Origin of the sequence: Pseudomonas sp. P39-UII1, from assembly GCF_039672635.1 — a bacterium.
Taxonomy (GTDB): Bacteria; Pseudomonadota; Gammaproteobacteria; order Pseudomonadales; family Pseudomonadaceae; genus Aquipseudomonas.
The window spans coordinates 1-55,980 of record NZ_JBDFPP010000001.1; the positions used below are offsets into that span (position 1 = coordinate 1).

Genomic DNA, 55,980 nt, shown 5'->3' on the forward strand with positions numbered 1-55,980 from the left:
CAGAACGCTTCTTTGGGACGCTGAAGTCAGAGTGGGTGCCCAGCAAAGGTTACAAGGAAATTGATGAAGCCAGGCAGGATATGACCAGCTTCTTCATGCGATACAACCGAATCAGGCTCCACAGCCATAACAACTATCTGTCGCCGATAGCTATGGAGCAGCAGGCGGCGTGATCACCGTAATCGGTGTCCGGAAAAACTTGACCAGAACAGCTTGCCCCGCGAAGAGGCCGGTTCAGGCTCAGTCAACCATCGGCACATGCCGCGGATGGCTGGCCACCCTCTGCAGCCAAGCCCTGACCCCAGGGTATTCGGCCAGGTCGAACCCACCCTGATGCGCCACGTGGGTGTACGCGTACAACGCCACATCGGCAATCGAATACTGGTCCCCCACCAGGTACGGCGTCATCTGCAGCTGCCGCTCCATCACCCTCAGCGCTTTGTAACCACCCTTGTGCAGCTTGCGGTATTCCTCCACGCGCTCGTCCGGCAGGCCCAGGTAAAACTGGATGAACCGTGCAACGGCAATGTAAGGCTCATGGCTGTACTGCTCGAAGAACTGCCACTGCAGCACCTGGGTACGCAGGCGCGGCTCGCTGGGCAGGTATTCGCTGCCATCGGCGAGGAAGTTGAGGATGGCGTTGGATTCCCACAGGCAGGTACCGTCCTCGAGCTTGAGCACCGGCACCTTGCCGTTGGGGTTCATGGCCAGGAATTCGGGCGTTTCGGTCTCGCCCTTGAGGATGTTCACCGGGTGCCATTCATATGGGCGGTCGAGCAAGCTCAGCATCAGCTTGACCTTGTAACAGTTGCCCGACTGGTAATCGCCATAGACCTTGTACATCGCCCCTCCCTCCCATGCAGTTGTGCAATCGTGCCCAATAGTTGGCGACTGTACGGCTAAAAGCAATGCCTGCTGTATGGCAAAGATCAAGGTTGCCCGCGTTAGTCTGAAAAAACTGCTTACACATGGACAAGGACCTACCCCATGACCGATGCCACCTCCGCACGCCTGCGGCCCCTGGCAGACAGCTCTCCGTCGGCGGTGGTCGCCGGCTTCATCGCCATGCTCACCGGTTACACCAGCTCGTTGGTGCTGATGTTCCAGGCCGGCCAGGCCGCTGGCCTGACCACGGCGCAGATTTCTTCGTGGATCTGGGCCCTGTCGATCGGCATGGCGGTCTGCAGCATCGGCCTGTCGCTGCGCTACCGCACCCCCATTACCGTCGCCTGGTCGACACCTGGCGCTGCGCTGTTGATCACGAGCCTGGGCGGGGTCAGCTACGGCGAAGCCATCGGCGCCTATATCACCTGTGCGTTGCTGGTGCTCATCTGCGGCCTGACCGGCAGCTTCGAGCGCCTGGTCAAACGCATCCCTGCCTCGCTGGCCTCGGCATTGCTCGCCGGCATCCTGTTCAAGATCGGCAGCGAAATCTTCGTCGCCGCCCAGCACCGCACGTTGCTGGTACTGGGCATGTTCTTCAGCTACTTGCTGGTCAAGCGCCTGTCGCCGCGCTATTGCGTGCTGGCTGCGCTGCTGGTGGGTACGGCGCTGTCCGGCGCCCTTGGCCTGCTGGACTTCAGCAGCTTCAAGCTGGAGGTGGCCACACCGGTGTGGACCACCCCCAGCTTCTCGCTGGCCGCCACCGTCAGCATCGGCATTCCATTGTTCGTGGTGGCCATGACCTCGCAGAACATGCCCGGCGTCGCCGTGCTGCGCGCCGACGGTTACCAGGTGCCGGCCTCCCCACTGATTTCGGCGACCGGTTTTGCCTCACTCGTGCTGGCGCCGTTTGGCTCCCATGGGGTCAACCTGGCAGCGATCAGCGCGGCCATCTGCACCGGGCCACATGCCCATGAAGACCCGAGCAAGCGTTACACCGCTGCAGTGTGGTGCGGGATTTTCTACGGCATTGCCGGGGTGTTCGGCGCTACGCTGGCGGCTTTGTTCGCAGCGCTGCCGAAGGAACTGGTGTTGTCGATTGCAGCCTTGGCGCTGTTCGGCTCGATCATGAACGGCCTGACCGTGGCCATGGGCGAGGCGCGTGAACGCGAGGCGGCGCTGATCACCTTCATGGTCACGGCGTCGGGTTTCACCCTGTTTTCGATTGGTTCGGCGTTCTGGGGGATTGTCGCGGGGGTGCTGACCTTGCTGATCCTCAACCCGCGCAAGGCCTGAATACGCTCGGCATTATCGCGGGGGCAGCCCCGCGACAGCGCCGTGTGGTCACTCCCGGCGGTAAGGCAGCATCTCCCGCGCCTGCTCGGCATACCCCTGTATGCCCACCCGCTCCTGCTGCAGGAAGTCCTCCACCGCCCGGCGCAACCCGGGGTGCAGCAAGTAATGCCACGAACGCGTCAGCACCGGCTCGAAGCCTCGAATCAGCTTATGCTCGCCCTGCGCCCCGGCATCGAAACGCTGCAGCCCTTCGGCGATGGCAAAGTCCATGCCTTGGTAGAAACAGGTTTCGAAGTGCAGCCGGTCAAACTCATCCAGGCAGCCCCAATACCGGCCGAACAGGCTGTCGCCACCCACCAGGCTAAGGGCCATGGCAACATCGCGCCCACCCTGACGGGCCATGACCACCCGTAGCGCCTCGGGCATGCGCTCGGCCAGCAGGCTGAAGAATTCGCGGGTCAGGTACGGCGAGCGTCTGCGTACGGCATAGGTGTTGGCATAGCACAGGTAGACAAAATCCCATTGAGCCTCATCCAGCTCATCGCCGCGATACCAGCGAAAATCGATGCCCTGCCCTGCCACCTGCTCACGTTCCTTGCGCATCTGCTTGCGCTTGCGTGAACTCAGGCTGTCGAGAAAATCCTGGAAGTCCCGGTAGTTTCGGTTGCGCCAGTGGTACTGGCAGCCCAAGCGCTCCATCCAGCCGGGCAGGCCGGCAAGCTGGGTATCCAGGCCCTGGTCGGTGAAATTGATGTGCGCCCCGGAAAGCCCGGCCTTCCCCAGATACTCGGGCAGGGCCTGGAGCACGAGCAAGCCGTCGGCCGGGTCGGCCGCGAGCAGCCGCGGGCCACTGACCGGGCTGAACGGCACTGCGCCGAGCAGCTTGGGGTAATAGGCGATACCCGCGCGTTCGCAGGCATCGGCCCAGCCATGGTCGAACACGTACTCACCGTACGAATGCCACTTGCGGTAGGCCGGCAACAGCGCCCGCACTTGCCCGTCACGCTCCAGCACCAGGTGCTCGGCGGCCCAGCCGTTGGCCGGTGCAACACTGCCGCTGTCTTCCATGGCGCTCAGGAACGCATGGCGCAGGAATGGCTGGCCGGCAGGCACCAGGGCGTCCCAGGTCGCCGCGGGCAGGTCACGCAGATGGGCAAGGCTGTAGAGGCTGGTCACGGTTTCGACTCGCATGCTGAAGGCACCAGTATCAGGAATAACAGCCGCCCACTCAAATGACGAATGCCTGGCTGATCCTTTTATTCTCAATTACTTAACCGCAGTGCCACTAATTAGACATTAATCTGTCATTGGCCCCCGCAATACTTGCGCCTGTTTTCCGGAACCCCAGAACCTGTCTATTCAGGCCCTTTCCGAAGACATGCCAACACGGGGGCGGGCGCTGAGCCTCCCCAATTTTTTTCAGTAGGGAGAACCTTATGCGTCTTGTTTCTACACTTACCGGAGTGAGCCTCACCGGCATGATGCTGGCTCTGAGTACTCCGGCCAGTGCTGCTGTCGACGCCAAGCTGCTCGAAATGCTCCGCGCCAACGGCTCGATCAATCAGGCGCAGTACAACGAACTGCAGGGCGACCTGGCAAAAGAAACCAAGGAAAAGGCCGACCAGAAAGCTCAGTCCGAACGTATGAGCTCCTTTGAACAGAAAGTGGCATGGGCCGCCAAGACCCAGATCAAGGGCGATGTGCGCCTGCGCTACGAAGACGTCAACGTCGACGATCCAAACAGCAGCAGCGGCAACCAGGACCGTCAGCGCGTGCGTGCCCGCGTCGGTTTCTACAGCGAGATCAACCCGCAAGTCGACGCTGGCGTGCGTATCGCCACCGGCAGCAGCGCCGACCGCCGCTCCACCAACCAGAGCTTCGACAACTATTTCGACAAGAAATCGCTGTGGGTTGACCTGGCCTACCTGGACTGGCACCCGACGGCTATCCCGAACCTGCACCTGATCGGCGGCAAGATGCAGCAGCCTTGGGTGAACATGGGCGACATCATCTGGGACAGCGACATCAACCCGGAAGGCGTGGCAGCCACCTACAAAGCTGACCTGGGCGGCGCCGAGGTATTTGCCAGCGCTGGCCAGTACACCCTCAAGGACAACGTGGACGGCGACGGCGTGCAGTACAAGCATGACGCCCAGGTCTACCACGCGCAGTTGGGCACCAAGTTCGCGCCGGTCGATGCGCTGAAGGTCACCGTGGGTGCGAGCATCTACGGCTACGACAACGACAAGGAAGCGGCCATCCTGCAGTCGTTCGGCAACACCACCAACGAGTTCAACCTGGTCGAAGGCTTCGGCCAGCTCGACTTCACCGGCTTCGCGATCCCACTGGCAGCCTACGGCCAATACGTGAAGAACACCGAGAGCACCGATGGCGAAGACCAGGCTTGGCTGGCCGGCCTGAAGACCAAGGTTGGCGCCTGGAGCCTGGATTACAACTACCGCGATGTGCAGCGTAACGCCGTGGTCAGCCTGTTCACCGACTCCGACTTCGGCAACGGCTTCACCGGCTCGCGTGGTCACAAGTTCAAGGTCGGTTACGAAATCGACAAGAACTTCTCGCTGGGGGCTGCTTACCTGATGGCCAAGACCGACCTGTCGCAGCTGCCGAACAGCAATGCGGATGTCGACACCTTGCAGGTGGACCTGGAGGCCAAGTTCTAAGCTGCAACGCATTCGCTTTAATCGAGGCGGGAAATGCCGACCCCATCCGGCGTTTCCTGCCTTTTTTTGTCTGCAAGAAATGCGTCGGCCCCATCGCCGGCAAGCCGGCTCCCACAGGTAGCCCACGATGCTCCAGCTGTGTGGGGTCCCTGTGGGAGCCGGCTTGCCGGCGATGGGGCCGACGCGGCAGGTCAGCGTTTACGCAGGATCACGCTACCAATCGAATACCCCGCCCCAAACGAGCTCAACACGCCCAGCGAGCCCGTGGCCAGGTCATCCTGATACAGGTGGAAGGCAATCACCGACCCCGCCGAGCTGGTGTTGGCATAGCGGTCGAGAATCACCGGTGCATCTTCCTCCGCCACTTCACGCCCCAGCAGCTTCTTGACGATCAGGTGGTTCATGCTCAGGTTGGCCTGGTGCAACCAGAACCGTTTCACGTCGGACGGCTGCAGGTCGTTCTCGCCCAGGTGCTTGCCGATCAGTTCCGCGACCATCGGGCAGACTTCCTTGAACACCTTGCGGCCTTCTTGCACGAACAGCTTGTCCCGGGCGCCAACGCCCTCTTCTGCCGCGCGGTTGAGGAAGCCGAAGTTGTTGCGGATGTTGTTGGAGAATACGGTCTGCAGCTTGGTGCCGAGGATGTCGAACTGGTGCGCCGAGGTGGCCAGGTCGGCCCGCTCCACCAGTACCGCTGTGGCGGCATCACCGAAGATGAAGTGGCTGTCGCGGTCACGGAAGTTCAGGTGCCCGGTGCAGATTTCCGGGCTGACCACCAGCAGTGCGCGGGCCTGCCCCAGCTGCACGCTGTTGGCGGCAGTCTGGATGCCGAACGTGGCCGACGAACACGCAACGTTCATGTCGAAGGCGAAGCCCTGAATACCCAGCGCCTGCTGCACTTCGATGGCAATGGCCGGGTACGGGCGCTGCAGGTTGGAGCAGGCGACGATCACCCCGTCGACATCGGCGGCCGTGCGGCCGGCGCGTTCCAGAGCCTGGCGCGCGGCGGCAACGCCCATCTCGCAGAGAATCGACTGCTCGTCGTTGGAGCGCTCCGGCAGGCGTGGTTTCATGCGCTGCGGGTCGAGGATGCCGGCCTTGTCCATGACGAAACGGCTCTTGATGCCCGAGGCCTTTTCGATGAATGCAGCGTCGGACATTGGCGCTGCCTCGACCTCGCCACGCTCGATGGCAGCGGCATTGTCGAGGTTGAACTGCTGCGCCCAGGCGTTGAAGGACGCCACCAGTTCTTCGTTGGAAATGCTCTGGGCCGGGGTATACAGGCCGGTGCCGCTGATCACGACGTTATGCACGGTCGTTCCTCTGGTCAAAGGCCATCGCCACGGGGCGCTGGCTGGAAAATGCGTAATGGCACTTTAGTGCCAGATCAAGGGCGAGGGCGCGGCCCTCGTTCGCGGGCAAACCCGCTCCCACAGGGGCTGTATGGCCAGCCCCAAATAGGATCAATATTGCCACATCTTCTGGGGTTTAGGCTTCCACCTGAGACCACTGTTTGCTGAGACGCTTGTCAGAAATCGGCACTTTCGTGCCCAACTGCTGGGCAAACAGCGACACCCGATATTCCTCCAGCAACCAGCGGTACAAGGCAAGCTGCTCGTCACGCTTGCCCTCCTGGGCATGCTTGTCGGCACGGGCCTTGTATTGGGCCCAGAGGTTGCTCAACTCAGCGCTCCACACCCGGTCCTTCTGCACCTGGCTGCCCAACTTCTCGAGGCGTAATTCCACCGCTTTCAAGTAGCGCGGCAACTCCTTGAACCAGGCTGCGGGCGTTTCGCGCACGAAGCCCGGATACACCAGGTTGGCCAACTGTTGCTTGATGTCGTTGAGCGCCACCGCCTGGCTCAGGTCGATCTTGCCCTTGAAGCGCTTCTGCAGGCCGTGCCACAGCTTCAGCACTTCCAGCGTCTGGCGGGCCAGGCGCTCGGCATGCTCGGCCCAGCTACCGCGCTTGCGCTCGGCCAGGCCGGCCAAGGCGGCGCCATCACGCGGCAGCGTATCTTCGCCTTCGAGGATGCAGCTGTCCAGGCTGGCCAACAGGATGTCCTCGACCAGCGCCTCGACACGGCCCAGTTCGCGGTACAGCAAGCCCAGCTCGGTCAGGCCCGGCAGCTTGCCACGGAGGAATTTGGCCGGTTCCGCCAACTGCTGCAGCAGCAGGCGCTGCAAGGCGCGGCGGTGCTGGAACTCGGCTTCGGCCTGGGTCGAGAACCGCCCTTCGTGCACGCTGCCGCTCTGCTCCACCAGCGCCGGGTACACGGTCATCGACAGGCCGGCAATCTTCTGCTGGGCGGTCTGCTTGACTTCGGTGAAGGCCTTGGCCTGCACCGGCTGTTCAGCCTTGTCGTTGCGCGGCACCGCCAGCGCCGCCTGGCTGGCGGCGGCAAAACGCGCGGTCAGCTCGGCGAGGTCGCGGCCTTCGCCGAGGAACTTGCCGTCACCGTCGACTACTTCGATGTTCATGCGCAAATGGCCTTCGACCAGGCCGACCGATTCCGCCCAAGCCTCGTCGGGCACGCGTGCACCGGTCATGCGCAACAGCTCCTGGCCCAGGGCCTGGGGCAGCGCGCCCTGGCCGAAGGACATGCGTGCCAGCGACGCCTTGACGAAGTCCGGCACCGGCACGAAGTTCTTGCGCAGCGCCTTGGGCAGGTTGCGCACCAGCGCCACGCACTTGGCTTCGATCAAGCCCGGCACCAGCCACTCCAGGCGCTCGCCCGGCAGGCTTGGCAGCAACGGCGCGGGCACCCGCACCGTGACGCCGTCACGCGGGTGGCCCGGCTCGAAGTGGTAGCTCAGCGGCAGGCGCAGCTCGCCCACCTGCAGGCTGTCCGGGTATTGGGCTGCCGTGACTTCGCTGGCTTCGCGGGCCAGCACGTCCTCCTCGCGCATGATCAGCAGGCTGCTGTCCTTCTGGCTGCCCATGCGGTACCAGCTGTCGAAAGTCGCGGTCTGGTGGATCTCGGCCGGCAGCCGCGCTTCGTAGAAGCCGTAAAGGGTTTCTTCGTCGGCCAGAATGTCGCGCCGACGCGCCTTGGCTTCCAGTTCGTCGAGCTCTTCGAGCAGGCGCTTGTTGGCGGCCAGGCACTTGGCGCGCGACTGGATCTGGCCCCCGACCAGCCCTTCGCGGATGAACAGTTCACGCGACGTGACCGGGTCGATCGGACCGTAATGCACCGGGCGGCGGCCAACCAGTATCAGGCCGTAAAGGGTGATCTGCTCGAAGGCAACCACCTGCCCGCGCTTCTTCTCCCAGTGCGGTTCAAAATGGTTCTTCTTGACCAGGTGGGTTGCCAGCGGCTCGATCCAGTCGGGCTCGATCTTGGCGACCATGCGCGCATACAGCTTGGTGGTCTCGACCAGTTCGGCGGCCATCACCCACTGCGGGCGCTTGCGGCCGAGGCCCGAAGACGGGTGCACCCAGAAGCGCCGCTGGCGGGCACCCTGGTAGTCGCCCTCCTCGGTCTTGTGGCCGATCTGGCTGAGCAGGCCGCTGAGGATGGCCTTGTGCATCTTCTGGTAGTCAGACGGTTCCTTATTCACCGCCAGCTGCAAGTCGCGGCAGATCAGCGCCAGCTGGCGATGCGCGTCGCGCCATTCGCGCAGGCGCAGGTAATTCAGGAATTGCTTGCGGCACCAGTTGCGCAGCGGGTTGGCAGTCAGGGCCTGGCGCTGCTCCTCGAAACCACGCCACAGGTTGACCAGCGCGGCAAAGTCGGAATCGACGTCCTTCCACTGGGCATGCGCCTGGTCCGCGGCCTGCTGGCGCTCCGGCGGACGCTCGCGCGGGTCCTGCACCGACAGCGCACTGGTGACGATCAGCACTTCCTGCAGGCTGCCCAGGCGGGCGCCCTCGAGCAGCATGCGACCCAAGCGTGGGTCGATCGGCAAGCGCGCCAATTGGCGGCCCAAGGGTGTCAGCTGGTTCTCGCGGTTGACCGCCGAGAGCTCTTGCAGCAGGTTGAAACCGTCGCTGATGGCCTTGCCATCTGGCGGCTCGATGAACGGGAAGGCATCGATGGCGCCCAGGCGCAGGTGGAGCATCTGCAGGATCACCGCCGCCAGGTTGGTGCGCAGGATCTCGGGGTCGGTGAACGCCGGCCGGCCGTTGAAGTCCTCTTCGCTGTACAAGCGGATGCAGATACCGGGCTCTACCCGGCCGCAGCGGCCTTTGCGCTGGTTGGCGCTGGCCTGGGAAACGGCTTCGATCGGCAGGCGCTGGACCTTCGCCCGGTAACTGTAGCGGCTGATGCGCGCGGTACCGGTGTCGATCACGTAGCGGATGCCCGGCACGGTCAGGGATGTTTCCGCCACGTTGGTGGCCAGCACCACACGGCGCCCGGTGTGCGACTGGAAGATGCGCTGCTGCTCGGCCGGCGACAAGCGCGCGTACAGCGGCAAAATTTCGGTATGGCGCAGCTGGGCCTTGCGCAGAATCTCCGCTGCGTCGCGAATTTCACGCTCACCCGGCAGGAACACCAGCACATCGCCAGGGCCCTTGCCCTCGCTGCGCTCGTGGTGGGCGATTTCGTCGAGGGTGGCGAGGATGGCCTGGTCGACGGTGAGGTCTTCCTCGACCTGGTTGCCCTCTTCGTCCTGCTCGCTGGTCAGCGGGCGGTACCAGGTGTCCACCGGGTAGGTGCGGCCGGACACTTCGATGATCGGTGCGCCATCGAAATGCTGGGAAAAACGCTCCAGATCAATGGTGGCCGAGGTGATGATCAGCTTCAGGTCCGGGCGGCGGTGCAGCAGGGTCTTGAGGTAGCCGAGTAGGAAGTCGATGTTCAGGCTGCGCTCGTGGGCCTCGTCGACGATGATCGTGTCGTAACGCTCGAGAAAGCGGTCGTGCTGGGTTTCGGCCAGCAGGATGCCATCGGTCATCAGCTTGACCAGGGTATTGGCATCGCTCTGGTCCTCGAACCGCACCTGGTAACCGACCAGCCCGCCCAACGGCGTGCCCAGCTCTTCGGCAACCCGCGCGGCCACACTGCGAGCGGCGATCCGGCGCGGTTGGGTGTGGGCGATCAGGCCATGGCTGCCGCGGCCCAGTTCCAGGCAGATCTTGGGCAACTGGGTAGTCTTGCCCGAGCCGGTTTCGCCGGCGATCACCAACACCTGGTTTTCCGCCAACGCCTTCTTGATCTCGTCGCGCTTGGCGGCAATCGGCAGGCTGTCGTCGTAGCGGATGCGCGGCACGCTTTCCTGGCGCGCGGTAACCTGGGCGCAGGACGCCTGGACCTTCTCCACCCACTGCGCCAGCTTGGCCTCGTCGGGGCGCTTGCGCAGCTCGTGCAGTTGCCGGCGCAGGCGATGGCGGTCGGCGATCATGGCGTGGTCGAGGTTTTGCAGCAGTTTGTCGATAGCGTGGTCAGTCATGGGGCTTTTTAGTGATGCAGGTGAGCCTGCTTTTTCATGATCGGCATTCTTGAGGGCGCGATTGTCGCAGATTCGAGGGTTCTTTGCTGGCTGGACTGGCCCTATCGCCGGCAAGCCGGATCCCACAGGTACTCCACAGGACCTGAACGTTGTGGGGTACCTGTGGGATCCGGCTTGCCGGCGATAGGGCCGGTGCAGACCGCACATATGTTTAGTGAAGCCCGATGTAAAGGTTGCCATTCACTGCTTTAATCAACCTTACGCCGCATGTGAGTATCCAGGGATGACCCCCGACCAGCCCATCGCCCCGCCGCTTCCCCGCCCTTCGCTCGCGAAGGCCCGGACCCGCGCCGGCGAGAATCCGCTGGTGCATGTGATCCTCGCCTTCTGGGCTCTGTGGCACTGCCGTCACGCCCGCCCACCGGATACTTCGCTCACGCTTCACTGACCAGACCCGGCCGCCATCAGGCCGATTGACTCAGCTGGGCCGCCCCTGCGCGGCGGTCCTGTGCGCCCACGAGCGAACCCATCATGCACTTTGCACCTGTAGAGCACGCTAGCCGTTTCCTTGCCGAAAACCCTGATATCGAGCTGTTCGAACTGTTCATCCTCGACGCCAACGGCGTGCCGCGCGGCAAGTTGCTGCACCGCGACGAGCTGCTGGCCGTATACCAGAGCGGCCGCCCGCTACCCAGCACCATCCTGGGCCTGACCCTGAACGGCGATGACGTGGAGAACTCCGGCCTGGTATGGGACGTCGGCGACATCGACTGCCGCGCCTATCCGCTGGAATGCAGCCTGGTGCGCCTGCCCTGGCGCCGTATACCGACCGCCGCCGTGCAGGTCAGCATGCACCCCAGCGAAGGCCTGCCTGCCAGCGTCGCCGACCCGCGCCATGTGCTGCTGCGCACCATCGAAGCGCTCAACGCCGACGGCTACTACCCGGTGATGGCCTGCGAGCTGGAGTTCTACCTGCTTGACCAGAAACGCGATGCCCAGGGCCGCCCGCAACCGGCGCTGGACAACGACGGCGGCCGCCCGCGCAGCACGCAGGTCTATGGCTTGCGTGAGCTGGAACAAATCGAACCGTTCCTTGCCGACCTTTATGCTGCCTGCAAAGCCCAAGGTAGCCCGGCGCGCACGGCCATTTCCGAATACGCCCCCGGCCAGGTGGAAATCACCCTGGAGCATGGCGATGCACTGCAAGCCATGGACCAGGCCGTGCGCTACAAACGCCTGGTCAAAGGTGTCGCGCATGCCCATGGCATGCAGGCGTGCTTCATGGCCAAGCCCTTCGCCGACCTGGCCGGCACCGGCATGCACATGCACCTGAGCCTGGCCGACAGCGCCGGCAACAACCTGTTCGCCAGCGAAGACAAGGCCGGCACCCCGCTGCTGCGCCAAGCGGTGGCGGGCATGCTGCGCCACCTGCACGACTCGCTGCTGCTGTTCTGCCCCAACGCCAACTCGTTCCGCCGCTTCCAGGCCAACAGCTATGCACCGCTGGCGCCCACCTGGGGCGTCGACAACCGCACCGTCAGCCTGCGCGTGCCCGGTGGCCCGGCCAACAGCCGGCATGTCGAGCATCGCATCTGTGGCGCCGACGCCAACCCTTATCTGGCCGCTGCGGCCATTCTCGCGGCAAGCCACCGTGGCATCCGTGAACAGCTCGACCCGGGCGCACCGGTTGAAGGCAATGGCTACGCACAGGCGACCGAGCACCTGCCCACCGACTGGCTGACCGTGCTCGATGCCCTGGAGCGTTCGGAGTGGGCGCGCGAAGCGCTCGGCGGCGACTTTCTCGGGGTTTATCTAAAGGTCAAACGCGCCGAGTACCGCCAGTTCATGGCCGAAGTCAGCGAACAGGACTGGCGCTGGTACCTGCACCAGGCCTGAGCCCCACCCCATTCAGAACAAGGAACACCCATGAACGCAGCAGTGAACAACGGCCCGGCCCAGCGTGCGCCGTCCTACTACAGCGCCACCCTCAACGACCACACCCAGTACCCGCAACTCAAAGGCACCGTGCACGTCGACGTGGCCATCATCGGTGGTGGTTTCACCGGCGTGGCCACTGCGGTGGAACTGGCCGAACGCGGCCTCAAGGTGGCGATCGTCGAAACCAACCGCATCGGTTGGGGTGCCAGCGGCCGCAATGGTGGGCAGGTCACGGGCAGCCTGTCTGGCGATGAAGCCATGCGTACACAGATGCGCAACCGCCTGGGCAGCGAGGTGGACGATTTCATCTGGCACCTGCGCTGGCGCGGGCACCAGATCATCGAGCAGCGGGTCGAGCGCTATGGCATCGACTGCGACCTCAAGCGTGGCCACTTGCACGCGGCGATGAAGCCCTCGCACCTGGACGAACTGCGCGACTTCGAAGCCCAAGCGCAGCGCCGCGGCATGGGCGCACAGGTGCAGATGCTCGACCGCAGCGCCGTTGCCGAACACCTGCAGAGCCCGCTGTACCTGGGCGCGCTGAAGAACCTGCGCAACCTGCACCTGCACCCGCTGAACCTGTGCCTGGGCGAGGCGCGTGCCGCCCATGCGCAGGGCGCGCTGATCTTCGAAAACTCCGAAGTGCTGGACATCATTCATGGCCCGCGCCCAGCGGTGGTCACCGCCCACGGCCGTGTCGAGGCGCGCCAGGTGATGCTGGCCGGCGACGTTTACCACAAGCTGGAAAAACGCCAGCTCAAGGGCAAGATATTCCCGGCCATGGGCGGCATCGTCACCACCGCACCGCTGGGTGAACTGGCCGAACAAATCAACCCGCAGGACATGGCGGTGTACGACTGCCGGTTCGTGCTCGACTACTACCGCCTGACCGCCGACAAACGCCTGCTGTTCGGCGGTGGTGCGAACTATTCAGGCAAGGATTCGCGGGATATCGCCGGCGAACTGCGGCCGTGCATCGAACGCACCTTCCCGGCGCTCAAGGGCGTGCCGATCGAGTTCCAGTGGAGCTGCGCGATGGGCATCGTGGTCAACCGCATTCCGCAGTTGGGCAAGCTGTCGGACAACGTCTGGTACTGCCAGGGTTATTCGGGCCATGGCATTGCCACCAGCCACATCATGGGCGAGATCATGGCCGAGGCGCTGACCGGGACGCTTGAGAAGTTCGACACCTTCGCGGCGTGCAAGCACATCAAGGTGCCGATGGGGGACGTGCTGGGGAATCCGCTGTTGGCGGCGGGGATGTGGTACTACCAGATGCTTGAGAAATTGCGCTGATCGTACCGGCCTCATCGCCGGCAAGCCGGCTCCCACAGAGGCGGCGCAGCCCTTGAAAACTGCGCTTGGCCTGTGGGAGCCGGCTTGCCGGCGATGAGGCCAGCAAGGCCGATCAGGCGATCTTCTTCAACCCTTGCTTCTTCAGTTCTTCATCACGCAACTCACGACGCAGGATCTTGCCCACGTTGGTGGTCGGCAACGCATCGCGGAACTCGATGTAACGCGGCACCTTGTAGCCCGTGACGTTGGCACGCATGTGCTCCATCACCTGCTCCTTGGTCACGGTCATGCCTGGCTTGACCACGATGAACACCTTGATCAGCTCGCCCGACTTCTCGTCCGGCACGCCGATCGCGGCGCATTGCAGTACGCCCGGCAGGCCCGCCAGCACATCTTCCAGTTCGTTGGGGTACACGTTGAAGCCCGAGACCAGGATCATGTCCTTCTTGCGGTCGACGATGCGCATGTAGCCGTCCGGCTGGATCAAGGCGATGTCACCGGTCTTCAGCCAGCCTTCGCTGTCGAGAATCTCGTGGGTGGCCTCTTCACGCTGCCAGTAACCCTTCATCACCTGCGGGCCCTTGACGCACAGCTCGCCCACTTCGCCCAGCGGCAGTTCGTTGCCACTGTCATCGATGACCTTGCACAACGTCGAGGGCACCGGGATACCGATGGTGCCCACCTGGTTGGCCTCGGCCGGGTTGACTGCTGCCACCGGGCTGGTCTCGGTCATGCCGTAGCCTTCGCAGATGGCGCAACCGGTGACGGTCTTCCAGCGCTCGGCCACGCTCAATTGCAGGGCCATGCCACCGGACAAGGTGATCTTCAGTGCAGAGAAGTCCAAGGCACGGAACGCCTCGTTGTTGCACAGCGCAACGAACAGGGTGTTGAGGCCTACGAAGCCGCTGAACTTCCACTTGCCCAGCTCTTTGACCATCGCTGGCAGGTCACGCGGGTTGCTGATCAGCACGTTATGGTTGCCGATCAGCATCATCGCCATGCAATGGAAGGTAAACGCATAGATGTGGTACAGCGGCAGCGGCGTGATGAGGATCTCGCAGCCTTCCTGCAGGTTCGCGCCCATCAGTGCGCGGCATTGCAGCATGTTGGCGACCAGGTTGCGGTGGGTCAGCATCGCGCCCTTGGCGACACCTGTGGTGCCGCCGGTGTACTGCAGCACGGCGACATCATTGGCTTGCGGGTTGGCCTCGGTGACCGGCTGGCCCTTGCCCTGCGCCAGCGTATCGTTGAAGCGGACGGCATTGGGCAGGTTATAGGCCGGCACCATCTTCTTCACGTACTTGATCACGCTGTTGATCAGCAGGCGCTTGAGCGGTGGCAGCAGGTCGGCCACTTCGGTGACGATGACGTGCTTGACCTGGGTCTTGGGCACCACCTTTTCGGCCAGGTGCGCCATGTTGGCCAGGCACACCAGCGCCTTGGCACCGGAGTCGTTGAATTGGTGCTCCATTTCCCGCGCGGTATACAACGGGTTGGTGTTGACCACGATCAGGCCGGCGCGCATGGCGCCGAACACCGCTACCGGGTACTGCAGGACATTCGGCAGCTGCACGGCAATGCGATCACCCGGCTTGAGGTCGGTGTGCTGCTGCAGCCAGGCCGCAAAAGCGCCCGACAGGGCATACAACTCGCCATAGGTGATCGTCTTGCCCAGGTTGCTAAAGGCCGGTTTGTCGGCAAAGCGTTGGCAGGATTGCTTGAGTACCGCCTGGATATTGGGGAATTCGTCAGGATTGATTTCCGCCGTAATCCCGGCTGGGTATTTATCCTTCCAAAAATGGTCGATCATGGAAGCCCACTCCTTCAGCAACAGCGAAGTTCGATTCACGCGTCGATGCGTTTATTATTGATATGAGATGGCGGTTCGTTGCAAACCGAAACATCTGAAAGCGGGCCGAGCGTAACAGCTTTGCCGAGGGTCGCCTAGAGGCCAAATCAGGCCTTGTGGTCATAAAAATGACTCAATGAACAATACAAGTCATTTTTAGAGTATTTAACTTAAAGCTTCGCAATTTGAGCTGCAAGCTGCGAGTTAGAGCGACGCGCGCCACTTTACTCGCAGCTTGAAGCTGAAAGCTGCCTTACGCGATATCGCGCAACTCGCGCCGCAGGATCTTGCCCACCGGCGTCATCGGCAACGACTCGCGCAGCACGATGTGCTTGGGCACCTTGTAGCCGGTGAAATTGGCCTTGCAGTAAGCCTTGAGCTCATCGACGCTCAGCCCGCCCTCGCGCGCTACCACGAACAACTTCACCGCCTCGCCCGAACGCTCGTCCGGCACGCCGATGGCAGCGCAGTTGGCCACCTGCGGGTGCCCCATGATCACGTCTTCGATTTCGTTGGGGTACACGTTGAAACCCGAGACGATGATCATGTCCTTCTTGCGGTCGACGATACGGGTGAAGCCGTCAGGGTCGATCACGGCAATATCACCGGTCTTGAACCAGCCCTGCGCATCCAGGCACTGGGCGGTGGCTTCGGGTTGCTGCCAGTAGCCCTTCATCACCTGCGGCCCTTTGATGCACAGCTCGCCCCGCTCGCCCAGCGGCAGCTCGTTGCCGTCATCGTCGATGACCTTGAATGCGGTATCGGCGACCGGTATGCCCACCGTGCCAAGCCGCGCCAACTGGCCGTAAGGGTTGGTGCTGGCGACCGGCGAGGTTTCGGTCAGCCCGTAACCTTCGACGATGCGGCAACCCGTGAGGCTTTCCCAGCGTTCGGCGGTGGCCTTGACCAGTGCCGTACCGCCAGAGTTGGTGACCTTGAGCGCAGAGAAGTCCAGCTGGCGAAAGCCCGGGTGATCCATCAGCGCCACGAACAGCGTGTTCAACCCCAGCAACGCCGAGAACCGCCACTTGCCCAGCTCCTTGATGAAGGCCGGAATATCGCGCGGGTTGGTGATCAGCACGTTGTGGTTGCCCGTGACCATCATGCACATGCAGTTCGCGGTGAAGGCATAGATGTGGTACAGCGGCAGCGGCGCGATCATGACCTCCTGGCCTTCCTTGATCAGCTTCTGGCCGTCCGGGCCATGCTGCGAGAAGCACGCCAGCACCTGCAGCATGTTGGCCACCAGGTTGCCGTGGGTCAGCATGGCGCCCTTGGCCAGGCCCGTGGTGCCGCCGGTGTACTGCAGCACGGCGATGTCGTCGAGGCTGAGCGCGACCGGCTTGTGGCTCAACGCCCGGCCGTCGCGCAGTACCTGCTTGAACGCGATGGCCTGCGGCAGGTGATAGGCCGGCACCATCTTTTTCACCTTGTCGACCACGGTGTTGATCAGCCAGCCCTTGGCGGTAGGCAGCAGGTCGCCCATCTTCGCCTCGATCAGGTACTCGATGCCGGTATCGGGCAGCACCTCCTGCACGCGCTTGCCGAACATGTTCAGGTACACCAGGGCACGGGCACCTGAATCCTTGAACTGGTGGCGCATCTCGCGCTCGGTATACAGCGGGTTGGTGTTGACCACGATCAGGCCGGCACGCAAGGCGCCGAACACGGCAATCGGGTACTGCAGCACATTGGGCATCTGCACGGCAATGCGGTCGCCCGGCACCAGGCCGGTATGCTGTTGCAGCCAGGCAGCAAAGGCTGCGGAAAGGCGGTCGAGCTCGGCGTAGGTCAGGGTCTTGCCCAGGTTGCTGAACGCCGGGCGATCGGCGAAGCGCTTGCAGGAGCGCTCGAATACCTCGACAACCGAGGTGTACGCATGAATGTCGATGGTGGAAGGTACGCCCGCCGGGCGTTTGTCATTCCAGAAGTCGGCTTGCATTTATTATTGTTCCTCTGCCTGAACCCGCTCTGAGCCTGTAATCCCTTTGCCTGATGGCAAGAAGGCGTTGCACCGACGTTAGCAGGTAAGCCCCAGGTGGCATATACGCCAAGTGCCGCCATTAACATTGTGAATCTTATTTGTGCCCTTCCTGCAATCCGGGCGCATGTGCATACACTGAGCGCATAGCCCTGAGAGCAAAGGATCCGCCATGCCACACGACGCCTTCTGGCTGCCCGCCAGCGAGTACTGCAGCCTGTATGTGCACCAATGGTTGCCGGCCACGCCGGTCAAGGCCGTAGTGCTGCTGGCGCACGGCATGGCCGAACATGCAGGGCGCTACCAGCACCTGGGCCAGGCCCTGAGCGCTGCTGGCTACGCCCTGCTGGCCCCAGACCTGCGCGGCCACGGCCGCACCGCCGAACTGGGCAGCCTCGGCCTGTTCGCCCGGCAACATGGCTGGAATGCCGTGGTCAATGACCTCGGTGTGCTGGCCCAGCACATCGGCCAGCAGTACCCCGGCACGCCGTTGTTTCTGTTCGGCCACAGCATGGGCAGCTACATCGCCCAAGCCTACCTGATGCACCACAGCGCCAGCCTGCACGGCGCGATCCTCAGCGGCTCCAACTTCCAGCCCGCGGCGCTTTACCGCACGGCACGCCTGGTTGCCCGGCTGGAAGCCTGGCGCCAAGGCCCACAGGGCAAAAGCGCGCTGATCGAATGGCTGTCGTTCGGCTCGTTCAACAAGGCGTTCACACCCAACCGCACCGCCTTCGACTGGCTCAGCCGCAACCCCGCGGAGGTGGACAAGTACGTCAGCGACCCATTGTGCGGCTTTCGCTGCAGCAACCAGCTGTGGCTCGACCTGCTTCATGGCCTGGCGCAGATCAGCCAGAAAAGGAACCTGGCGCAGATCGATCCGAACCTGCCTTTGCTGGTAATTGGCGGCGAATGTGATCCGGTGAGTGCCGGCAAGCGTCTCACCCATCTGGCCGACGCCCTGCGCGCGACCGGCAATCGACATGTACAGCTGCGCGTCTATCCTGAGGCGCGGCACGAAGTGCTCAACGAACTCAATCGGGACGAGGTCACCGCCGATATTCTCGCGTGGCTGGAGCAGGCGCTGCCCCTTGGCCGCCCTGCCCGCAGTGAATGATATCGGCCTTGTCCGCCCATCAAGGAAACGCCAATGACCCAGGTCACCAACACACCTTACGAAGCCCTCGAAGTCGGCCAGAAAGCCAGTTACGAAAAGTCTGTTGAAGAGCGCGACATCCAGTTGTTCGCCGCGATGTCCGGTGACCACAACCCGGTGCACCTGGATGCCGAATTCGCCGCCAAGAGCATGTTCCGCGAGCGCATCGCCCATGGCATGTTCAGCGGCGCGCTGATCAGCGCTGCGGTCGCCTGCACCCTGCCTGGCCCTGGCACCATCTACCTGGGCCAGAAGATGAGCTTCCAGAAGCCGGTAAAAATCGGCGACACGCTGACCGTGCGCCTGGAAATCCTCGAGAAACTGCCCAAGTTCAAGGTGCGCATCGCCACCAATGTGTACAACCAGAACGATGAGCTGGTGGTCGAGGGTGAAGCCGAGATCCTGGCACCGCGCAAGCAGCAGACCGTCGAGCTGGTGTCGCCGCCGAACTTCGTGGCCAGCTGACGCTTCCGCCAGCACTGGCCCTGTCGCCGGCAAGCCAGCTCCCACAGGTATCCCACCCACCTTCAGAGCAGTGGGGTACCTGTGGGAGCTGGCTTGCCGGCGACAGGGCCAGCACTAGCGACTTATTCCAAAGCCTGTATGCGTTTTTCTATATGCCGCCGCTCCGGCGCTTGTTGGGTCAGCGCCAATGCCTGCTGCCAAGCCTTGCGCGCCTCTTCGAGATTCCCCAACTGCTGATGCAGCTCTGCCCGCGCCGCGTGCGCCAAGTGATAGTCGCGCAACTCGCCCGCTGCCAGAATCGCCTCAACCTCCGCCAGCCCCGCCTGCGCCCCATCTCGCCTGGCCAGCGCCACCGCTCGATTCAATGCCACCACCGCCGACGGCCAGTGCCGCTGCAGCACATCGTACAGCCCGACGATTTCAGCCCAGTCCGTATCCTCTGCCGTGGCCGCCTCGGCATGCACCGCCGCGATCGCTGCCTGCAACGTGTAAGCACCAAACGCCCGACTGCCCAACGCCAGTCGCACCAGCTCGCAGCCCTCGCTGATCTGCCCACGGTCCCACAGGCTGCGATCCTGCTGGTCGAGCAGCACCAGGTTGCCTTCGACATCGCTGCGGGCATGCTGGCGCGACGCCTGCAACAGCATCAATGCCAACAAGCCGACGGCTTCCGGGTCTGGCAACAATTGCACCAGCAAGCGACCCAGGCGGATCGCCTCATCGCTCAATGCCTGTTGCAACAACGCCTCGCCCGCAGACGCCGAATACCCTTCGTTGAACACCAGGTAGATGACCCGCAGTACGCTGTCCAGCCGTTCAGGCAACTCATGCAGCTCCGGTACCTGATAGGGGATGCGCGCATCGCGGATCTTCGCCTTGGCGCGGACGATGCGCTGCGCGATGGTCGCCGGGCTCTGCAGAAAAGCACGGGCGATCTGCTCGGTGGTCAGGTCACAGACTTCGCGCAGGGTCAGCGGCACCTGGGCATCCGCCGCCAATGCCGGGTGGCAGCAGGTGAAAATCAGCCGCAGGCGGTCATCGGCCAGCAGTTCATCTTCACTGGGGTCTTGCCCCTGGCCTTCGATAAGCATGATCAGGTCCGCCTGCGAGCGGTTGAAACGCGCACGCCGGCGCAACGCGTCAATGGCCTTGAAACGGCCGGTCGACACCAGCCAGGCACGTGGTTTGTCGGGGATGCCTTCACGCTGCCAACGCTCCACAGCGATGAAGAAGGCATCGTGCATGGCCTCCTCAGCCAGGTCGAAATCCCCCAGCAGGCGGATCAGCGTAGCCAGGATGCGCCGCGAATCACGGCGGTACACCGCCTCGACCTCGGCGCGCACCTGCTCCAGCGTCGTCATCAGTCCGGCATCCGCTGGGTCACCACCTCCACCAGGCGGTCAAGGCTCTCTCCCCAGCCCTGGTGAAAGCCCATTTCCTCATGGGCCCGGCTGTCGGCGGCGCTCCAGTGCCAGGCGCGGGCGGTGTAGCGGGTCTTGCCCTGCTCCTCGTCGAAGGTCACCACCGCGGTCATGAAGGCCTTGGCCGAAGGTACCCAGCCGGGCCCGAAGGCGTCGGTGAACACCAACCGGCGCGGCGCGGCGATCTCCAGGAACACGCCCTGGGTTGGGTACTCGGTACCGTCGGGCGCACGCATCAGGGTACGAAACAGGCCGCCGACCCACAGTTGCATTTCGCATTCCGGGGTGGTCATGCCATGCGGCCCCCACCATTGCATCAGCCACTCGGGCTCTGTCCAGGCGCGGAACACCTTGGCGGGCGGGGCGTCGATCAGGCGGCTGATGGACAACTCGTGCTGCGCTTGCGCAGGTTGGGCAAGGCTCATTGTTGTTGTTCTCCGTTGCAGTCAGGGTTGCAGTTCGCGCACCGGCCGTACTTCAACGCTGCCGACCCGTGCGGCGGGGATACCCTTGGCGATGTTCAGCGCCTCATTGAGGTCGCGGGCATCGACCAGGTAAAAGCCCGCCAATTGCTCCTTGGTTTCGGCGAACGGGCCATCGGTCAGGCTCATGTGGCCACCGCGTACACGCACCGTGGTAGCGGTCTGCACCGGTTTGAGCGCCTCGGCGGCGAGCATGCGCCCGGTACCCTGCAGCGCTTCGGCGTAGGCCATGCATTCGGCGTCTTCAGGGCTGTCGGGCAGGCTGTGCAACAGCCCTTCGTCACAATAGACCAGGCAGAGGTATTTCATGGTCGTCTCCACGGCGTTGGCAAAGTGCGTTTGGCGATAGCCGATCAGGGCTTGAGATCGAACAGTGCTTTCTGGGTTTCCATGTCGAACGGCGCCGACCAGTGCTCGTGGATCACCTGCCACTGGCCGCCTGACCTGCGATAGGCCACGGTGGCGCGCATGAAACCGCACTGGCTCTCGTCGTCCGACGGGCCGCAACGGTTGAGCCAGTGGGCCAGGCCCAAGTCGCCATCGGCGTGCACCGTGAGTTCGGCCTGTTCGAAGATCATCGGGCCGCTGCACATGTTCATGCACATTTCCCAATGCGCCTGGTACACAGCCTTGCCCTTGAACTGGAGTTCCTTGATGGCGTCGAAGGCGACGATATCGTCGGCATAAGGCGCGACGATGGCCGGGATGTCGCGGTCGCGCACGGCTTGCATCCAGCGGTCGATGAGTTGGCGGATTTCGCTTTCGGCTGCAGCGTTCATCGGGTGTTCCTCCGATCGGTCATGAGCAGGTGGGCACGGGGTTGCCCTGTGCCTTCATCTCTTGGTCGAACGGTAGCCGGGGAAATCGACAGGCCCAGGCAATTATTTGCGCTGCAGCGGCACCCAGATTTCCATCACCGCCTCGGGGTCTGCGGGATCAAAGGCCGCAGGGTAGCGCTCGAACAGCGCTGCATATGCCTGCTGCTCGCCCGATTGTGCCAACCACAGGAAGATGCCGTCGAATGTAGCCTTGAGGCCTTGCAGGCTACCGCGATGCTCGAACACCGCGTAATGCTGCGGCGCCAGCGTCAGCGTGCTGAAGCCTTCAGGCAAAGGCCCGGCAGTGCTCACCTCGACACCTGCAAGATAGTCGAAGCCACCCTGCTGGTCAGGGTTGTAGCAAACGCCGTAGCTGTCCCGCCCGTGTTGCCCGGGCACCTGGCCGATCTGTGGCGCGAAGCGTTGCCACAACAGCGGCAGCCCGCTCAGGTCACTCATGCCGAAGCGGTCGGCGAAACCGGCCAGGGCCAGCAAGCGCCCTTCCTCATAACGCGCAGGGGGTATGGGTTGCAGCGTCATTTGCATTGCCTCACGGGATGGCTGGGGTGGCGAGAATGAATTCACGGTAGCCCGAAACGATCACATACACCGCGAAATAGCAGAAAATCGCGGCCGACAGCAGGTACGACCAGGTCAGCAGGCGGTCCCCAAGCAAGCGCCCGCCATGGCTGGCAATGCCGCAAATGCTCATGCACCAGACCAGGCCGGCGACGAAAAAGCCGCTCAGGAACAACCCGGCATCGAGCAGGCTGCCACCGCCCGAGCGGGAAATCAGTACACCGCCGACAGCGGCGAACCACAAAATGGCGGTGGGTGACGACATGGCCAGGAAGATGCCGCGCAAGAATTCGCGCCAGGCCGATTCCACCACCACCTCACTGCGCGCTTCCATGTGCCCGCCACGCCAAGCTGCCAGCAGCATCTTCAGCGCGAACCACACCAGCAGCGCCGAGCCGCCCAGCCATAACGCCCAGCGCACGCTTTCGAACTGCAGCAGCACGGTCATGCCGGCCAGCGCCGCGATGGCGTAGACCAGGTCCCCGACACACGTGCCCAGGCCAAGCCAGAAGCCTTGCATAAAGCCGCGCTGCATGGCGAGGGTGATCATGGCGATATTGGCAATGCCGATATCGAGGCACAGGGACAGGCTGAGGAGAAAACCGTTGGAGAAAGGCATTGAGTACTCGATGACCGGCCAATTAAGCGCCGTAGAGCCTGCCACGAGTAAATGCGGGATTGGAAGAAGAAGTGTTCGGTCAGGCGAAAGCCGCCTGCTCGAACACCTCATCCGCCCACTGGTTCAAGCTCTTGCCGGCGGCTCGGGCTGCAATGCTGGCAGCAGCGTGGACTTCAGGCCGGATACGCAGCATGACCTTGCCCGACGCGGGCTTTTCGGGAGTGATGCCCTGCTCTGCGCAATCGGCAAGATAGTCTTCAAGCGCTTCGCTGAAGGCTTCGTGCAGTTCGGGGACGGAACTTGCGTGAAAACTGATGATGTCACGCATGCCAAGCACGCGGCCGACAAAAATATCGTCACGCTCATCGTATTCAATTCGGGCAGCATAGCCCCTGTAGCGCATGCAACTCATAGGCTGACTCCTGCCCGCAGCAAGAATTCGCGGGCCTCTTCAATCTGATACCGCCTGGCTTCCTTGCCTGGATGGGGGCGATGACATCTCCAGCATTGGTCCCCAAGCACCAACTTGACCCTGGAGCCTTGCCGCTCCAGCACTTGCCCTCCGAGATGAAGCACCAGTGCTTCAATCTCGGAAAAAGCCAATGACGACGTGGTTGGCGACCTGGAGATAGCGTCGAGAATCTTTCGGTATCGAGTGTTCATCGAAAAATGCTATCAAATTAAGATAGCACTTATTCCTCGATATTCATTCAGGATTTTTCATCGCCCATCAGAACCTGCGCATAACGCGCCCTGTCCACATTCGCGCCACTGAGCACCACAGCCACCCGCTTGCCCGCTTGCCGCCCGCGCTCCTGCATCAGCGCTGCCAGCGCAGCAGCGCCCGCCCCTTCGGCAGTATTGTGCGTCGCCTCGTGATACACCCGCATGGCCTCGGCGACTTCGTTGTCGGTGACCCGTACGATGCGCGCGGCATGCTCACGCACCAGGGCAAAAGCCTGCGGGTGCGGCACGCGGCACGCCATGCCATCGGCGAAAGTATCGGCGGTGGGGGTGGTGACGATGCGGCCCTGCTCGAAGCTTTGCGCATAGGCATCGGCCGCGCTGGACACCACACCCACGATTTCGGTCTTCAGCCCCAGCAGGTTGCGGGCCTGGATCAGCCCGCAGATGCCCGACCCCATGCCGATCGGCACGTACACGCAGTCCAGGTCGCGCACCGCTTCGAACAGTTCCAGGGCGTAGGTGGCCACGCCACGCACCAGTTCCGGGTGGAACGACGGCACCATGGCATACCCCAGTTCGTCTGCCAGGCGGGCCGCCTCCTCGCGGGCCACGTCAAAGTCGACACCGTGCTCCACCAGTTCGGCACCGAGTGCACGCATGGCGGCGTTTTTCTCCCTGGAGTTGCCCTCGGGCACGACGATGACCAACGGGATACCTGCCTGGCGTGCGGCCAGGGCCATGCTCTGCCCGTGATTGCCGCGGGTCGCGGTGACCAGCCCGCGGGGTGGCTCGCCACCGGCCAGCAGCGAGCGCACATAGACCAACCCGCCGCGCACCTTGAATGCGCCGGTGGGCGCGTGGTTCTCGTGCTTCACCCACACCTGGCAGCCCAGCCGCTGGGCCAGCAAAGGCCAGGCGTGCTGTGGGGTAGCGGGTACATGCTGGTGAACGTAATCGGCGGCTTCGCGCAGGGCTGCAAGGTCGAACATGGCGATCATCCCTCTTCGGTATGTGGTTGATCCGATCCTATGCGCCGGGCATTGTATGGGTAAAACCTTATATTGCATGGGTAGCAATTTCGTGTGGATCCCGCAGCTGGTCGATGATGATCAACCCCGCTACCTCGCCCTGGTCGATGCGATTGCCAACGCCATCGAAAACGGCACGCTCAAGGTCGGTGACCGCCTGCCACCGCAACGGCGGCTGGCCTGGAAACTGGGCCTGAACCCCAGTACCACGCAGCAGGCCTACCGCGAAGCTGCCGCTCGGCACCTGGTGGCTGGCGAAGTGGGCCGCGGCACCTACGTGCTGGCGGGCAGCAAGGAAGCCACCCTGTTCCGCATCAAGGAACACCATGGGCAACAGCCGCTGATCGACCTGTCGACCAACGTACCGGTGGCCGACCCGCACAATCTTGATTTGCACGACAGTTTACGCAGCCTGCTGCAACGCCTCGATAGCGGCTTGCTCGATCATTACCTGGGCCCCGAGCAGTTGCTGTTGGGGCGAATCCGCGGCGCGCACTGGTTGGCCAACCGCGGCCTCACCCTGTCGGCGGACGAGCTGCTGCTGTGTGGCGGTGCCCAGCAGGCGCTGGCACTGGTGCTGCAGTCGTTCTGCCAGGCGGGTGAGCCGGTCATGCTCGAAGCCCTGAGCGCACCAGGCATCAAGGCGGCCTGCCGGCAACTGCGCCTGCCCGTGCATGGCGTGGCACTGGACAACCAAGGCCTGCGGCCCGATGACCTGGACCGGGTCGCGCGCGCCAGCGGTGCCCGCGTGCTGGTCACCACACCTACCCTGCACAACCCCACGGGCGCCTGCATGGACGATGGTCGCCGCGAGGCGATTGCCGAGGTCGTCCGACGCCTGGGCTTGCTGGTAATCGAAGATGATGTGTATGGCGCGCTCAGCGACAGCCGGCCGCTGTACCCGCTGCTGGGCAATCAAGGGATTTTTATCAGCAGTCTGTCCAAGACAGTGGCGGCAGGGTTGCGCCTGGGGTGGGTGGTGGCTACCCCGCCGGTACTGGCGCAGGTCGATCCACACGCCCAGGCCAGCCACTGGTCAGTGTCGCCGCTGAACCTGCATCTCGCCTGCCAGTGGATCGAAGACGGCACGGCGGCGCGGCGACTGGCCTGGCAGCGCAAGGAGACTTTCGAGCGTTGGCGCCTGACGCGCAGGCTGCTCGGCGAGCGGCTGGAGAACACGGCTCAGCCTTCCCCCCATGCGTGGCTGGCCACGCCGCATGGTGCGGAGAAGGTTGTAAGGCAATGCCGCGAACAGGGTGTGGAAGTCGTCCCAGCCAGCGTGTTCGCCATTGGCGCGTCGCAGGTGCAGGCCGTGCGCATCAGCCTGTCGGCGGCAGCTAGCCGGGCGCAACTGAAACGGGGCCTGGAGGTCGTACACCAGGTGCTGTTGGAGCAATGAAAGGGGAAGACGAAAGCAGCTTCTTCGCGACTGCTCGACGCGAAGAGGCCGCTGACGTTGGGCTATCAACCCTGCTGGCAACCTTCGCCCATGGCGCGGTACTGAATGGTGTGCACCTGGCCCTGATGGTCTTCATAGGTCATGGTCGCAGGCACCACTTCGCAGACATTGGGGATGGTCGACAGGTTGATCACCCGTTTGATGTCCAGGTTCATGGTGTAGTCGTACTGCTGGGCCACAGGCTCGCTGGAGACGGGTCTGGCCTCATCGGCAAGGGCGAACGAGGACACACCGACCAGTGCAAGAATCAGTAATGGTTTCATGGATGTTTGGCCTTTAAAGCAATCAAGCTGATCGATTGACTTCATATGCCGTCAATGGCGCGGAGAAGTTGTCATCAACTGCGAAGATGACACGAAGTACCGATCCCGCTTCGTCGTACTGCCAGGGGGGATAGGTGAAATTCTACTCCCGGCCTGCAATAGTTGAACCCCGAACTCGGACATTCACCCTTGCAGCCTTTGCAACAATCTGCGACAAAGCGAAACGGTTTGAAGGCCTGAAAACATTGGGCTAGAGCCGCCGGCGACTGGAAACCTATGACCGCCCTATTCTGCACGCCACTGACCGACTTCGAACGAAGATTGTTAAATCATTTTTACAAACAGCACGGCTCGCGCATGCGCGCGGCCAGTGACGGTGAGCTGTGGGTAGCACGCAGTGACGCCATCATTGCCGGTTTGAGCCTGAGCCCGGTTGCCGATGGCCACTGGCTCACCGGCCTGCTGGTAGCGCCACAGTGGCGCAACCAGGGCGTAGCCGCGCAGCTGGTAGAAGCGGCATTGGCCCAGGCCGATGGCTGCACCTGGCTGTTCTGCCACCCGGACCTTGCGTATTTTTACCGCCGCCTGGGCTTTACCCCTGCGTGCAGCCTCCCCGAAGCTCTGGCCTCACGCCTGGTGCGCTACCAGCGCAGCAAAAGCCTGATGGCCATGGCACGCGGTCAGTCGTCGCTGGCGTCCAAACCTGGGAACAGCACCTCGGTATAACCGAATTTGGCAAAATCCTGGATGCGCGAAGGGTACAGCCGCCCGACCAGGTGGTCGCACTCGTGCTGCACGACCCGCGCGTGGAAGCCATCGGCAACCCGGTCGATCGGGTTGCCCTGCGGGTCGAGCCCTTCATATCGAATGTGCTTGTAACGCGGCACCACACCGCGCAGGCCCGGTACCGACAGGCAGCCTTCCCAACCGTCCTCTACCTCGGTCGACAGCGGGGTGATCACCGGGTTGAGCAGGATGGTCTGCGGCACTGCCTCGGCATCCGGGTAGCGCTCGCTGCGCTCGAAACCGAAAATTACCAGCTGCAGGTCAATGCCGATCTGCGGCGCGGCCAGGCCGACGCCGCCGACATGGCGCATGGTTTCGAACATGTCGTCGATCAACTGCTGCAGTTCGGCACTGCCAATCAAGTGCTCGAGCACTGGCGGGGCGATGCGCAGCAGGCGCTCGTCGCCCATCTTTAAAATGTCACGAATCATCGCGGGTTCGGCTCGGTGGTCTGCGGCTCGGCCGGGTGTTCATGGCCGAGCACGGTGATGGTTTCCTTGGGTTTTTCACCCGCGAAATCCTTCTCACCGGGGTCCTTGCCTTCAGCTGACATGTGTTCGATCACTGCATTCATTTCCGCCCCTAGCAACAGCACCGCAGCGGAGATGTAGAAGTACAGCAACAGCACGATGATCGCACCGATACTGCCATACATGGCGTTGTAGTCGGCGAAGGTCTTCACATAATAAGCGAAGCCCAGCGAGGCGACGATCCACACCACCACGGCCAGCACCGAGCCGGGCGTAATGAAGCGAAACTTCTGCTTTACGTCGGGCATCACGTAATAGATCAGCGCCACCGCCACCATCATCAGGATGATGATCGCCGGCCAACGCAGGATGGTCCACACCGTGACGATGACCTCCTGCATGCCGATCTGCGCGGCGATCCACTCCATCACCTGCGGCCCCAGCACCATCAACGCAGCCGCCACCAGCAACATGCCAGCGATACCAATGGTGTAGAAGATCGACAGTGGAATGCGCTTCCATACGGGGCGCCCTTCAGGCACGTCGTAGGCGGCGTTCATTGCGCTCATCATCAGGCGCACACCCGCAGAAGCCGTCCACAGGGCGATGACGATACCCACCGACAACAACCCGCCTTTGGACTGCTGCAACTGGTCAATCACCGGGTTCACCTGTTCCAGCGCCTGGGGCGGCAGCACAAGCTCTGACTGCAGGCGCAGCCACGAGAAGAAATCGGGCAAATGCAAGAAGCCGATCAGGGCTATGAGGAAGAGCAGGAAGGGGAACAACGAAAACAGCATCTGGTAGGCCAGCGCCGAGGCATAGGTGGACATCTCGTCATCGAGAAATTCCGTGACGGTACGCACCAGTACGCGGTGCAAAGGCAGGCCACCCAGGTCGGGAAAAATCATAGCGTCTCCTTTCGCCGCTTGATCAGTACAACAGGGAAGTCTAATAGACCACGCGGCTGCCGTGCTGCTCCCTGCCTCACTACAAGAAAGTAGCTACCCAGCATTCGTTGCAGCGGCGGCCACGTGTCGCAACACGAAGGCCGCCCCTGCAACGAAGAGGCCGGTACGGTCACTGCAGAATCAAGGCTTCTTCACAGCATCCTTGACGTCACCCTTGACTTGCTGCGCCTCGCCCTTGAGTTCCTGGGCCTTGCCCTCTGCACGCAGTTTGTCGTTGTCGGTAACTTTACCCACGCCCTGCTTGATGTTGCCGACCGCTTCGTTGGCCAGGCCTTTCGCTTTGTCTTTAGTGCCGCTCATGGCAAATCTCCTGCAAATGGAGACACGTAATCCGTGTCGACAAAAGGTGGACCGGCCGCCTTCGCCAGGAGTTTCAAACTTTTTTTCAATCTCAAGCCGAGCGGTAAATCTGCGGGCGAATACCGCACCGAATCGGCAGCGTACCTCTGCGCAATGCCGGCTGACTCCCCTAGAATCGCCTGCAAACAGCAACCCGATGCAGGTTGCCAGCTTATAAAAACAACAGCTTACGGAAACCCGCACCATGCGTTTGATGCCTCTGCTCGCAGCCTTGCTGCCACTGCTGCCGCTGCCTGCCCTGGCCGCCGCACCGGCCACCGAAACCTTGAAGGTCGACCGCTACAGCGATGATGACCAACCCGGCACCTTGCGCTGGGCCATCGAAACCAGCAACAAGAACCCCGGCCACTACCGCATCGATATCGCCGCGGTTGGCCAGGCGCCGTTCGTCATCCGCCCGACCCGCGCGCTGCCGGAAATCAAGGGCCCGGTGCGAATCACAGGCCTGTCCTGGGCGCGCGACGGCCAATACATCGCCATCGACGGCGCCGGCTACATCAAGGACCAGGGCGTGCGCACCTGCCCCGGCGCCCTGCCCGGCCAATTCGGCACCAATGTGCGCACCACCACCAACCCCGGCCTGGTATTGCGTGACACTCAAGGTGTGCACCTGAGCGGCCTGGAAGTGCGCAACTTCTGCATCGGTATCCTGGTCAACCGCGCCAGCAACAACGTCATCGAAGACAACCGCATCGTCGCCAACAAAGGCGGGGCCGGCATCATGCTGACTGGCGATGACGGGGCCGGCAACCCGACCGCCACCACCACCAACAACAACAAAGTGCTGCGCAACCAGCTGATCGACAACGGCGATGGCCTGGAACTCACCCGCGGCGCGGCGTTCAACCTGGTGGCCGACAACCTGTTCCGCTCCACGGCCGCCAACCCGGAGCCGTCCCAGGGTATCGAGATTCTGCTGGGCAACGACAACAACGTGGTGCGCAACCGCTTCGAGAACTACTCCGACGGCCTGCAGATCAACTGGGGCAAGCGCAACTACCTGGGCGCCAACACCTTCAGCGGCAATTCGATTGGCGTCAGCGTTACCGGCGAGGGCAATATCCTCGACGGCAACCTGATCCACGGCAACCGCATCGGCGTGGCCCTGCGGCCGGAACCGGACATCACCACCACGCGCCTGACCGGCAACCGCATCTGGGGCAACAGCCAGGATATCCGCCGCTGCGAAGCCGGTGGCTCGTGCGTGCCGGATCAACGCACCGGTGCCATCGTGTTCGGTGTGCCGGCCCAGGCCCATGCGCTGTACGTGGGCTCGCGCGGGGTGGGTGCGGACCTGCCGAAAAAGGACCAGGCGATCATCTGCGATGCCAAGGGCGAACCCAAACCGTGCCAGCCGCTACCCAACCATAACCAGCAGGCGCCACGGTTGCTGGGGCTGAACGGCAATGTGCTGCGCGGCGAAGTGCAAGGGCCGGCGTCGAGCCTGATGCGGGTCGAGGTGTTTGGTAATGCCGAGGCTGAGGGGACGGAAGCGGAGCAGTATCTGGGGGAAGTGCTGGTGCACAGCGATGCCAAGGGGCAGGCGCGGTTTGCACAGGCGCTGGAGAATGCCGGAGGGATGCGCAGCTTCACGGCTACTGTGACTACCGCAGACGGCGCGACTTCCGAGCTGAGCCTGCCGGTTCGCCGGTGAAGCTACTGCCCTCCTCGCTGGACAAGCCCGCCCCACAGGGCAGTGACATCATTGGGGTTTGCACGTACCTGTGGGAGCGGGCTTGCCCCGCGAAGAGGCCGGGCCGGACAAAGCGGGGGGGAAACCTTGCCCCGCTTCGTGCCACCCCTCACAATGCAGGCCTTTATAGCGTCACACCGCAGGAACCTGCATGAAACTCGACAAACCCGCCGCCATCGCCCGGCGCAACGAAGCACTGACCAAGCCGGTGCTCACCAGTGCCAACACCCTGTTCGCCACCCTCGACCGCAAACGCAACCTGTGGTGGTTCGAGGTGCCGGTGGCGCTGCTGCGCAAAGGCCAGCCCGACTGGGTCAACCTGCTGCTGCACACCCCCGAGACTGATGAGCTGCAGCACCTCAAGGTGCCGACCAACTTCATCAAGGCCCATCAGGAGCAGATGGAAGTGCGCAATGCCGGCAAGCGCCGCTCGACCATCAGCCTGGCGCTGAGCGCCGACCGCGACTCGCTGCTGCGCGACACCCGCCCGGGCGGCGAGCAGCTGGATTTCAGCACCTTCTTGCAGGCCTGACTTCAGGCGCGCTCGATGCGGTCGTCATGGATGACGATGCGGCCCTGCTTGAACAACGCGCCAATGGCCTTCTTGAAGTTGCCCTTGCTGACGTTGAACATGCGGCTGATCACTTCCGGGTCGCTCTTGTCGCACACCGGCAACACCCCGCCTTCGGCTTCCAGGCGTTGCATGATCTGCTCATGCAGCCCCTCGGCCAGCGCCTGGCCAACCGGTTGCAGGCTCAGTGCGATCTTGCCGTCGTGGCGCACTTCCTTGATGTAGCCCTTCTCATGCATGCCCGAACGCATGAACTTGAAGATTTCGTTCTTGTGGATCAGGCCCCAGTGGCGGTTGTTGATGATCGCCTTGAAGCCCATTGGCGTCTCGCCGGCCACCAGCAGTTCGACCGGCTGGCCAACCTGGTAGTCGGCCGGGGTGCGGTCCAGGTAACGGTCCAGGCGTGAGGTGGCAGTGATGCGCCGGGTGCGTTTGTCGAGGTAGACGTGCACCACGCAGTAATCGCCGATCTTCAGCGGCCGCGCCTCTTCCGAGTAAGGCATCAGCAGGTCCTTGGACAAACCCCAGTCGAGGAAGATACCCGCACCGTTGATGTCCTTGACCTTGAGGCTGGCGAACTCGCCCACCTGCACCTTGGGTTTTTCGGTGGTGGCGATCAGCTGGTCTTCGCTGTCCAGGTAGATGAACACGTTAAGCCAGTCGTCGACCTCGGTTTCGGCATTTTTCGGGATGTATCGCCCGGGCAGCAGGATCTCGCCGTCGGGGCCGCCGTCCAGGTAAAGGCCGAACTCCACGTGTTTCACGATTTGCAAACTGTTGTAACGCCCAAGCAGAGCCATTTCCGATGTTCCTCAAGACAAGGCGGCTATTCTACACCTGAAGCCAGCGCGCCGCCCGACCGCTGATTCGGCGGAACCCTCGGGGTGCCCTTGCGTCTACCGAGTGGCCAGCCACTGCAAGGATCTGCACATGCCTCTACGCCTGTCCAAAGCCCTGCTCATCGCCAGTGCATTTGCCCTGGCCCTGGTGGCCTGCAACCGCATGGACCTGGCCTACCGCAACCTCGACCGGCTGGTGCCGTGGTCGCTCAGCGATTACCTGGCCATGAACCGCGAGCAGAAAACACTGCTCGACGAACGGCTCAAGCAGCAACTGGCCTGGCACTGCAAGACCCAACTGCCCGGCTACCTCGACTGGCTGGACCGCGTGCGCGACATGGTCGCCGAAGGCCAGGTGACCGACCAGGCCCTGCAGCAGCGTACGCTCGAGGCCCGCCAGGCCATTGGCCGCGTCGCCGAAGCGATCACCCCGTCGGCCACCGAGCTGCTGCGCGGCATGAGTGATACCCAGGTGGCGCAAATGCGCGAGGCGTTCCGTGACGACATCAGCGAGCGGCAGAAGAAGTACGACGAGACCCCGCTGCCCAAACAGATCGCCCGCCGCGCAGAACGCATGGAAAAGCGCCTGACGCCCTGGTTCGGCGAACTCAGCGCGGCCCAGCGCCAACGCGTGCAAGCCTGGTCACAGGCGCTAGGCGACCAGAACCGCCAGTCGATCACCAACCGCGCGCACTGGCAGCAACAACTGGTACTGGCCATGAACCAGCGCGGCGATGCCAGCTTCGAGCCGCGCCTGGAGCAACTGCTGCAGCGCAAGGAAAGCCTGTGGACGCCGCAATACCGCGTTGCCTTTCAGAACAGCGAGCAGCAAACCCGCAGCCTGTTGATCGACCTGCTGCAGCAAAGCAGCCCGGCACAGCGTCAGTACCTGCAGGAGCGGCTGGCCAAGGTGCGCACGGACTTCAGCGAACTCAAGTGCCTGAAGGGGTAGGAGCGGGCTTGCCCGCGAAGAGGCCGGTATTGCCCCAACAAAATCAGCGCCCCTTGCGCCGATACGGGAACACATCGATCACCTTGCCCTCGCGGATCGACGCCTGCAGGCCTTTCCAGTAATCCGCGTCATACAGCTCCCCATGCAACCGGCTGAACAGCCGCCGCTGGCCCATGTCGGCAAACAGAAACGGCGGAAACTCCTCGGGGAATACATCATGTGGCCCGATCGAGTACCACGGTTCGCCCGACATCTCGTCCTCGGGGTAGCGTGGCGGCGGGATATGACGGAAATTCACCTCGGTCAGGTAGCTGATCTCGTCATAATCGTAAAACACCACCCGGCCATGCCGGGTAACGCCGAAATTCTTCAGCAGCATATCGCCGGGGAAGATGTTCGCCGCCGCCAACTGCTTGATGGCCAGGCCGTAATCCTCCAGCGCCTCCAGCACTTGCGCTTCACTGGCCTGCTCCAGGTAGAGGTTGAGCGGGATCATGCGCCGTTCGGTCCAGCAATGGCGGATCAGCACCGTGTCGCCCTCCAGGGCCACGGTGGACGGTGCCACCTCCAGCAGTTCGGCCAGGCACTCGGGCTCGAACTTGGCCACGGGAAAGCGAAAATCGGCGAACTCCTGGGTATCGGCCATGCGCCCGACCCGGTCGACGCTCTTCACCAGGCGGTACTTGTCGATCACCGTGGCGCGGTCCACCGTCTTCGACGGCGAGAAGCGGTCCTTGATGATCTTGAACACGGTGTTGAAGCCCGGCAGGGTGAACACGCTCATGACCATGCCGCGCACGCCGGGGGCCATGATGAAGCGGTCGTCGCGGTTGGCCAGGTGGTTGATCAACGCCCGGTAGAATTCCGACTTGCCGTGTTTGTAGAAACCGATCGACGTGTACAGCTCGGCAATGTGCTTGCCTGGGATGATGCGTTTGAGAAAGTTGACGAACTCCGCCGGCACCGGCACATCGACCATGAAATACGAGCGGGTGAAGGAGAAGATGATCGACACCTCGGCCTCGTCGGTGATCAGTGCATCGGCCTCGATACCATGGCCTTCGCGGTGCAACAGCGGGATCACCAGCGGCCATTGCTCATCACTGTTGTACAGCCGGCCGACCAGATAGGCGCCCTTGTTGCGGTACAGCACCGGCACGAACAGCTCCACGGCCAGCGCCGGGTCCTTGCATACCCAGTCCGGCAGGCAGCCCTTCAGTTGCTCCTCAAGGCGTGACACGTCGCCTTCAAGGTCAGCGTAGGCAAATGGGTAGTCATTGAAGATAGCCCGCAACAGGCCCTTGAGGCTGCCATCGGGGGTATAGGTGCAGGTTTGCGCAGCGCGCTGGTGGCTGCGCATCGACGGCCGCGTGGTGTGGATGAACATGCAGCCGTCGTTGATCTGGTCATGGCTGAACAGGCTGCAGAACAACGAGTTGTACCAGGTCTCGGACAGCTCATCGTCCAGCCGCGGGTCGATCAGGCGTATGTAGGCGCTTTTGACCAAAGGCCACTGCTCTACCTCCAGCAGCACTTCATCATCAAACGCATCGCGCAGCCAGCCATTGACCTCCCCGACCTTCTGTTCATACAGGTTGATCCGAGCGGCCGCCGCCCGCTGGATATCCTGCCAGCGCGCCTGCTCGAAGCGTTCGCGGGCACCGAGGGTAATGCGGCGAAAATGCTCGCGGTAGTCGTCGAAGCCATCGAGGATCATCCGGGCGATCTCGCCGGCAGGCCAGTGCTGGGTCATGCGCGACACCTCGGTGCGGGGTGAGATAGACAGCTTAGTCGGCTGTGGACGTTTGCGGAGCCTTTACCGTCCCCATCGCCGGCAAGCCGGCTCCCACAGATTCACCAGACAACTCAAGGTTTCTGTGCGGGCTTGCCCCGCGAAAGGGCCGGCACTGGTTCACACCGCAAGAATGAACAAGAACCGCCCGTCCACCATCAAGTACACTCGCGCCCTGCCCTGTACCGGAGACCGCCGTGAGCCCCATCGCCCTAGCCCGCCTGCTGACCCTTGCTGCCGTCTGGGGGGCGAGCTTTCTGTTCATGCGCATCATCGCCCCGGAACTTGGCACCGTGCCCACCGCCTTCTTCCGCGTGTCGATCGCCTGCCTGGGCCTGGTCGCCATCCTGGGCGCCGCGCGGGTGCGCTGGAACTTCGAGGGCAAACTCGGCGCCTGCCTGGTGCTGGGCATGATCAACTCAGGCATCCCGGCCACCTTCTATTCAGTGGCGGCGCAGGTGCTGCCGGCCGGTTACTCGGCGATATTCAACGCCACCACGCCGCTGATGGGCGTGCTGATCGGCGCGCTGTTCTTCCGCGAAGGGCTGACCGTGGCCAAACTGTGCGGCATCTTCCTGGGCCTGTTCGGCGTCGGCATCCTCAGTGGTGCCGGCCCTGTAGCCTTCGACATGGCCCTGCTGCAAGGCGCCCTGGCGTGCCTCGCGGCAACCACCTGCTACGGCTTCGCAGGCTTTCTGGCGCGGCGCTGGATCAGTGGCCTGGACAGCCGCCTTTCGGCACTCGGCAGCATGCTCGGCGCCACGCTTCTGATGACGCCACTGTTCGCCTGGAGCGCATGGGCCCAACCGCCTGCCAGCTGGGGCGGCTGGCAGGTATGGATGTCGCTGCTGGGCCTGGGGCTGGTGTGCACGGCCTTCGCCTATATCCTGTACTTCCGCCTGCTGGCAGAAATCGGCCCGGTGAAAGCCAGTACCGTGACCTTTCTGATTCCGGTGTTCGGCGTACTGTGGGGCGCCTGGCTGCTGGAAGAGTCGCTGTCGATGGGCCACCTGTACGGCGGCCTGCTGATTGCTGCAGCGCTTTGGCTCGTGCTCAAGCCGGCACGCCGCACCGCCTGAGGGATTGTAGGGGGCTGCTGTGCAGCCCAATCGCCGGCAAGCCAGCTCCTACAGATACCGCACTGCACTCAGGCAAGCCAGCCCCTGCAGGTATTGCACTGCACTCAGGCAAGCGACAATTCCTGTGGGAGCCGGCTTGCCGGCGATGAATACCCCGCCGTTTCACCTGCGAAACCTCTACCTTTTCGCGTTACCCAAAATGCCCAGCTTCCTCGCACGAACTGAAGTTCATGCGCGGTTACTGGGCATTTTCGTGCCATATAGAAAACCATGTTTTATATATAAAACATGCACTTTCTCCCTGCTAACTCACAAGTTATTAATAATTAACAAAATTATTGTTTATTTGGGGAAATTTCCCATCTGGCATTGTTCATGCACTAAACGGCGTATCACCTATAAAACAGACCAGAGAACATTCCCATGGCTGTGAAAGAGATGTACGCAATCGCCCCGCAATGGCATGAACCGCAGCGCAACGAAGCAGCGACCGAAATCGAATTCCGCAACGTCGGCAAGGCCTTCCCGGCCAAAGGTCAGGCCGACGCGCCGTTCGCCATCCGTGATGTGAACTTCAAGATCCGTCGCGGCGAAGTGGTTTCCATCATTGGCCCTTCCGGCTGTGGCAAAAGCACCATCCTCAACATGGGCTCTGGCCTGTACCGCCCCACCGAAGGCGAGGTGCTGGTCAGCGGCGAAGCGGTCAACGGCCCGGTGCCGAAAGTGGCCTTCATGCTGCAGAAAGACCTGCTGATGCCGTGGCGCAGCATCCGCCGCAACGTCGAGCTGGGCCTGGAGATCCAGGGCATGCCCGCCGCCCAGCGCAAGGTCATCGCCGAGGATCTGCTCAAGCGCTGCCACCTGCAAGGCTTCACCGACCACTACCCGTTCCAGCTGTCCGGCGGCATGCGCCAGCGCGCCGCACTGGCCCGCACCCTGGCGATCGACCCGCAGGTGCTGTTTCTCGACGAGCCGTTCTCGGCCCTCGATGCGCAAACCAAGATGATCCTGCAACAGGACCTGGCGCAAATGCTGTTCGAGGAAAAGAAGACCGCGTTGTTCATCACCCACGATCTGGTCGAGGCCATTGCCCTGTCCGATCGCCTGCTGGTGATGAGCGCACGCCCCGGCACGATCATCGAGGAAATCGAGATCGACCTGCCTTACCGCAACAACCCGCTGGAGCGCCGCAAGCTGCCGGAAATCGGCCCGCTGGCGGGCCGCCTGATGGATCTGCTGAAGGTCGGCGAAGACCTCGACCTGCACTGACCGACGCCCCACTCATTACTCGGGAGTTAGCATGTTCACCACCTACCTCAAGCGTGTGGCACACACCACCCTGGCTGCACTGGCACTGAGCCTGGCCGCCCAAGCCCAGGCCGAGCCGAGCAAAGTCACCTACCTGTTGCCCGCGCCGCCCAGCCTGCCGGCGTTCGCGCCATGGATCATCGCCAAGGAAAAGGGCTACTACCAGGCCCAAAACCTGGACCTGACCTTCATCGCCGCCAAGGGCGGGGTGGACGTTGCCAAGCAGATCGGCGCCGGCAATGCCCTGGTCGGCGGCGCCATCGGTGACACGCCGATCATCGTGCGCCCCAACGGCATCCCGGTGCGCGCGGTGGCCGTGCTCGGTGGCGGTGGGGTGACCATGATCGCCACCAACGCCGGCGAGAACATCCAGTCGATCCAGCAGCTCAAGGGCAAGACCCTGACCGTGATGTCCTACTCCGACACCACCTACTACGCCCTGCTCGCCTCGCTGCGCAAGGCCGGCCTGAGCAAGGACGACGTGGACATCCAGGCCGCCGGCCCCTCGGGCGTATGGCAACTGTTCTCGGCCAGCAAGGCCCAGGCCATGGCCGGGGTGCCGGACTGGGTGGTCAACGCCGAAGACGCCGGGCTGAAATACGCGCTTATCCCCCGTGAGCAAGTGTTCGAGAGCATGGCCCAGGCGATCCTCGCCTCCGACGACGCCATCGAGCACCACCCAGAGGTGGTCCGCGGCGTGGTCAAGGCCACCCTGCGCGGCCTGCAGGACATCATCGACGACCCCAAGGCCGCCGCCGCCAGTTTCGCCCGCGCGGTCCCGGCGTACGCCGGCAAGGAAGCGTCGCTGGAGAAAACCCTGCGCCTGTACGTGGAGTACGTGTACGCCGGCCAGCCCGTACTCGGCCGCATCGACCCGGCGCGCCTGGACACCGTACGCAAGTTCTACGTCAGCGAAGGCATCGTCCCTCGCGAACCCAAGCTCGACGAGCTCTACAGCAACCAGTTCATCGAAACCAGCACCGCAGCCAAATGACGGCCCGGCCATAACAAGGTAATCGCCCGATGAGAAACCTCAACCCATCCATGCTCGGCAGCGTCGCCCTGCTGGCCCTGTTCCTGGTGCTCTGGCAATGGGGCCCGGGGCTGGTCGGCATGCCCGAATTCGTCATGCCCCAGCTGAGCCGGGTAGCCCAGGAAAGCCTGCTGATGTGGCAATCCGGCGGCCTGCTCGAACACACCCTGATCACCGCCTTCGAAATCATCGTCGGCTTCGCCCTCGGCGCCCTGCTGGGCGTGGCCATCGGCGTATCGCTGGGCCTGTCGCCGTCGGCCGAGGCCATGCTCTCGCCGTACATCCTGGCCCTGCAGATCGCCCCCAAGGTGGCGTTCGCGCCGCTGTTCGTGATGTGGCTGGGCTACACCATCTACCCGAAGATCCTCATCGCCATCCTGATCGTGTTCTTCCCGGTGATGATCAACGTGCTCTCGGCCATCCGCACCGTCGACCCGGACATGATCAACCTGGTGCGCACCATGAACGCCAGCCGCTGGCAGATCTTCCGCCTGGTGGAGTTCCCCTCGGCCATGGCCGCGCTGTTCTCTGGCCTGCGCATCGCCTCCACCCTGGCGGTCATCGGCGTGACCGTCGGCGAGTTGGTCGGTGGCAACCAGGGCCTGGGCTTCCTGCTGGTGGATGCCGAAGGCCAGGGCAATACCGCCGGGGTGTTCGTGGCCATCGTCATGCTCACGCTGATCGGCGTGCTCGCTTACGGCGCCGTGGTCTGGGCCGAGAAGCGCGTTCTGCACTACCTCCCCAAAGCCATGCTGAGTAGCCAATGATGAGCAGCTTCAACAACCTTCTCGAAGGCCGCCGCGTGCTGGTCACCGGTGGCGCCCGCGGCCTGGGCTATGCCTTTGCCCAGGCCATCGCCCAGGCCGGTGCACGGGTGGTCATCGCCGATGTGCTGGCAGGCCGTGTGCAACAGGCCGCCTGCGAACTGAGTGGCATGGGCCTGGATGTCAGCGGCGTCAGCCTGGACCTGGCCAGCCCCGAGTCCATCGACGCCTGCATCGAGCGCACGGTCAAGCGCCTGGGCGGCCTCGACGGCCTGGTCAACAACGCCTCGATCACCAACTCCGGCGGCAAAAGCTGCGAAGAGCTGGACATCGAGACCTGGGACCAGGTCATGCAAGTGAACGTGCGCGGCACCTGGCTGATGACCCGCGCCGCCCTGCCGGCCCTGCGTGAAAGCGGCCGTGGCGCGGTGATCAACCTGGCCTCCGACACCCCGCTGTGGGGTGCGCCGAACTTGCTGGCCTATGTCGCCAGCAAGGGCGCGGTGATCGCCATGACGCGCAGCCTGGCGCGCGAGCTGGGCAACGCCAGCATCACCGTCAACGCCATCGCCCCCGGCCTGGTGCTGGTCGAGGCCACCGCCTACGTACCCGAGGCCCGCCACCGCCTGTACACCGAACAACGGGCCATCCAGCGCCCGCAACTGCCCGACGACGTCAGTGGCGCGGTGCTGTTCGCCCTGTCCGACCTGTCGCGCTTCATCACTGGACAAACCCTGCCGGTCAACGGCGGGTTCGTCATGCCCTGAGCAAAGGAGAATCCCATGACCGACCTTTCCCAACAGCAAGACGCCCCGAAATCCTGGGACCGCCCGGCCGACGCCGACCTCGCCAGCTGGATGCAGACCCGCATCGCCCGCTACGAGACCCGCCGCTACGACTGGGACGCGCTGAAGTTCCAAGCCGACTACGACCCCAAGTTCCGTCGCGCGCAGATGCGTTACGTGGGCACCGGCGGCACGGGTGTAGGCAGTGACATGAACACCATCGCGTCCGAGCACTTCACCTTCTCCACCATGGTTATCCCGGCCGGCCACGAAGGCCCGCCGCACCTGCACACCGATGTCGAAGAGGTGTTCTTCGTGCTGCGCGGCAAGCTCAAGGTGGTCATCGAAAAGGATGGCGAGCGCTTCGAGACCATCCTCACCGACCGCGACCTGATCTCGGTGCCGCCTGGGGTGTACCGCGAAGAGATCAACGTGGGCGATGAAGACGCCCTGATGTGCGTGATGCTCGGCGCCAAGAAGCCGGTCACCCCGACCTACCCGCCAGCGCACCCGCTGGCGTCGATCAAGCGCGGGTAAGCCGATGATGCCGATCACCCCCATCGCCCCGCTGCTCGCGCAGCTCGACCAGCGCTTCGGCGCCCGCCTGCTGCGCCTGAACCAAGGCCAGCAAGCGGTGCGCGAAGCCGGCAGCGGCGAAGCCATCGTGCTGCTGCACGGCATTGGTTCGGGCGCGGCCAGCTGGTTGCAGGTGGCCCTTGGCTTGAGCGAGCGGGCGCGGGTGATCGCCTGGGATGCACCGGGCTATGGCCAGTCCGCGCCATTGCCAAACGCAGCGCCAAGCGCCTGCGACTATGCCGGGCGCCTGCTGCAGACGCTCGACGCCCTGGGCATCGCGCAATGCGTGCTGGTCGGCCATTCCCTTGGCGCCCTGACCGCCGCCGCGTTCGCCCAGGCCCAACCGGGCCGCGTCCGCCACCTGGTGCTGATCAGCCCGGCACGCGGTTACGGGGCGCAACCCGATCAGGGCCAGGCGGTGCGCAACAAACGCCTGCACAGCCTGGAGCAGCTGGGCATCGAACAGATGGCCCGCGAGCGCAGCGTGCACTTGCTGGCCCCTGGCGCCAGCATCGAGGCCCTGGCCTGGGTGCAGTGGAACATGGCGCGGTTGCTGCCACAGGGCTACCGCCAGGCCATCGAACTGCTGTGTGGCGACCACCTGTTGCGCTACGCGCCGTTGGCGGTGCCCTGCGAGGTGCACGGCGGCAGCGCCGACTGCATCACCCGCGCCGACGACTGCCAGGCCCTGGCCGCAGCCCTCGGCGCGCCTTTCACGCTGATACCCGGCGCCGGCCATGCCTGCGCCATCGAACAACCCGACACGGTGACGGGCCTGCTGGCCCGCGCCCTGGACGCCTCTCTCACAGGTAGCGTGCTATGAACGATATGGATCCGTTGAAGGAAAACCAGGACAAGTACATTGTCCCGGGCCTGGAGCGCGGCCTGCTGCTGCTGTGCGAATTCAGCCGGCAAAACCGTACCCTGACCGCCCCCGAACTGGCCCGGCGCCTGTCGCTGCCACGCTCGACCATCTTCCGCCTGCTGACCACCCTGGAAACCATGGGCTTCGTCACCCGCAGCGGCAACGAGTACCGCCTGGGCATGTCGGTGCTGCGCCTGGGCTTCGAATACCTGGCCTCGCTGGAGCTGACCGAACTGGGCCAGCCGCTGCTGGCACGGCTGTGCGACCACCTCAACTACCCGAGCAACCTGGTGGTGCGTGACGGCCGCTCGATCGTCTACGTTGCCAAGGTTTCGCCACCGTCGGTGTTCTCCAGCGCGGTCACCGTCGGCACCCGCCTGCCCGCCCACGCCACCGTGCTGGGGCGCATCCTGCTGGCCGACCTGAGCCTGAACGAGTTGCGCGAGTTGTACCCGGAAGAACACCTGGAGCAGTTTTCGGCGTGCACACCGAAGACCGTGCTGGAGCTGTTCGACCTGGTCCAGGCCGACCGCCTGCGCGGCTATGTCAGCGGCGAAGGCTTTTTCGAACCGAGCATTTCCACGGTCGCAGCCCCGGTGCGCGATGCCAGCGGCCAGGTGGTCGCCGCGCTTGGCCTGACCATCCCCACCGTGCAGATCGGCCACGTCAATTTCGACAACCTGCTGGGTCAGGTACGGGGCAGCGCCGATGAGCTGTCGCGGCTGCTCAACTACACCCCTAACGCCGGCCTGGGCCGCGTCACTGCGCTGATGAGGGACTGAGATGAACCCCTATCAACTTCACGACAGCACGGTGATCGTCACCGGCGGCTCGTCCGGCATCGGCTACGCCTGCGTCGAACTGCTGCTCCAAGCGGGTGCCCGCGTGGCCTTCTGCGGGCGCAACGAAGGCCGCCTGCGCAGCGCCGAAACGCGGTTGCGCGAACGCTTCCCCGAAGCGCGCCTGCTGGCCCAGGTGTGCGACGTGCTCGACGCAGGTTCCGTGCAGGCCTTTGCCGCCGCCAGCCAGGCCGCGCTCGGCGCGGCCCAGGTGCTGATCAACAACGCAGGCCAGGGCCGCGTGTCGACCTTCGCCAGTACCACCGATGACGCCTGGAACGACGAGTTGCAGCTCAAGTTCTTCTCGGTCATCCACCCGGTGCGCGCGTTCATGGCGCAACTGCAAGGCCAGGCCAACGCCTCCATCGTGTGCGTCAACTCGCTGCTGGCCAGCCAGCCCGAGCCACACATGGTTGCCACCTCGGCGGCCCGTGCGGGGCTGAAGAACCTGGTGCGCTCGATGGCCTTCGAATTCGCCGAACAGGGTATCCGGGTCAACGGCATCCTCATCGGCCTGGTCGAGTCGGGGCAATGGCGCCGCCGCTTCGAGGCCCGCGAGGAGCGCGAACTGGACTGGCCGCAATGGACCGCGCAACTGGCACAACGCAAACAAATTCCCTTGGGCCGCCTTGGCCTGCCGAAGGAAGCGGCGCAGGCGATCCTGTTCCTCGCCTCGCCCCTGTCGGCCTACACCACTGGCAGTCATATCGATGTATCCGGAGGCCTGTCCCGCCATGCGTAACGAAAACACTGTCACCGTCGGTGCCGTCATCACCGCGTTCCTCGAGCAATGCGACGTCAAGGCGGCGTTCGGCGTCATCTCGATCCACAACATGCCGATCCTCGATGCGTTCGCCGTGCGCGGCAACATCCGTTTCGTCATGGCCCGCGGTGAAGCCGGCGCCACCAACATGGCCGATGCCTACGCCCGCAGCGGCGGCGGCCTGGGCGTGTGCCTGACTTCCACCGGCACCGCGGCCGGCAACGCTGCCGGGGCGATGGTCGAAGCGCTGACCGCCGGCACCCCGCTGCTGCACATCACCGGGCAGATCGAAACTCCGTACCTGGACCAGGAGCTGGCCTACATTCACGAAGCGCGCGACCAGCTGACCATGCTCAAGGCGGTGTCCAAGGCGGCATTCCGCGTACGCAGTGTCGAAACCGCGCTAAGCACCCTGAAGCTGGCCGTGCAGACCGCCCTGACCGCGCCCACCGGCCCGGTCAGCGTCGAGATCCCGATCGATATCCAGTCGGCTTTCATCCCCATGCCGACCGACCTGTCGCCGCTGCCGATCCCGGTCGCAGCCCCCGCCGCCGAGGCCCTCGACCTGGTGGCCGAGCGCCTGGCCAGCGCCACCCGGCCGCTGCTGTGGCTGGGCGGTGGTGCGCGGCATGCGGGCGCGCAGGTCAAGCGCCTGCTCGACATGGGCGTCGGCGTGATCACCTCGACCCAGGGCCGCGGCGTGGTCAACGAAGACGACGCACGCTGCCTGGGGGCGTTCTCGCAGAACAAGCTGGTCGAAGGCTTCATGCAGACCTGCGATGCGCTGGTGGTGGCCGGCTCGCGCCTGCGCAGCAACGAGACCTTCAAATACGCCCTGAAGCTGCCGCGCACCACCCTGCGCATCGACGTCAACCCGGCCATCGAAGGCCGCAGCTACCCCAGCGACCTGTTCATCTGCGGCGACGCTGCGCTGGCCCTGGAAGGCCTGGCCGACCGCCTGCAAGGCCGCCTGAACATCGACCCGAACTTCCTGGCCGAGCTCAAGGCCGTGCGCGAGCAGGCGCGCAAGCAACTGGTGGCAGACCTTGGCCCGTATGCGGCACTGGTCGAGCAGTTGCAGGCGCAGACCGGCCGCAACTTTACCTGGGTGCGCGACGTAACCCTGTCCAACAGCATCTGGGGCAACCGCCTGCTCAACCTCTACCACCCGCTCGCCGGCGTGCACGCGCTCGGCGGTGGCATCGGCCAGGGCCTGGCGATGGGTATCGGCGCGGCCGTGGCAGCGGCCGAAATCGCCCCGGGGCGCAAGGTGTTCGCCCTGGCCGGCGACGGCGGGTTCATCCTCAACCTGGGTGAACTGGCGACCCTGGTGCAGGAGAAAGCCAACGTGGTCATCCTGCTGATGAACGACCAGCGCTACGGCGTCATCCGCAACATCCAGGACGCCATCTACGGCGCCCGGCATGCCTATGTCGAACTGCACACGCCGGACTACAGCAAGCTTGCCGAATCGCTCGGCCTGCGCCACGGCCTGGTCAGCGACCTGAAACACTTCGGCGAGGTGCTCGAAGGCGCCCTGAGCGCACAAGGCCCGTTCCTGCTGGAAGTGGACATGCTCAGCGTCGGCGGTTTCGCCACCCAGTTCGCCGGCCCGCCCAACAGCGAAACCAAGGCGCAGAAGGCCACAGCCTGAGGACCCTGCCATGTTGCATATCACCATGATCGGCTGCGGCGCCATTGGCGTCAGCGTGCTCGAACTGCTGGAGCAAGACCCGCAGCTGTGTGTGGACGCGGTGATCGCCTCGGCCGGCTCCGAAGACCTGGTGCGCCAGCGCCTGGCCAGCTTTCGCCAGCCGCCACGGGTGCTCACTGCCCTGCCCAGCGATCACTGCCCCGACCTGCTGGTCGAGTGCGCCGGCCACAAGGCCATCGAGGAGCACGTGCTGCCAGCGCTGGAGCGCGGCATCGCCTGCCTGATCGTGTCGGTGGGCGCGTTGTCCGAGCCCGGCCTGGTCGAACGCCTGGAAGCCGCAGCAGCGCGCGGTAACACGCGCATCGAGCTGCTGCCAGGCGCCATCGGTGGCATCGATGCCTTGTCGGCGGCCAAGGTCGGCGGCCTGGATGCGGTCACCTACACCGGCCGCAAACCGGCCCAGGCCTGGAAGGACACCCCGGCCGAGCAGGTGTGCACGCTGGGCACGCTCAGCGAAGCGACGGTGATCTTCGATGGCAGCGCCCGCGAAGCGGCGCGGCTGTACCCGAAGAACGCCAATGTGGCCGCCACCCTGTCGCTGGCGGGGCTTGGCCTGGACCGCACCCGGGTAACCCTGATCGCCGACCCGCACAGCGAAGAGAACGTGCACCAGGTCGAAGCCCGTGGCGCCTTCGGCCGCTTCGAGATGAGCCTGCGCGGCAAGCCGCTGGCGGCCAACCCGAAGACCTCGGCACTGACCGTCTACAGCGTGGTGCGCGCCCTCGGCAACCACGCCCATGCCATTTCCATCTAGGGGACTGCCAATGACTCTGGAACAGACCTTACCCATTTGCATCGCCGGCACCTGGCGCCTGGGTGGCGGCGAACGCTACGCCACCTGCTACCCCGCCACCGGCGAGCCGGTGGCCTGGCTCAATGCCGCCAGCCTGGAGGATGTCGAAGCCGCCGTGCAGGGCGCGCACCAGGCCTTTTTGCACAGCGGCTGGGCCCAGCGCAAACCGCATGAGCGCGCCGCTGTGCTGTACCGCATCGCCGGGCTGATCCGCGAGCGTGCCGAAGAGCTGGCGCAACTGCAGCGCCAGGACAACGGCAAGCCGATCAACGAGACCCGCGCCCTGGTCGCCAGTGCTGCGGGCACCTTCCAGTTCTTCGCTGCCGCCTGCGAAACGCTGGAAGAAACCATCACCCCGTCGCGCGGCGACTTCGTCAGCATGAGCGTGTACGAGCCGATGGGCGTGGTCGCAGCAATCACCCCGTGGAACTCGCCGATCGCCAGCGAGGCGCAAAAGGTTGCCCCGGCCCTGGCCGGCGGCAATGCGGTGGTGATCAAGCCGGCGGAAATCACCCCGCTGCTGGCCCTGCAACTGGCCCGCATCTGCGAAGACGCCGGGCTACCCAAGGGCCTGGTCAGCGTGCTGCCGGGCAAGGGTTCGCTGCTGGGTGACGCCTTGACCCGCCACCCACTGGTCAAGCGTGTGTCGTTCACCGGCGGTACCCGCACCGGCAAGCACATCGCCCATATCGCCGCTGACAAGATGATGCCGGTGTCGCTGGAGCTGGGCGGCAAGTCGCCAACCATCGTGCTGGAAGACGCCGACCTCGACCACGCCGTGGCCGGTGTGTTGTACGGCATCTTCAGCTCCTCGGGCGAGGCTTGCATCGCAGGTTCGCGGCTGTTCGTCGCCCGTGCCCTGTACGAGCCATTCATGGCCCGCCTGACCGCCGCCGCGGCGCAACTGCGCCTGGGCGACCCTGCCGACGAAAACACGCAGATGGGCCCGCTGATCAGCGCCGGCCACCGCGAGTCGGTGGAGCGCTACGTGGCCCTGGGCCTGGCTGAGGGTGGCCGCCTGCGCCTGGGCGGCCAGCGCCCGAGCGGCGGCCTGTTCGACCAGGGCTACTTCTACCCGCCGACCATCCTCGAAGGCCTGAGCAACCACCAGCAGGTCTGCCAGGAAGAAATCTTCGGCCCGGTGCTGGTCGCCATGCCGTTCGACAACGAAGAGCAACTGCTGGCCCAGGCCAACGACAGCCTCTACGCGCTGGCCGCCGGCATCTGGAGCCGCGACTACAAGCGTGCCTGGGCCTTGGGCCGCAAGCTGCAGGCCGGCACGGTGTGGATCAACACCTACAAGCAGTTCTCCATCTCGACGCCCTTCGGCGGCTGGCGTGACAGCGGCCTGGGCCGTGAAAAAGGCCGCCTGGGCATCCTGCAGTACATGGAACAGAAGAGCCTCTACTGGGGCATGAACCAACAACCGCTGGCGTGGGCCGGCGTGGAGGCAGGGCAATGAGCGTACTGGGCATCGACGAAGTCACCTATGGCGTGGAAGACCTCGCCACCTGCGCGCGCTTCTTCGCCGACTGGGGCCTGAGCAAGGTCAGCGAGCAGCCCGACGAGGTGGTCTTCGAAACCCTCAACGGTTGCCGCGTGGTGCTGGCGGCCATCGACAAACCTGGCCTGCCACCGGCCATAGAGCCCGGCTCGACCGTGCGCGAGGTGGTGTGGGGCGTCGCAAGCCAGGCAGACCTGGCGCTGTACAGCCAGCGCATCGCCAACGACCCGGGTTTCGTCGAAGGCAACGGCCGCATCGGCTGCACCGACCCCAACGGCCTGGCGATCCGCCTGCAGGTCACCCGCAAGCACGCACTGGACATCGAGTGCAGCGGCCACAATACCTGGCAGACCAAGGGCCGGATCAACAAGCCGGCACCGGTCTACGAGCGCGCCACCCCCATCGAAGTGGGCCACGTGGTGTTCTTCGTCAAGGACGTGAATGCCTGTGAAGCCTTCTACCACGAGCGTTTCGGCTTCCAGGCCTCGGACCGTTACCCCAACCGCGGCGCGTTCCTGCGTACCGCCGAAGAAGGCGGCCACCACGACCTGTTCATGCTGCAGCTACCGGCCCCACGCGCCGGGCTCAACCACGTGGCCTTCACCGTGCGTGACCTGCACGAGGTGTTCGGCGGCGGCATGCATATTTCCCGCTGCGGCTGGGCCACCGAGATCGGCCCGGGCCGGCACCCGGTGTCGTCGGCGTTCTTCTGGTACTTCAAGAACCCGGCCGGGGCGCTGGTGGAATACTACGCCGACGAAGACCAGTTGACCGGCGACTGGCAGCCCCGTGAATTCGAACCCGGGCCCACGGTGTTCGCCGAATGGGCGATCGCCGGTGGCATCGATGGCAATACCCGACGCCAGCAGAATATCGAAGCGCCGCAAGGCAAGTTCCTCACCGACAAACCCAAGAACATCTGAGGCCACTCCCATGAGCACACCCGAGGTTTACCTGCAGCCGCACCAGGCGCGCAAACGCCCCAACACGCCGTTCGAAGACCTGCTCGGCGACTCGATCGAACGCGCCTACGGCAATGGCGTGAGCGAACTGGGCGAATTGCTCGCGCACCTCAACCTGGCCGGCCCGCCCTGCCCGCTGACCCGCGGTGAATGGACCGAAGACTCTTTCAAAACCCTGATGGCACGGCTGGGCGAATGACCCGCCGGAGGTAAAACAAAATGAACATGCAGATTACCGTCGACCCTGTTGAACAGCACCTGGCCAACGGCCTGAAAGACCTCTGGTTCCCGGTTTTACCGTCGCAGCTGCTGGGCGAAAAACCCGTCTCGATTCGCCGCCTGGGCTACAAGATCGCCCTGTGGCGCGACAACGACGGCAGCGTCCACGCCCTTGAAGACCACTGCCCGCACCGCGGTGCGCCACTGTCCCAGGGGCCGGTGCTGGGCGACCGCCTGCAGTGCCCGTACCACGGCGTCGAAGTACGCTGCGATGGCACCGTCACCAAGGTGCCGGGCAGCCCCGGCTGCAAGCTCGAAGGCAGCCGCCCGACGCGGATGTTCCATACCCGCGAGGCGGCGGGGGCGATCTTCTTGTTCAACGCCACCGACCCGCACCTGGCCACGCCGCCGGAGCTGGTGCTGCCCGAGCAGCTGACCTCGCCCGAGTGGAGCAGCTTCCTCTGCTACACCGAGTGGAAAGGCGACTACCGCTACGTGCTCGACAACGTCATGGACCCGATGCACGGCACCTACCTGCACAAGATGTCGCACTCCATGAGCGAAGGCGAAGCCACCGCCAAGTTCGTCACCCGTGATACCGACCAAGGCTTCTTCTTCGAGAAGGAAGGCCAGCGCGGGGTCAACTTCGACTGGACCGAGTTCCTCGACAACGGCTGCCACTGGCTGCGCCTGGAAATCCCCTACCCGAAGACCGGCGGCCCGGGCGGCAACTTCACCATCATCGGCAGCTACACACCGAGCAGCCGTGCCCTGTCGGCAGTGTTCCACTGGCGCGCACGGCCGCTGACCGGCTGGCAGCGCGACACCTGGCGCTTCCTCTACAAGAACCGCCTGGAGGCACGCCACTGGGCGGTGCTGGAACAGGACCGGGTGCTGCTGGAGTTCATGGAATTCGACGCCAACCAGCGCGAAAACCTTTACCAGCACGACCTGGGCGTGGTGCGCCTGCGCCGTTACCTGAAGGGCAAGGCCAAGGAACAGCTGGCCCTGATCGAAACCCAGCAACTGGCCTGAGCCTGAGGTGACCGATGTCCAACTCTTGCACCCTAAGCGCGCTGGTGCACACCCTGCGCCATGAAGCCGAAGGCATCATCAGCGTCGAGCTGCGCCCGTGGGGCGATACCGTGTTCACGCCGTTCGAAGCCGGTTCGCACATCGACCTGCACCTGCCCAACGGCCTGGTACGCAGCTACTCGCTGCTGAACGCCCCGAGCGACCAGGGCCGTTATGTGGTCGGCATCCTGCACGACCGCGCCAGCCGCGGCGGCTCGCGCTACGTTCACGAGCAACTGCGGGTGGGCACGCAGTTGCAGATTTCCCAGCCACGCAACAACTTCGCCCTCGACACCCGCGCCAGCCACAGCGTGCTGGTGGCTGGCGGCATCGGCATCACGCCGATCTATTGCATGTTCCGCCAGCTGCTGGCGCTGGGGCGCTCGGCCGAGCTGATCTACTGCGCCCGCTCGCGCGCCGAGGCGGCATTGGTTGACGAGATCAGTGGGCTGGGGGCGAAGGTGCTGTACCACTTCAACGACGAAAAAGGCGGCCTGCCGGACCTGGCCAGTTACCTGGCCGGGCGCCCTGCGGACACGCACTTCTACTGCTGCGGGCCGACACCGATGCTCGATGCCTTCGAGCAGACCTGCGAACGGCTGGGGTACCCGCATGCGCATATCGAACGGTTCACCGCCGCCGAAGTGGCCGCTTCGGAAGATGCCCAGGACAGCTACAGCGTCGAGCTGAGCAAGTCGGGCAAGACGGTCAGCGTCGAGCCAGGGTTGAACCTGCTGGATGTGCTGCTCGAAGCCGGCTGCGATATCGAATACAGCTGCCGCGAGGGGGTCTGTGGCTCGTGCGAAACCCGCGTGCTGGAGGGTGATGTGGACCACCGCGACGGGGTGCTGAGCAAGGCTGAGCGGGCGGCGAACAAATCGATGATGGTGTGTGTCTCGGGCTGCAAGAGCCGGCGCCTGGTGCTCGACCTTTGAATCGGTGCCGGCCTCTTCGCGATCCGACTTGCCCCGCGAAGAGGCCGGCACTGACACCCTAAAACAATAAAAACCACCCCCCGTTTTCCGCATTCAGCCAGCCAATCCAATCATCCCTTGATGGGATGACGGCCCGCTGCTGCCTGCGAAAACTCCCCAACCTTGCAGGGCACAACATGAACAGGTACCTGATCACCCTCGGTCTGCTGGTCACCGCATGCTCAAGCTTCGCCTCCGAACCCGGCCCCGCCGCCCCGGACCAGCCGCCCACCGCGAAAAAGCCCTTCCCGCACATCGCCTGGCGCAGCGACGACGGCCAGAGCAGCCTCGACATCGGCGGCGCCTTGCGCGTCAATTACCGCGACGAACACTGGGACACCACCGAGAACAACGGCCGCTTCCTCTTCGACACCTTCCGCCTGGACGTGCAGGCCAGCCATCGCCAACTGTTCAGCGATGTCGGTTACTGGTTCCAGGACGACGGCAAGCGCTCCATCGACCGCGGCTACATCGGCTACCGCTTCAGTCCGCAAGCCAACCTGCAACTGGGCGCACCGTTCAAACCGTTCGGCCTGGAGCCCTACCCGCAGTTCGGCTGGAGTTATCACATCCCATTCTTCATGGGTTACGGCGTCAGCGCCGGCACGGGCCTGAAGTACAGCTACAAGGACGCGCAATGGGACCTGCAACTGGGCTACTTCCCGCGCATGCTGCCGTCGAGCCTGCGCTATTCGCCGGAGGTCGGGCGCTACGCCGACCTCGACGACAACGCCGTGCCGTTCACCCAGTCGCGCCAGGACAACGAAAAGCGCAACCAGCTCAACGCCCGCGTCGCCCGTACATTCAATGGCGATGGCTGGAAGACCGAGCTGGGCGCTTCACTGGCCGCAGCCCAGCTGTACAACGCCACTACCCATGATGACGGCGACTACTGGGCGGGCGGCGTGCACGCGCTGTTCAACACCGGCCCCTGGACCGTGACCGGCCAGGCAATCCGCTACGAATACGACCCGAAAAACTCGGCGGGCGTCAGCGATGACGCGGTGCTGATGGGCGGCAACGGCCTGACCCCGGCCTACCTGATCGCCGCCAAGGCGACCATTGCCGCAGTCAACGTTGGCTACGACGTATTCACCCCGAAGCTTGGGCAGTTGAAGAAGATCAAGCTCTATACCGACTACAGCCGCATGATGAAGGATGAGCACGGTTGGGACGATTCGCAGATGTTCACCGTCGGCGCGCAGTTCCTGGCCATGCCGATCATGGCCTGGGTCGACCTGACCTGGGCGCGTAATGCCAACCCGTTTGGTGGGGCCGAGAATGGCACGGGGTGGACCAGCACCGGTTCGGTGGGCAGTAACGACTGGTATTACCGGACCAATATCAACATCGGCTATTACTTCTGAAATTTTGATTCTGTCTCTCCCGGCCTCATCGCCGGCAAGCCGGCTCCCACAGATACATCACTCTTCTCGAGCACTGTGCAGTACCTGTGGGAGCCGGCTCGCCGGCGATGAGGCCGGTACAGACAACACAACCAAACCGCATTACGATGGGCAGCCCTCCTGACGCGTAACGCCCCATGCCCCCCGAGCAAACCCCAGCCTACAAGATCGTGCTCTGGCGCCTGGAGCAGGATGCCCAAGGCTACCCTCCCGCGTCGGTCGAAGGCCTCTGGGCAAAGCCCACCGCAGCTGGCTACCAGGTCGACAGCATCCCCTTTTACGCCTACGGTATCGCACCCGGTGACACCATCAGCATCCGTGAAGACGGCGAGCAGTCCTGGTTCGAAGCCCTGCAGCAAAGCGGTGGTGCTTCGGTGTTCCGCATACTGGTAAAGGCCGCGGGCGACCTGGAACAGGTCCGCGCTGCACTGGAAGATTTCGGATGTCCCTGCGAAGTCGAACAGGCGGTAAAGATGCTGGCCGTCGAAGTCCCGCCTGCACGTACACTCGACACCCTGCTCTACTACCTGCTGACCCAACGCGAAGCCGGCACCCTGGATTTCGAGGAAGGCGTGTTGCGCCACGCCATCCCCGAAGAATTCCGCTAACGCCCTACGCTTCGGCCAAGCGCGCCGCCGGCCTGCGGAACACGAACAGCAAACCCACCACGATGAGCCCCATGCCCAGCAGGCTGAGCGGTGCCAGGCGGTTGCCGAAAATCAGGAAATCCATCACCGCAGTAACCGCCGGCACCAGGTAGAACAGGCTGGTGACATTGACCAGGTTGCCCTTGGCGATCAGCCGGTACAGCAGCAAGGTCGCCAGCAGCGAAACCACCAACCCCATCCACAGCAGCGCACCGATGAAACTGCTGGCCCACTCAACGTGCAGCGGCTGCACCGGTGCGAACACCGCACACATGGCAAACCCCGCCAGGTATTGCAGCGGCAGGGTGCCCATGGGGTTGTCGGTGATGCGCTTCTGCAGGATCGAGCCGAAGGTCATGCTGGCCAGCGCCAGCAAGGCAAACAGCATCCCGGCCAGCGACACGCCGCCGAGGTTGATGCCCTGATAGACCACCATCACCAGCCCGCCAAGCCCCAGGCCCAGGCCAAACAGCCGGCTCCCCGAGCGCTGGCGCTCCATCAGCACGACGGTGAGAATCGGTTGCACACCCATTACCGTGGCCATCACCCCAGGGGTGACATGGGTATTGAGCGCCAGCAGGTAGAAGATCTGGTAGGCACCGAGCAGCACACAGCCGGTGCCCAGGGCCCGCAACATCGCCCCCCCGGTACGCGGCCAGCGCAGGCCCAGCAACGGGCCGATCAGCAACAACCCGGCCAGGGCCAGCGCCGAGCGCAACAGCAGGAAGGCGAACGGGCTGGCATGGGCCAGGCCGAGTTTGGAAACGATGGCGCCACTGCTCCACAGCAGGACGAACAGGCTGGTAGTGGCCGCAGAGGCCACGCTAGCTTTGGAAAAGACAGACATGGTTGCACCTGTATTCGGGCAAAAAAGCCGAACGGTGGGCGTGAACTTCAGCAGGGGAAGTAGCCGACCGTGTTCAGTAGGTTGCGCGTGTGAAGGGATGCGGCCAGAAGCCGATCAGCCCAGCACGACCACGCAGCGAGGCGGAGCTACGCCGCCTACGACGCCACTGACAGGTGGTGGGTAATGACTGATCATGGCCGGCTGCTGGCTGCCACGCACGACCGTGCCCGCGACTGGCGCGAAGGCAAAGCTTGTGGTGGAAGGGGTGGCTGGCATTACCGGATCATCAAAAGACATTGACGAACTGGACTATAGCCTGGCGCTTAGCGGCTGACAATCGCTGCCTGATCTTTCGTAGAGCGCGCGGTACTCCTCCACTTCCTTCCACAGTGAATAGCGAAGCAGCCTGAGACCCAGGCTTTGCTCGCCGAGCCTTATGTCATCGGTTGAGTGACCTTCACCCCTGAACGCCAAGTTAATTAAGTGTAATCAAATAGCGCAAAAAACTAGCATTTTTGCCAGTTGGCGCAGGTGCAGTGCAGTCCTAGCATGGGCCGCAGTTTCAAAAAAAACCGGAAGGGAAGCCACCATGAAAGACATGAAAAGCGGGTTTGCCTCGGCCGTTCTAGTGCCGCTGTTTTTCTTTACCACAGTTGCTGATGCTGCAACCTGCGAAGGTGTTGCCAGGGAAATTAATAACTGGTATTCCGACACAAGATCGACGTGCGGTGCAGATCCGGCAGTCGACTGCAGTGGCGTCATGTTAAGGGCTACTCATCGATGGGATGAAAGGTCAGGTAACCCTGAAAAAATCCCCGCGCCCACGGATCCACTTAAATACTACGTGTGGAATCCCAGCCCCGCATCGGTGCAATCCGGAGGCGTATCGGTGTCCTGGATGCGGAGTGACCGTATCGCCTATAAAGACCCGGGCTTGAGCGCAAATAACGGGATCATATTTACGCCACGGCAATTCGTTAACGATAGGGAAAAAAAATTGAATGTAGTCTGTGCGTTTCCAATCGACGCCTGGACAGACTTTCGCAGTGGAAGAGGATGCCTGGATAGTTCGAGCACTGTAGAAGTGGAGGATAGCTGCCAAGCGCTGGGGGTCAACAATGCTACGAGTTGGACCCAACACTACAATTCATTAAACGCGAGTAGCCGCAATTCGCGGCACAGAAAACAATGCGGCTTCAGCCTGCACAAGAACCTGACCCGTGCACAGCGCACGCAGGCGTTTGAAAATTTCATTGCTGCCCGCCAAGCAATCGCCGACACCACAGAGGCGAAGGAGATACAGACAGAGTTGCGCGTTGTCACCTGGGAAAAGGACAAAGCTCCAGTAGCAGCATTTTTCTACAGCATTCGAACTGGGAAGAAGCAAGCCATGAAAAACCAGTTTGACTATTACCAGCAGACCGGGCAATGGGTGCCGGTAATCAAAATGGACTTCCCGCAGGACGCAAACAGCAGAGCGAGGTTCTCCTGCGAGGCTGACGCGCAGCATCGAGACCTGCCGCGACCGATCAACAAGACTTCTCCCGCAGGCTACATTCAGAGCGCAACATGGATCCAGCGTGATGGCGATCCTCATTTGGGTAATGGCGTCTGGACGCTATCGGTTACCCCCACGGCGCATGCACGAACCATAGGAGCGGATGAAACCGAAGCCATGTATGCAGAACTGCTGAGAAGATATGGTGATGATCCACGTTGGAGCGGTGACAAGTATGGTGGCGGCATGCGTAGGCAACTGGTCTGTCATTTGGCCGGTACTAACAACGGTCGACAAATACGAAATAAACCAACATTCAACCTGGAGCCGGTGCGACCCGATGCCAGCCATCAGCAATCTATAGCTGAAGGGTGCAATGCTTGGCCGGCAGTCCCCTACCTGTAAAAAATGCCGTAGCAAGGCATCAAGCCGCTAACGAACATCTCACTACACACGCCAAGGAGTCGAAGATGAGTCCTGTATTGCTGCGAACTTGCGGCTTAGCCTTGCTCTGCCTGTTCACTCTTGATACCTGGGCCATGAGTGGTGCCGAAACCGCTGATGCGCTCAATTTACGCCTGGCCGATACACCCGAGCAATGCGCGGCCAATCAACCCGATTATGCCTGCAGCGGGGTACTGGCCCGGCCTTTGGCGCAAACTCATGCGCAAAACTTCTGGGAACACGATGCGGCAGCCAGCCAGCGGGGCAGCGAAACATTCAACTACCTGCGTAGTGATCTCCCCGCTGCATCGCTGCAGGAGAAAACCGGCTTTATCCTGATGAATCGTTTTGAAGCGATGGCTCAGGAAAAAGAATATGACGTGCATGCAAGACCGCAACCGGACACCGTAGAGGTGAGTAACTGGGATGCTACGGTGCCAGGGAAAGTAGCTATCCAGGCGTTGTATTACCGGTTGGGTGCACCGGGCGCATTAGGGCGTGGGCAAAGGCACCAACTGGCCTGGTACCGGGCAACAGGGGAATGGCTACCGCTTCTTCGCTATTTGCCGGACGACACACTGACGCCGTTCGGCTTTGCACAACAAGAGCAGTTATTTGAAGGCTATGCAGTGGCGTCACGCATCAATGCGCGCTTCGCTGATACAGCCCCCACCTGTGATGATGGTACGAGCCGTTATCACTGCAATGGGGTGTGGGTTCGGACGACCGACGTGGGGAATTTCAGGGCATGGAATCCGAGCCCTTCTTCGATCAGGGCAAACGGGGTATCTTTTAGCTTCTTTGCCGCCGATATGAAGGTCACTCGCACCTATAAAGCCCAGGGTTTCATAATGTTACCCTCTGGTACTCCAACGCAACAACGGCTTTCGTTACGCTGTATTTATCCATTTGATAACGGCACTAGTGGCCCGCCAAATATATGTACATTTAAAGGTACTTGCGCTGCCCTGGGAATTGTAACTGCTCAACAATGGCTGAACAGGTATCGTAGCACCCCAAACGAATCGTGTGCTTTCGGAACAGACGCTTCCTCATTCCAACTCATCAGCGATATCAGGTCGACCAACGTGACTGGGCGTTTAGCCTGGAATGAATCAATGATGGCAGCCTGGCCCAGTAATGTTCCTGCCAGCCTTC

At 63.4% G+C, this 55,980-nt stretch carries 53 protein-coding genes (1 of these 53 only partly in view); 32 read left to right on the top strand and 21 right to left on the bottom strand.

Going from position 1 to position 55,980, the window contains the following annotated elements; genetic code table 11:
- A partial coding sequence (locus tag ABEH27_RS00005; RefSeq protein ID WP_346612060.1) for an integrase core domain-containing protein occupies window positions 1-173 on the top strand: 173 nt, incomplete at its 5' end.
- A gap of 67 nt (window positions 174-240) precedes the next feature.
- Here the strand turns inward: ABEH27_RS00005 and ABEH27_RS00010 are convergent.
- Complete coding sequence (locus ABEH27_RS00010) at window positions 241-843, bottom strand: glutathione S-transferase family protein (RefSeq protein ID WP_346611599.1); 603 nt, start codon at window positions 841-843, stop codon at window positions 241-243.
- Window positions 844-987: 144 nt separating this feature from the next.
- Here ABEH27_RS00010 and ABEH27_RS00015 point away from each other — a divergent pair, with 144 nt between their 5' ends.
- Complete coding sequence (locus tag ABEH27_RS00015) at window positions 988-2,178, top strand: benzoate/H(+) symporter BenE family transporter (RefSeq protein WP_346611600.1); 1,191 nt, start codon at window positions 988-990, stop codon at window positions 2,176-2,178.
- 48 nt (window positions 2,179-2,226) lie between these two features.
- Here the strand turns inward: ABEH27_RS00015 and ABEH27_RS00020 are convergent, their stop codons facing one another.
- Window positions 2,227-3,354: a GNAT family N-acetyltransferase gene (locus ABEH27_RS00020; RefSeq protein ID WP_346612061.1), complete on the bottom strand. Its 1,128-nt coding sequence runs from the start codon at window positions 3,352-3,354 to the stop codon at window positions 2,227-2,229.
- 260 nt (window positions 3,355-3,614) lie between these two features.
- On the opposite strand from ABEH27_RS00020, the gene ABEH27_RS00025 reads away from it, so the two are divergent.
- Window positions 3,615-4,859: a putative porin gene (locus ABEH27_RS00025; protein WP_346611601.1), complete on the top strand. Its 1,245-nt coding sequence runs from the start codon at window positions 3,615-3,617 to the stop codon at window positions 4,857-4,859.
- Between the two features lie 191 nt (window positions 4,860-5,050).
- Here the strand turns inward: ABEH27_RS00025 and ABEH27_RS00030 are convergent, their stop codons facing one another.
- The gene (locus tag ABEH27_RS00030; protein ID WP_346611602.1) at window positions 5,051-6,172 is read right to left on the bottom strand and encodes a beta-ketoacyl-ACP synthase III; all 1,122 of its coding nucleotides are present in this window, start codon (window positions 6,170-6,172) and stop codon (window positions 5,051-5,053) included.
- Window positions 6,173-6,347: 175 nt separating this feature from the next.
- Window positions 6,348-10,253 (bottom strand): ATP-dependent RNA helicase HrpA, encoded by a 3,906-nt coding sequence (gene hrpA, locus ABEH27_RS00035; RefSeq protein ID WP_346611603.1) that lies wholly within the window; start codon window positions 10,251-10,253, stop codon window positions 6,348-6,350.
- A gap of 531 nt (window positions 10,254-10,784) precedes the next feature.
- Here hrpA and ABEH27_RS00040 point away from each other — a divergent pair.
- Together ABEH27_RS00040 and ABEH27_RS00045 are read left to right on the top strand one after the other, a co-directional pair.
- Window positions 10,785-12,149, top strand: a complete 1,365-nt coding sequence (locus ABEH27_RS00040; protein WP_346611604.1) for a glutamine synthetase family protein — start codon at window positions 10,785-10,787, stop codon at window positions 12,147-12,149.
- A 30-nt stretch (window positions 12,150-12,179) separates the two neighbouring features.
- Window positions 12,180-13,487, top strand: coding sequence for an FAD-binding oxidoreductase (locus ABEH27_RS00045; protein WP_346611605.1), 1,308 nt, complete (start codon window positions 12,180-12,182; stop codon window positions 13,485-13,487).
- 112 nt (window positions 13,488-13,599) lie between these two features.
- Here the strand turns inward: ABEH27_RS00045 and fadD1 are convergent, their stop codons facing one another.
- Together fadD1 and fadD2 are read right to left on the bottom strand one after the other, a co-directional pair.
- Window positions 13,600-15,297, bottom strand: coding sequence for a long-chain-fatty-acid--CoA ligase FadD1 (gene fadD1 / locus ABEH27_RS00050; RefSeq protein WP_346611606.1), 1,698 nt, complete (start codon window positions 15,295-15,297; stop codon window positions 13,600-13,602).
- A gap of 292 nt (window positions 15,298-15,589) precedes the next feature.
- Window positions 15,590-17,278 carry a long-chain-fatty-acid--CoA ligase FadD2 gene (gene fadD2 / locus ABEH27_RS00055; RefSeq protein WP_346611607.1) on the bottom strand — a complete coding sequence of 563 codons (1,689 nt, stop codon included), beginning with the start codon at window positions 17,276-17,278 and terminating at the stop codon, window positions 15,590-15,592.
- Window positions 17,279-17,489: 211 nt separating this feature from the next.
- On the opposite strand from fadD2, the gene ABEH27_RS00060 reads away from it, so the two are divergent.
- Together ABEH27_RS00060 and ABEH27_RS00065 are read left to right on the top strand one after the other, a co-directional pair.
- On the top strand, window positions 17,490-18,434 hold the full coding sequence (locus ABEH27_RS00060) for a lysophospholipase (protein WP_346611608.1): 945 nt from the start codon (window positions 17,490-17,492) through the stop codon (window positions 18,432-18,434).
- A 33-nt stretch (window positions 18,435-18,467) separates the two neighbouring features.
- On the top strand, window positions 18,468-18,938 hold the full coding sequence (locus ABEH27_RS00065; RefSeq protein WP_012315672.1) for a MaoC family dehydratase: 471 nt from the start codon (window positions 18,468-18,470) through the stop codon (window positions 18,936-18,938).
- 122 nt (window positions 18,939-19,060) lie between these two features.
- On the opposite strand, the gene ABEH27_RS00070 is transcribed toward ABEH27_RS00065, so the two are convergent.
- From ABEH27_RS00070 to ABEH27_RS00105, 8 genes are all read right to left on the bottom strand, one after another.
- Window positions 19,061-20,299 carry an RNA polymerase sigma factor gene (locus ABEH27_RS00070; protein ID WP_346611609.1) on the bottom strand — a complete coding sequence of 413 codons (1,239 nt, stop codon included), beginning with the start codon at window positions 20,297-20,299 and terminating at the stop codon, window positions 19,061-19,063.
- Window positions 20,299-20,784, bottom strand: a complete 486-nt coding sequence (locus tag ABEH27_RS00075) for an SRPBCC family protein (RefSeq protein WP_346611610.1) — start codon at window positions 20,782-20,784, stop codon at window positions 20,299-20,301. The genes ABEH27_RS00070 and ABEH27_RS00075 overlap by 1 nt, the downstream gene beginning before the upstream one ends.
- Window positions 20,785-20,805: 21 nt before the next feature.
- The gene (locus tag ABEH27_RS00080) at window positions 20,806-21,150 is read right to left on the bottom strand and encodes a YciI family protein (protein ID WP_346611611.1); all 345 of its coding nucleotides are present in this window, start codon (window positions 21,148-21,150) and stop codon (window positions 20,806-20,808) included.
- 44 nt (window positions 21,151-21,194) lie between these two features.
- Window positions 21,195-21,620: a nuclear transport factor 2 family protein gene (locus ABEH27_RS00085; RefSeq protein ID WP_346611612.1), complete on the bottom strand. Its 426-nt coding sequence runs from the start codon at window positions 21,618-21,620 to the stop codon at window positions 21,195-21,197.
- Between the two features lie 102 nt (window positions 21,621-21,722).
- On the bottom strand, window positions 21,723-22,199 hold the full coding sequence (locus tag ABEH27_RS00090) for a GyrI-like domain-containing protein (RefSeq protein ID WP_346611613.1): 477 nt from the start codon (window positions 22,197-22,199) through the stop codon (window positions 21,723-21,725).
- A 10-nt stretch (window positions 22,200-22,209) separates the two neighbouring features.
- A complete protein-coding gene (locus tag ABEH27_RS00095; protein ID WP_346611614.1) occupies window positions 22,210-22,857 on the bottom strand; it encodes a LysE family translocator in 648 nt (215 codons plus the stop codon).
- Between the two features lie 79 nt (window positions 22,858-22,936).
- Entirely contained in the window at window positions 22,937-23,269 is a 333-nt protein-coding gene (locus ABEH27_RS00100) for a type II toxin-antitoxin system HicB family antitoxin (RefSeq protein WP_346611615.1), read from the bottom strand.
- A 298-nt stretch (window positions 23,270-23,567) separates the two neighbouring features.
- Window positions 23,568-24,533 carry a threonine dehydratase gene (locus ABEH27_RS00105; RefSeq protein ID WP_346611616.1) on the bottom strand — a complete coding sequence of 322 codons (966 nt, stop codon included), beginning with the start codon at window positions 24,531-24,533 and terminating at the stop codon, window positions 23,568-23,570.
- Between the two features lie 76 nt (window positions 24,534-24,609).
- Here ABEH27_RS00105 and ABEH27_RS00110 point away from each other — a divergent pair, with 76 nt between their 5' ends.
- Entirely contained in the window at window positions 24,610-25,971 is a 1,362-nt protein-coding gene (locus tag ABEH27_RS00110) for a PLP-dependent aminotransferase family protein (RefSeq protein ID WP_346611617.1), read from the top strand.
- Window positions 25,972-26,036: 65 nt separating this feature from the next.
- Here the strand turns inward: ABEH27_RS00110 and ABEH27_RS00115 are convergent, their stop codons facing one another.
- A complete protein-coding gene (locus ABEH27_RS00115; protein ID WP_346611618.1) occupies window positions 26,037-26,294 on the bottom strand; it encodes a DUF2790 domain-containing protein in 258 nt (85 codons plus the stop codon).
- Between the two features lie 276 nt (window positions 26,295-26,570).
- Here ABEH27_RS00115 and ABEH27_RS00120 point away from each other — a divergent pair, with 276 nt between their 5' ends.
- On the top strand, window positions 26,571-27,020 hold the full coding sequence (locus tag ABEH27_RS00120; protein ID WP_346611619.1) for a GNAT family N-acetyltransferase: 450 nt from the start codon (window positions 26,571-26,573) through the stop codon (window positions 27,018-27,020).
- On the opposite strand, the gene def is transcribed toward ABEH27_RS00120, so the two are convergent.
- The 3 genes from def to ABEH27_RS00135 all read right to left on the bottom strand — a co-directional run bounded on the left by def (window position 26,975) and on the right by ABEH27_RS00135 (window position 28,821).
- Window positions 26,975-27,511 (bottom strand): peptide deformylase, encoded by a 537-nt coding sequence (gene def, locus ABEH27_RS00125; RefSeq protein WP_346611620.1) that lies wholly within the window; start codon window positions 27,509-27,511, stop codon window positions 26,975-26,977. The genes ABEH27_RS00120 and def overlap by 46 nt on opposite strands.
- Entirely contained in the window at window positions 27,508-28,461 is a 954-nt protein-coding gene (locus tag ABEH27_RS00130) for a YihY/virulence factor BrkB family protein (RefSeq protein ID WP_346611621.1), read from the bottom strand. The genes def and ABEH27_RS00130 overlap by 4 nt, the downstream gene beginning before the upstream one ends.
- A gap of 180 nt (window positions 28,462-28,641) precedes the next feature.
- Entirely contained in the window at window positions 28,642-28,821 is a 180-nt protein-coding gene (locus ABEH27_RS00135; RefSeq protein ID WP_346611622.1) for a CsbD family protein, read from the bottom strand.
- Between the two features lie 244 nt (window positions 28,822-29,065).
- Here ABEH27_RS00135 and ABEH27_RS00140 point away from each other — a divergent pair, with 244 nt between their 5' ends.
- Window positions 29,066-30,535 carry a right-handed parallel beta-helix repeat-containing protein gene (locus tag ABEH27_RS00140; RefSeq protein ID WP_346611623.1) on the top strand — a complete coding sequence of 490 codons (1,470 nt, stop codon included), beginning with the start codon at window positions 29,066-29,068 and terminating at the stop codon, window positions 30,533-30,535.
- Window positions 30,536-30,725: 190 nt separating this feature from the next.
- The gene (locus ABEH27_RS00145; protein ID WP_346611624.1) at window positions 30,726-31,106 is read left to right on the top strand and encodes a hypothetical protein; all 381 of its coding nucleotides are present in this window, start codon (window positions 30,726-30,728) and stop codon (window positions 31,104-31,106) included.
- A gap of 2 nt (window positions 31,107-31,108) precedes the next feature.
- Here ABEH27_RS00145 and ABEH27_RS00150 read toward each other — a convergent pair whose 3' ends face one another.
- Complete coding sequence (locus ABEH27_RS00150) at window positions 31,109-31,945, bottom strand: S1-like domain-containing RNA-binding protein (RefSeq protein ID WP_346611625.1); 837 nt, start codon at window positions 31,943-31,945, stop codon at window positions 31,109-31,111.
- Window positions 31,946-32,075: 130 nt separating this feature from the next.
- Here ABEH27_RS00150 and ABEH27_RS00155 point away from each other — a divergent pair, with 130 nt between their 5' ends.
- Window positions 32,076-32,936, top strand: coding sequence for a DUF6279 family lipoprotein (locus ABEH27_RS00155; protein ID WP_346611626.1), 861 nt, complete (start codon window positions 32,076-32,078; stop codon window positions 32,934-32,936).
- A 43-nt stretch (window positions 32,937-32,979) separates the two neighbouring features.
- Here ABEH27_RS00155 and aceK read toward each other — a convergent pair whose 3' ends face one another.
- Window positions 32,980-34,689 (bottom strand): bifunctional isocitrate dehydrogenase kinase/phosphatase, encoded by a 1,710-nt coding sequence (gene aceK, locus ABEH27_RS00160; RefSeq protein ID WP_346611627.1) that lies wholly within the window; start codon window positions 34,687-34,689, stop codon window positions 32,980-32,982.
- Between the two features lie 236 nt (window positions 34,690-34,925).
- Here aceK and ABEH27_RS00165 point away from each other — a divergent pair, with 236 nt between their 5' ends.
- The 18 genes from ABEH27_RS00165 to ABEH27_RS00250 all read left to right on the top strand — a co-directional run bounded on the left by ABEH27_RS00165 (window position 34,926) and on the right by ABEH27_RS00250 (window position 51,994).
- On the top strand, window positions 34,926-35,807 hold the full coding sequence (locus tag ABEH27_RS00165; protein ID WP_346611628.1) for a DMT family transporter: 882 nt from the start codon (window positions 34,926-34,928) through the stop codon (window positions 35,805-35,807).
- A 438-nt stretch (window positions 35,808-36,245) separates the two neighbouring features.
- Window positions 36,246-37,076, top strand: coding sequence for an ABC transporter ATP-binding protein (locus ABEH27_RS00170; RefSeq protein WP_346612062.1), 831 nt, complete (start codon window positions 36,246-36,248; stop codon window positions 37,074-37,076).
- Window positions 37,077-37,107: 31 nt separating this feature from the next.
- Window positions 37,108-38,109, top strand: a complete 1,002-nt coding sequence (locus tag ABEH27_RS00175) for an ABC transporter substrate-binding protein (protein WP_346611629.1) — start codon at window positions 37,108-37,110, stop codon at window positions 38,107-38,109.
- A 29-nt stretch (window positions 38,110-38,138) separates the two neighbouring features.
- The gene (locus ABEH27_RS00180) at window positions 38,139-38,915 is read left to right on the top strand and encodes an ABC transporter permease (RefSeq protein WP_346611630.1); all 777 of its coding nucleotides are present in this window, start codon (window positions 38,139-38,141) and stop codon (window positions 38,913-38,915) included.
- Window positions 38,912-39,679, top strand: coding sequence for an SDR family oxidoreductase (locus ABEH27_RS00185; protein WP_346611631.1), 768 nt, complete (start codon window positions 38,912-38,914; stop codon window positions 39,677-39,679). Before ABEH27_RS00180 ends, ABEH27_RS00185 begins: the two co-directional genes overlap by 4 nt.
- A gap of 15 nt (window positions 39,680-39,694) precedes the next feature.
- Window positions 39,695-40,234, top strand: a complete 540-nt coding sequence (locus ABEH27_RS00190) for a cupin domain-containing protein (protein WP_346611632.1) — start codon at window positions 39,695-39,697, stop codon at window positions 40,232-40,234.
- 4 nt (window positions 40,235-40,238) lie between these two features.
- The gene (locus ABEH27_RS00195; protein ID WP_346611633.1) at window positions 40,239-41,096 is read left to right on the top strand and encodes an alpha/beta fold hydrolase; all 858 of its coding nucleotides are present in this window, start codon (window positions 40,239-40,241) and stop codon (window positions 41,094-41,096) included.
- 5 nt (window positions 41,097-41,101) lie between these two features.
- Complete coding sequence (locus tag ABEH27_RS00200) at window positions 41,102-41,920, top strand: IclR family transcriptional regulator (protein ID WP_346612063.1); 819 nt, start codon at window positions 41,102-41,104, stop codon at window positions 41,918-41,920.
- 1 nt (window position 41,921) lies between these two features.
- Entirely contained in the window at window positions 41,922-42,719 is a 798-nt protein-coding gene (locus ABEH27_RS00205; RefSeq protein WP_346611634.1) for an SDR family oxidoreductase, read from the top strand.
- The gene (locus ABEH27_RS00210; RefSeq protein ID WP_346611635.1) at window positions 42,712-44,394 is read left to right on the top strand and encodes a thiamine pyrophosphate-binding protein; all 1,683 of its coding nucleotides are present in this window, start codon (window positions 42,712-42,714) and stop codon (window positions 44,392-44,394) included. The genes ABEH27_RS00205 and ABEH27_RS00210 overlap by 8 nt, the downstream gene beginning before the upstream one ends.
- Before the next feature lie 10 nt (window positions 44,395-44,404).
- On the top strand, window positions 44,405-45,208 hold the full coding sequence (locus ABEH27_RS00215; RefSeq protein WP_346611636.1) for an aspartate dehydrogenase: 804 nt from the start codon (window positions 44,405-44,407) through the stop codon (window positions 45,206-45,208).
- Between the two features lie 10 nt (window positions 45,209-45,218).
- A complete protein-coding gene (locus tag ABEH27_RS00220) occupies window positions 45,219-46,709 on the top strand; it encodes an aldehyde dehydrogenase (RefSeq protein ID WP_346611637.1) in 1,491 nt (496 codons plus the stop codon).
- The gene (locus ABEH27_RS00225) at window positions 46,706-47,674 is read left to right on the top strand and encodes a VOC family protein (protein WP_346611638.1); all 969 of its coding nucleotides are present in this window, start codon (window positions 46,706-46,708) and stop codon (window positions 47,672-47,674) included. Before ABEH27_RS00220 ends, ABEH27_RS00225 begins: the two co-directional genes overlap by 4 nt.
- 10 nt (window positions 47,675-47,684) lie before the next feature.
- On the top strand, window positions 47,685-47,912 hold the full coding sequence (locus tag ABEH27_RS00230; protein ID WP_346611639.1) for a recombinase-like helix-turn-helix domain-containing protein: 228 nt from the start codon (window positions 47,685-47,687) through the stop codon (window positions 47,910-47,912).
- A 20-nt stretch (window positions 47,913-47,932) separates the two neighbouring features.
- Window positions 47,933-48,967 (top strand): aromatic ring-hydroxylating dioxygenase subunit alpha, encoded by a 1,035-nt coding sequence (locus tag ABEH27_RS00235; RefSeq protein WP_346611640.1) that lies wholly within the window; start codon window positions 47,933-47,935, stop codon window positions 48,965-48,967.
- Window positions 48,968-48,981: 14 nt separating this feature from the next.
- Window positions 48,982-49,941, top strand: coding sequence for a PDR/VanB family oxidoreductase (locus ABEH27_RS00240; RefSeq protein WP_346611641.1), 960 nt, complete (start codon window positions 48,982-48,984; stop codon window positions 49,939-49,941).
- Window positions 49,942-50,117: 176 nt separating this feature from the next.
- The gene (locus ABEH27_RS00245; RefSeq protein ID WP_346611642.1) at window positions 50,118-51,347 is read left to right on the top strand and encodes a hypothetical protein; all 1,230 of its coding nucleotides are present in this window, start codon (window positions 50,118-50,120) and stop codon (window positions 51,345-51,347) included.
- 176 nt (window positions 51,348-51,523) lie between these two features.
- Window positions 51,524-51,994, top strand: coding sequence for a DUF4265 domain-containing protein (locus ABEH27_RS00250; RefSeq protein WP_346611643.1), 471 nt, complete (start codon window positions 51,524-51,526; stop codon window positions 51,992-51,994).
- A 4-nt stretch (window positions 51,995-51,998) separates the two neighbouring features.
- Here ABEH27_RS00250 and ABEH27_RS00255 read toward each other — a convergent pair whose 3' ends face one another.
- Complete coding sequence (locus tag ABEH27_RS00255; RefSeq protein WP_346611644.1) at window positions 51,999-52,880, bottom strand: DMT family transporter; 882 nt, start codon at window positions 52,878-52,880, stop codon at window positions 51,999-52,001.
- A 589-nt stretch (window positions 52,881-53,469) separates the two neighbouring features.
- Here ABEH27_RS00255 and ABEH27_RS00260 point away from each other — a divergent pair.
- Window positions 53,470-54,783: a DUF2599 domain-containing protein gene (locus ABEH27_RS00260; protein ID WP_346611645.1), complete on the top strand. Its 1,314-nt coding sequence runs from the start codon at window positions 53,470-53,472 to the stop codon at window positions 54,781-54,783.
- A 65-nt stretch (window positions 54,784-54,848) separates the two neighbouring features.
- A protein-coding gene (locus tag ABEH27_RS00265) for a hypothetical protein (protein ID WP_346611646.1) crosses the window boundary here: on the top strand, window positions 54,849-55,980 show its 5' portion. The gene runs 188 nt beyond the window's last position; the window shows 1,132 of its 1,320 coding nt (coding positions 1-1,132); the start codon lies at window positions 54,849-54,851; its stop codon lies off the right edge, out of view.

What these genes read in the sequence shown, in the direction of transcription:
- ABEH27_RS00215 (WP_346611636.1), top strand. Translation starts at nt 44,405, where the DNA reads ATGTTGCATATCACCATGATCGGCTGCGGCGCCATTGGCGTCAGCGTG.
- ABEH27_RS00100 (WP_346611615.1), bottom strand. Translation starts at nt 23,269, where the DNA reads ATGAGTTGCATGCGCTACAGGGGCTATGCTGCCCGAATTGAATACGAT.
- ABEH27_RS00010 (WP_346611599.1), bottom strand. Translation starts at nt 843, where the DNA reads ATGTACAAGGTCTATGGCGATTACCAGTCGGGCAACTGTTACAAGGTC.
- ABEH27_RS00255 (WP_346611644.1), bottom strand. Translation starts at nt 52,880, where the DNA reads ATGTCTGTCTTTTCCAAAGCTAGCGTGGCCTCTGCGGCCACTACCAGC.
- ABEH27_RS00085 (WP_346611612.1), bottom strand. Translation starts at nt 21,620, where the DNA reads ATGAACGCTGCAGCCGAAAGCGAAATCCGCCAACTCATCGACCGCTGG.
- aceK (WP_346611627.1), bottom strand. Translation starts at nt 34,689, where the DNA reads ATGACCCAGCACTGGCCTGCCGGCGAGATCGCCCGGATGATCCTCGAT.
- ABEH27_RS00225 (WP_346611638.1), top strand. Translation starts at nt 46,706, where the DNA reads ATGAGCGTACTGGGCATCGACGAAGTCACCTATGGCGTGGAAGACCTC.
- ABEH27_RS00095 (WP_346611614.1), bottom strand. Translation starts at nt 22,857, where the DNA reads ATGCCTTTCTCCAACGGTTTTCTCCTCAGCCTGTCCCTGTGCCTCGAT.
- ABEH27_RS00105 (WP_346611616.1), bottom strand. Translation starts at nt 24,533, where the DNA reads ATGTTCGACCTTGCAGCCCTGCGCGAAGCCGCCGATTACGTTCACCAG.
- ABEH27_RS00065 (WP_012315672.1), top strand. Translation starts at nt 18,468, where the DNA reads ATGACCCAGGTCACCAACACACCTTACGAAGCCCTCGAAGTCGGCCAG.
- ABEH27_RS00210 (WP_346611635.1), top strand. Translation starts at nt 42,712, where the DNA reads ATGCGTAACGAAAACACTGTCACCGTCGGTGCCGTCATCACCGCGTTC.
- hrpA (WP_346611603.1), bottom strand. Translation starts at nt 10,253, where the DNA reads ATGACTGACCACGCTATCGACAAACTGCTGCAAAACCTCGACCACGCC.
- ABEH27_RS00040 (WP_346611604.1), top strand. Translation starts at nt 10,785, where the DNA reads ATGCACTTTGCACCTGTAGAGCACGCTAGCCGTTTCCTTGCCGAAAAC.
- ABEH27_RS00155 (WP_346611626.1), top strand. Translation starts at nt 32,076, where the DNA reads ATGCCTCTACGCCTGTCCAAAGCCCTGCTCATCGCCAGTGCATTTGCC.
- ABEH27_RS00150 (WP_346611625.1), bottom strand. Translation starts at nt 31,945, where the DNA reads ATGGCTCTGCTTGGGCGTTACAACAGTTTGCAAATCGTGAAACACGTG.
- ABEH27_RS00230 (WP_346611639.1), top strand. Translation starts at nt 47,685, where the DNA reads ATGAGCACACCCGAGGTTTACCTGCAGCCGCACCAGGCGCGCAAACGC.
- ABEH27_RS00195 (WP_346611633.1), top strand. Translation starts at nt 40,239, where the DNA reads ATGATGCCGATCACCCCCATCGCCCCGCTGCTCGCGCAGCTCGACCAG.
- def (WP_346611620.1), bottom strand. Translation starts at nt 27,511, where the DNA reads ATGATTCGTGACATTTTAAAGATGGGCGACGAGCGCCTGCTGCGCATC.
- ABEH27_RS00190 (WP_346611632.1), top strand. Translation starts at nt 39,695, where the DNA reads ATGACCGACCTTTCCCAACAGCAAGACGCCCCGAAATCCTGGGACCGC.
- ABEH27_RS00115 (WP_346611618.1), bottom strand. Translation starts at nt 26,294, where the DNA reads ATGAAACCATTACTGATTCTTGCACTGGTCGGTGTGTCCTCGTTCGCC.
- ABEH27_RS00070 (WP_346611609.1), bottom strand. Translation starts at nt 20,299, where the DNA reads ATGACGACGCTGGAGCAGGTGCGCGCCGAGGTCGAGGCGGTGTACCGC.
- ABEH27_RS00235 (WP_346611640.1), top strand. Translation starts at nt 47,933, where the DNA reads ATGAACATGCAGATTACCGTCGACCCTGTTGAACAGCACCTGGCCAAC.
- ABEH27_RS00185 (WP_346611631.1), top strand. Translation starts at nt 38,912, where the DNA reads ATGATGAGCAGCTTCAACAACCTTCTCGAAGGCCGCCGCGTGCTGGTC.
- ABEH27_RS00175 (WP_346611629.1), top strand. Translation starts at nt 37,108, where the DNA reads ATGTTCACCACCTACCTCAAGCGTGTGGCACACACCACCCTGGCTGCA.
- ABEH27_RS00220 (WP_346611637.1), top strand. Translation starts at nt 45,219, where the DNA reads ATGACTCTGGAACAGACCTTACCCATTTGCATCGCCGGCACCTGGCGC.
- ABEH27_RS00240 (WP_346611641.1), top strand. Translation starts at nt 48,982, where the DNA reads ATGTCCAACTCTTGCACCCTAAGCGCGCTGGTGCACACCCTGCGCCAT.
- ABEH27_RS00145 (WP_346611624.1), top strand. Translation starts at nt 30,726, where the DNA reads ATGAAACTCGACAAACCCGCCGCCATCGCCCGGCGCAACGAAGCACTG.
- ABEH27_RS00260 (WP_346611645.1), top strand. Translation starts at nt 53,470, where the DNA reads ATGAAAGACATGAAAAGCGGGTTTGCCTCGGCCGTTCTAGTGCCGCTG.
- ABEH27_RS00090 (WP_346611613.1), bottom strand. Translation starts at nt 22,199, where the DNA reads ATGACGCTGCAACCCATACCCCCTGCGCGTTATGAGGAAGGGCGCTTG.
- ABEH27_RS00200 (WP_346612063.1), top strand. Translation starts at nt 41,102, where the DNA reads ATGGATCCGTTGAAGGAAAACCAGGACAAGTACATTGTCCCGGGCCTG.
- ABEH27_RS00205 (WP_346611634.1), top strand. Translation starts at nt 41,922, where the DNA reads ATGAACCCCTATCAACTTCACGACAGCACGGTGATCGTCACCGGCGGC.
- ABEH27_RS00120 (WP_346611619.1), top strand. Translation starts at nt 26,571, where the DNA reads ATGACCGCCCTATTCTGCACGCCACTGACCGACTTCGAACGAAGATTG.
- ABEH27_RS00250 (WP_346611643.1), top strand. Translation starts at nt 51,524, where the DNA reads ATGCCCCCCGAGCAAACCCCAGCCTACAAGATCGTGCTCTGGCGCCTG.
- ABEH27_RS00080 (WP_346611611.1), bottom strand. Translation starts at nt 21,150, where the DNA reads ATGAAATACCTCTGCCTGGTCTATTGTGACGAAGGGCTGTTGCACAGC.
- ABEH27_RS00140 (WP_346611623.1), top strand. Translation starts at nt 29,066, where the DNA reads ATGCGTTTGATGCCTCTGCTCGCAGCCTTGCTGCCACTGCTGCCGCTG.
- ABEH27_RS00025 (WP_346611601.1), top strand. Translation starts at nt 3,615, where the DNA reads ATGCGTCTTGTTTCTACACTTACCGGAGTGAGCCTCACCGGCATGATG.
- ABEH27_RS00170 (WP_346612062.1), top strand. Translation starts at nt 36,246, where the DNA reads ATGTACGCAATCGCCCCGCAATGGCATGAACCGCAGCGCAACGAAGCA.
- ABEH27_RS00110 (WP_346611617.1), top strand. Translation starts at nt 24,610, where the DNA reads ATGGGTAGCAATTTCGTGTGGATCCCGCAGCTGGTCGATGATGATCAA.
- ABEH27_RS00045 (WP_346611605.1), top strand. Translation starts at nt 12,180, where the DNA reads ATGAACGCAGCAGTGAACAACGGCCCGGCCCAGCGTGCGCCGTCCTAC.
- ABEH27_RS00245 (WP_346611642.1), top strand. Translation starts at nt 50,118, where the DNA reads ATGAACAGGTACCTGATCACCCTCGGTCTGCTGGTCACCGCATGCTCA.
- fadD1 (WP_346611606.1), bottom strand. Translation starts at nt 15,297, where the DNA reads ATGATCGACCATTTTTGGAAGGATAAATACCCAGCCGGGATTACGGCG.
- ABEH27_RS00015 (WP_346611600.1), top strand. Translation starts at nt 988, where the DNA reads ATGACCGATGCCACCTCCGCACGCCTGCGGCCCCTGGCAGACAGCTCT.
- ABEH27_RS00060 (WP_346611608.1), top strand. Translation starts at nt 17,490, where the DNA reads ATGCCACACGACGCCTTCTGGCTGCCCGCCAGCGAGTACTGCAGCCTG.
- ABEH27_RS00075 (WP_346611610.1), bottom strand. Translation starts at nt 20,784, where the DNA reads ATGAGCCTTGCCCAACCTGCGCAAGCGCAGCACGAGTTGTCCATCAGC.
- ABEH27_RS00135 (WP_346611622.1), bottom strand. Translation starts at nt 28,821, where the DNA reads ATGAGCGGCACTAAAGACAAAGCGAAAGGCCTGGCCAACGAAGCGGTC.
- ABEH27_RS00180 (WP_346611630.1), top strand. Translation starts at nt 38,139, where the DNA reads ATGAGAAACCTCAACCCATCCATGCTCGGCAGCGTCGCCCTGCTGGCC.
- fadD2 (WP_346611607.1), bottom strand. Translation starts at nt 17,278, where the DNA reads ATGCAAGCCGACTTCTGGAATGACAAACGCCCGGCGGGCGTACCTTCC.
- ABEH27_RS00130 (WP_346611621.1), bottom strand. Translation starts at nt 28,461, where the DNA reads ATGATTTTTCCCGACCTGGGTGGCCTGCCTTTGCACCGCGTACTGGTG.